The sequence below is a fragment of the Saccharopolyspora aridisoli genome (genome assembly GCF_004348445.1).
Taxonomy (GTDB): Bacteria; Actinomycetota; Actinomycetes; order Mycobacteriales; family Pseudonocardiaceae; genus Saccharopolyspora; species Saccharopolyspora aridisoli.
Genome location: NZ_SMKV01000010.1, coordinates 1 through 57,086, shown reverse-complemented (window position 1 = coordinate 57,086; position 57,086 = coordinate 1). Strand labels below are relative to the sequence as shown.

Here is a 57,086-nt window from a genome sequence, read left to right as displayed (position 1 = left end):
CGTCAACCCGGTCGGCCCTCGCGCGGTCTACGACGAAGCCAAGCGCTACGCCGAGGCGCTGACGTCCTGCTACCGCGCGCACCGGCAGGTCGACACCCGCATCGTGCGGCTGTTCAACAGCTACGGCCCGGGAATGCGGCCCACCGACGGGCGTTTGGTCTCCACCTTCGTCTCGCAAGCGCTGGCAGGAGACCCGATCACCGTCAACGGCGATGGGAGCCAAACGCGTTCACTGTGCTATGTGGACGACACGGTGCGCGGGCTGCTGGCCGCGGCGGCCGGTGACCACGCCGGACCGGTCAACATCGGCAGGCCGGAGGAGATGACCGTGCTGGAGATCGCGGAGCTCGTGCGGTCGCTGACCGGGACGTCATCACCGATCACCCACACCGCCGCCGTCGCCGACGAACCGAGCCGCCGATGCCCGGACATCACCGTCGCGACGGAGCACCTCGGCTGGCGACCGCAGATCGACGTCGTCATGGGACTCCGCCGCACGATCGACTGGTTCGCCGCTCGGCCCGCTGCCGCGTGATCACGCGAGCGCAGCTCCTCCCCTCCGTCGAGGAAGCCGTCGTCCACATGTGTTTACGAGTCGCTGCACAGGGTAGCGGTATAGGCAGGACGGACCTAGGGCACGCGCTCGGTGAACACCGCCTACGACGGGAGGACGACCGTGCGAATCCTCGGCATCAACTCGGTCTTCCACGACTCGGCAGCCGCACTCGTGGTCGACGGCCGCATCGTGGCTGCCGCAGAGGAGGAACGCTTCTCCCGTCGCAAGCACGGCAAGACGCCCGTCCCGTTCTCGGCGTGGGAACAACCCGAGCAGGCTGCGGCGTGGTGCCTGCGCCAGGGCGGGATCGAGGCGTCAGAACTGGACGCGGTGGCCTTCTCCTACGACCCGGCATTGGTCGACGACGCGGTGGGTGGACTGGATCCCGCGTGGGAGTGGTTGCGCACGACCTTCGCCGAACGGGCACCGCACTTCCTGGCCACCGCGCTGCCAGGGCTCGACCGCGACGCGGTGGTGTGCGTGCCGCACCACGTCGCGCACGCCGCTTCCGCTGCGCTCGCCGCACCGTTCGGTGACTGCGCCGTGCTCACCGCCGATGGCCGCGGCGAGAGCACCGCGGGGCTTGCCGGACGTTGCACCGGCGGCCGGCTGACCACGTTGGTCGAGCAGCGACTGCCGCACTCGCTCGGGCTGATGTACGAGGAACTGACCGACCACCTGGGTTTTCGGCGCTCCAGCGACGAGTACAAGGTGATGGCCCTGGCTTCTTACGCCGAGCCCGCCTTCCTGCCGGAGTTCAGGGAATTGGTCCGCAGCACCGGCGACGGGCGCTACGAGATCGAGCAGATCGACTGGCAGCGCTGGGCTCCCCGTCGCACCGCTCAGGAACAGCTGGGGGACAAGCACGCCCAGCTCGCCGCGAGCGTGCAGGCCAGGTTGGAGGAAGTGCTGCTCGACCTCGCGCGGTGGCTGCACGGGGAGACCGGGGAGCGTCGACTGGCGATGGCCGGCGGAGTCGCGTTGAACTGCGTGGCCAACACCCGGATCGCTCGCGAAGGGCCGTTCGACGAGGTGTGGGTGCAACCCGCGGCCGGTGACGCGGGCACCGCGCTCGGCGCCGCGTTGCAGATCGCGGCGCAGCACGACGAGCCCATCAGGCCGATGCCCGGCGCCGACCTCGGGCGCGGATGGAGCGATGAGGAGATCGAGAACGCCCTCCGCACCGCGAAACTGGCCTACGAACGACCGAGCGACGTCGCGGAGGTCGCCGCCGAAGCGCTGGCGCGCGACGAGTCGGTCGGCTGGTTCCAGGGGCGCAGCGAGTTCGGCCCGCGCGCGCTGGGACACCGATCCCTGCTCGCCCATCCCGGCAACGCCGACAACGTCGAACGCCTCAACGACATCAAGGGCCGCGAGCAGTTCCGCCCGGTCGCACCGATGGTGCTGGCCGAACGTTCCGCGGAGCTGTTCACCCGGGGCCCGGAGAGCAGCCCGCACATGCTGTTCGTGCACGACGTGACGCCGGAGTGGCAGGACCGCATACCGGCCGCCGTGCACATCGACGGCACCGCGCGCCCGCAGACCGTCGACCGGGCCGCCGAACCCCTGGTGGCCAGGTTGCTGGACTCCTTCGCGGCGCGCACCGGTGTCCCAGCGCTGATCAACACCAGCTTCAACACCGCTGGGCGCCCCATGGTCGACAGCCCGGTCGACGCCCTGGAGTGCTTCGGAGCGTCGCCGATCGACCTGCTCGTGATCGGGCCGTTCGTGGTCCGCCGCGGGGGTGAGCGGTCATGACCGCCCACGGCGACTACGCGGTGGTCATCCCGACCACGGGCCGCAACAGCCTCGCCGGAACCCTGGCCGCCCTCGACACCGGTCACGGTCCCGGTCCGCGCGAGGTCGTGGTGGTCGACGACCGACCCGACCCGCGCGAGCCGCTGCCGTTGCCGCGCAGCGAGCTGCCGATCCGCGTCGTGCGTTCCGGCGGACGCGGTCCTGCCGCAGCGCGCAACATCGGTTGGCGCGAAGTGGGCGCCGGTTGGGTGGTGTTCCTGGACGACGACGTCGTGCCCTCCGCGGAGTGGCGAGAGCAGGTCGAGGACGACCTCGACGTCGGTCCGGACGTCGGGGCGTGCCAAGGGGACATCGTCGTCCCGCTCCCGAGCGAGCGGAAGCCGACCGATGCCGAACGCGACACGGCCGCGCTCACCGACGCGCTGTGGATCACCGCCGACATGGCCTACCGGCGCGAGGTGTTGTCGGCCTGCGGGGGCTTCGACGAGGGGTTCCGCCGCGCTTTCCGGGAGGACGCCGACCTGGCGCTGCGGGTGCAGGCGGCAGGGTGGCGACTCGTCAACGGCGCGCGCGTGACCAGTCATCCCGCGCGTCCGTCGGGCTTCTTCGCCAGCGTGCGCGCGCAACGGGGCAACGCCGACAACGCCATCATGCGCCGCAAGTACGGGAAGCGTTGGCGCAGGCGGATCGGTGAAGGCCCGGGCAGGATTCGGCGCCACCTGGCGATCACGGTGGCAGGAGGGGCCGCGCTCGTGGCCTCGGGGCTCGGCGCGCGCCGAGCGGCGGCCTCAGGTGCGGCGGTGTGGCTGGGCTTGACCGCCGAGTTCGCGGCCCGCCGGATCGCTCCGGGATCGGGTGCCCCCTCCGAGGTGGCCCGAATGCTGGTCACGAGCGTCCTGATCCCGCCCGCAGCGTGCCTGCACCGACTGCGCGGCGAGTGGGAAGTGCGCACGGGCACAGCGGAAAGGCCTGCTGCGGTGCTGTTCGACCGGGACGACACGCTCGTCCACGACGTTCCCTACAACGGCGACCCCGCCCGCGTGCATCCGGTCAGCGGGGCACGGGAAGCGCTGGACCGGCTCCGCGTGGCCGGCATTCCGATCGGTGTGGTGAGCAACCAGTCCGGAGTGGCGCGCGGACTGCTGCGCGACGAGGACGTCGCCGCCGTCAACGGCGCGGTGCAGCGGGTGTTGGGACCGTTCGACACCTGGCAGTGGTGCCCGCACGACGAGAACGACGGATGCGGTTGCCGCAAACCGGAACCCGGGCTGATCGAACGAGCCGCCGCCCGGTTGCGCGTGCTGCCGCGGACCTGCGTGGTCATCGGCGACACCGGAGCGGACGTCGCTGCAGCGCTGGCCGCGGGAGCCAGGGCGATCCTGGTGCCCACCGAGCGGACCAGGACGGAGGAGACGGCCAGGGCGCTCGCCGAAGCCGAGGTCGCACCGACCCTCGAGGCGGCCGTGTCCCGCGTGTTGCGGGACGGCCGGGTGCGTGCGGCGACGCGGCGTCCCGTTCGGCAGGAGGTGCCGCGATGAGGATCGACATGGTCTCCGAGCACGCCAGCCCGCTGGCGGCTCTCGGGGGAGCCGACGCCGGGGGGCAGAACGTGCAGGTGGCCGAACTGGCGACCGGGCTCGCCCGTCGCGGCCACGACGTCGTCGTGCACACTCGCCGCGATTCCACGACGATCCCGGAGCGGGTGCGCACCGAGGAGGGCTTCACGGTGCGCCACGTGGCGGCCGGGCCGCCCGAAGTCGTGCCCAAGGACGAACTGCTGCCCCACATGGACGCCTTCGCCGCGCGGCTCGCCGAGACCTGGGTGAGCAGGCCGCCGGACCTGGTGCACGCGCACTTCTGGATGAGCGGGCTCGCCGCGCAGCGCGGAGCCGCGGGGCTCGGCGTACCGGTGCTGCAGACCTTCCACGCGCTGGGCCGCGTCAAGCGCCGCGAGCAGGGGGCCAAGGACACCAGTCCACCGCAACGCGTCGAGCTGGAGGCGCAGATCGCCCGCGCAGCTGATCTCGTCATCGCCACCTGCACGGACGAGGTCGGGGAGCTCGCCGAGATGGGAGTGGCGCCGGAGCGCACCGCCGTGCTGCCCTGCGGCATCGACGTCGACCGGTTCTTCCCGGCCGCGCCGCGCGAGCCGAAGCGCGGTGCTCCGCGAATCCTGAGCATCGGCAGGTTGGTCGAGCGCAAGGGGGTGGACGTGATGATCAGGGCCATGCGCGACCTCCCAGACGCCCGGCTGCTCATCGCAGGTGGACCGCCGGAGTCGGAGTGGCCTGATGATCCGGAGGTCAACCGGTTGCAGGCGGTGGCCCGACAATCGGGTGTCGCCGACCGCACCGAGTTCCTCGGGCCAGTGCCCCACGACGACGCGCCCGACCTCTACCGGTCGGTCGACGTCGTCGCCAGCGTGCCGTGGTACGAGCCGTTCGGCACGGTGCCACCGGAGGCGATGGCCTGCGGCGTTCCGGTCGTCGTCAGTGCTGTCGGAGGTCACCTCGACACCGTCGTCGACCGCAGGACGGGACTGCACGTCACACCGCACGATGCGGCGGCGACCGCCCGTGCCGTGCGGGAGCTGCTGGATCGACCGGCCCTGCGCGCGGAACTCGGAGCGGCGGGTGCGCACCGCGTCCGGGACCGCTACGGGTGGGATCGGCTCGTCGGCGAAGCCGAGGACATCTACCAGCAGGTGCGTTCGGCGCGGCCCAAGCGGGCCGCGGTCGCCGCCGCGCCGGGAGGGGGAGCACCGTGATCGAGCAGCACTTCCAGGACCTGGGCGCAGCCGCGTGGCACATCAGCTCCACCGCGCCGAAGCTGCGGAGCTGGGCGGGCACGCTCGCGGACCGGCTCACCTCCGGAGCGCGCTTGCTGACCTGTGGGAACGGCGGCAGTGCCGCGGAAGCGCAGCACCTGTCGGGTGAGCTGACCGGGCGGTTCCTCCGTGATCGCAGGCCGTACTCGGCGATCGCGCTGCACGCCGACACCTCGGCGTTCACCGCCACGCTCAACGACTACGGCGAGCAGGAGGTCTTCGCTCGTGCCGTGCGCGCGCACGGGCGTCCCGGTGATGTGCTGGTCGCTCTGTCCACCAGCGGCCGCAGTCAGAACGTGCTCGCCGCGGCCAAGACCGCACGGGAGCTGGGCGTGCTGACCTGGGCGTTGACCGGACCTGCTCCCAACGACCTCGCCGCGGTCTGCGATGACGTGGTGGCCGTGGAGGCGCCGGGTGTGGCGACGGTGCAGGAGATCCACCTGGCGCTGATCCACGCGCTGTGCGGCGAGTTCGACGCGTTGACCGTCGACGGGGTGCCGGAAAGCCGGTGATCGGGAGCGTTCTGGTGCTGCGCGCGCTGGGGTTGGGAGACCTGCTCACCGCCGTGCCCGCGCTGCGCGGTCTGCGGCATGCGTTCCCGGACCACCAGGTGCTGCTGGCCGCTCCCGAACCGCTGGCAGCGCTGCTGGACCTGGTGCCCGAGGTGGACGAGTTGGTGCCCACCGCAGGGCTCGCGGATTTCCGCTGGCAGCGATCGGGTCCGGACGTCGCGGTGAACCTGCACGGCAGCGGGCCGGAATCGGTGCGCGCGGTGTGCTCGACCGGAGCGCGCCGTGTCCTCTCGCACCGGCACCCGGCCGCCCCTCCCGTCGCCGGTCCGGGCTGGGAGGACGAGCAGCACGAGCGGCAGCGCTGGTGCCGGCTGCTCCGGCACTACGACATCGACGCCGACCCGGACGACCTGCTGCTGCCGACGCCACTGGACGTTGCCCGACCCGGCGTGGCGATCGTCCACCCTGGCGCCAGCCACGGCGCTCGGATGTGGCCGGTGGAACGCTACGCCGAGGTCGTGCGTTGGGCCGTGGACGGCGGCTCCGACGTGGTCCTCACCGGTTCCGAATCCGAGCGCGAACGCGCCGAGCGGGTGGCCGAGCTCGCGGGACTTCCAGCCGACTCCGTGCTGGCGGGACGGACCGGGTTGCGCGAGCTGGCCGCGCTGGTCGCCCACGCACGTCTGCTGATCTGCGGTGACACCGGCATCGCGCACCTGGCCAGCGCCTTCCGGACGCCGTCGGTGGTGCTGTTCGGGCCGGTCGCACCTCGCTGCTGGGGCCCGCCTGACGACGCCCGGCACGTCGCGCTGTGGCACGGGCGCAGCGGCGACACCTTCGCCTCCGAGCCGGACCCCGGGCTGCTGGCCCTCACGACGGAGCAGGTGATCGAAGCTGCGCGAACAGCGGTGCCATAGCGCTGGGCGAGAACGGCACGATCGACATCGCCGAGAAGGCCGAGGAGGACAGCCGCAGCGAGCACCGTGACCTGCTGGTCTGCTTGACGGACCTCCTGCGGTTGCCGGGGCTGTCCCGCGGTGGCGGCGGCTGCGGGAGCGGCCGCCGCCACCGGCGTGCTCTTCCTCAAGCCTGGCCGATAGCCTCGCCCAGTGCGCCTGGCACTGATTCACTCTTCGCCGTGGCGGGCTGGTCGGCTGGCTGATCGTGCACAACGGCCTGTGGGAGCGTCCCCGCGGCGGTGCGGCGGCGCGGCGGTGCACAAGACCCGGTGATGACGCCGCGACGTTGCTGACCGTCGCGGGCGATGCTCAGGTCCGGTCGAGGCCGAACGGCAGCAGTTGTACGCAGCGGTCGAACTTGGCCCGCAGTTCCTCCTCGTTGGCTGCGCCGAGGTAGGCGGCGAAGAGTTCGTAGCTGTAGCTGTCCTGGGCTGGTAGTTCGGAGAGCCGGGAACCTTGTTGGGCGATGATGTCCACGGTGGCGTCGGGGAGCTCCTCGGTCAGTCGTGCGAGGTCGCTCTCGGACGGTGTGGAGGTGACGGTGGCGTCTTCGAAGGTGCGGTGGAACCACTTGGCGGCGATGTGGTGTTGACCTTGGCGGTGGGGCATGTTCGGTTCTTCCCCGACTGCGAGTTGCACCATCGCTTGGTGGTTGGGCATGCCGTCGACGAGTTCGAACAGGGGGGCGTGGGATTGGGACAGTCGCGGGTTGATCTCGAGGATGTTGAGCGCGTCGGTGTCGGGTTCCCAGAAGAACTCGATGTTGAAGGTCGAGTCGTTGAGCCCGATGTGCTCGATGACGTCTCGGGTGATGCTGCAGGCTCGTTGTTGCACGTGCTCGGGGATTCGCGAGGGGTACTGGTAGCACAGGAAGCTGGAGGAGTCCGGGTAGCACAGCGAGTCGATGATGCCGTGGATTTGCGCGTGGCCGTCGTGGACGTAGCCCTCGGTGGTGATCTGCTCACCGTGCACGGCTTCTTCGGCCAGGCATGCCATGCCTCCGGCTTCCTCGATGGCCGGCGGCAGTTCCAGCTTGGACAGCAGGAAGTCGAAGGCACGTCCGATGCGGCCGATGCCTTCCCGGATCTCGGCTGTCGCTGCGCGTAGTTCCTCTTCGTCGTTGGCCTTGAACGCCAGGTCGGAGGAGAAGGACTTGACCGGTTTGAGCCACATCGGGAAGCGCATCCCTGACGGTGTTCGCGGTTCGTCGAGGTCGATGATGGCGAACCCGGGGTGCGCGTCGGTGACCTCGCGCTGGACCAGGCGGCTCCAGTACTTGTGCTCGCACTTGACCACCGATTCCAGGCTCGGCCCCGGCAGGCCGTTGTCGGTGGCCAGGATCGGAACCATCGAGCTCACCGGGAAGTCCCAGTAGCCCACGATCGCGTCGATCGGTTCCGGGAAGTCGTCGAGGCGCTGCTGCGCCTTCTCGAGCAGTTCCTCCAAGCCGATGTCGCCGAACATCAGCTGCTCCTTGTCCAGCAGCGCGTGGAACCGGTACGGCGCGAGGTGCTCGAGCTCGTGCATCAGGGCGAGGTTGCGCTCATCGGGTCCCAGCAGGAACACGTTCTTCGGCTTCTCCATCACACCACGTCGCATACCCGGATCGCCTGTCGCTAATCCAGCTGTTTTCACCCCGGCCGCCGGTGGAACCCTGGAGGCGGCCACGCACGACCGCGTCCCGGAGGTGCGTCATGAAGTACGACGAGTTCATCGCGACCGTCCGTCGGCTCGGTGAGTACGAGTCGAATGAGCGCGCGGAGCACGTCACGCGCTGTGTGCTGGGTGTGCTCGGCGCCCGCATCACCGCCCAGGAGGCAGAGGACCTCGCCGCGCAGCTGCCCGGCGATCTGGCCGAGGCTCTGCGCTCGGAGGAGCAGCCGATGCCGGACCTGTCACCTGACGGGTTCGCAGAGGCGGTCGCCGCCCGCTTGGAGGGCGCGAGCGCGGAGACGGCGCGGTGGGATGTCAGCGCCGTGCTCACCACGGTGACCGAGAGCATCGACGGCGGCGAGCTCAACCACGTGCTCAGCCAGCTGCCCAGCGGGTACGCCACGTTCTTCGGTCACCCGGAACTGGCCTGACGCGTCCCGGTCTTCCTGCGCCGGGACGTCACCGATCGAGCGCGGCGGCGTGCAGGTGGCGTGCCAGCGCGTCCAGCGGACCCGAGTCGGTGCCTGCCGAGCGACCGGTCGCGGCGGCTCGGCAGGCACCCTCGTCGGACCTGCACCACCGCCACCAGCGATCCAGCTCGGCATCCGTGAGCTCGTCGGCGCCGATCACCGCGGGCCAGTCCTGCGCGTGCGCCTGCGCGGTGACCTTGCCCCCGCCGGAGACGGGATCAACGGCCAGCGCGGGGACGCCCGCGGACAGCGCGACGACGAGCCCGTGCAGACGAGTGGTGACCAGGACATCGGTGCGCCGGACGAGAGCGGCGAACGCCTCGGGGGAGGAGCACAACCGCCAGTCACCGCGAGCCAGCCGGGTGTCCAGCGGGATTCGCGCAGCGTCCACTCCGGCCAACCAGCGCTGCAGGACCTCGTGCGTCTCGTCGTGCCTGGCGCGGTCTCCGTACTCCGGCTGTGCCGGCGCGAGCACGGCACCCACCACCGGCACGCCGCTGGGGTCCAGACCGGCGGCGAGGTCCGTTGATGCGCGCAGGCCTGGGCCGTCTCTCGGTAGCAGCGTGTGAAAACCCTTGGTGGCCGGTGATCCCGGGTCGATCACCGAGACTCCCACGGCGATCCGCGTGCACCTCGAGTACCGGCTGTGCAGCTCTTCGACCTGCCAGCCGTGCACAGGTCCGCAGCAGAAGATGACGTGGGTGTAGTCGTCCGGGTCGACGTCGTCGAAGTGCGTTGCACCGGGCGCGAACTCGGGGCTCAACACGATCTCGTGCTCGATGCCGTCGGCGGTCAGCCGGGTGGCCACCCGGTGCAGGCTCGCGACATCCCCAGCGGTGGCTTCCCCGTGCAGGAAGCTCGCCCACCCCGTCACCAGCGCTCGCATCAAGCCCCCATCGAGAGGTGGTGCCCCGGTCCTCCGGGGCACCACCACCAGCCATCAGCGCTTCTTGTGGGGTCCCGACTCCGGCGGAACCCGCGGGCCCGTCTCGAGCAGCGAGTTCGCCCTGCCGGATCGATGCTTCCGCCGGTCGGCAGACCTCTCGTCCTTCGACTTCGCGGGCGCGTGCTGCGCGATCCCGTTGCGCACCCGCCCGGTCAACTGCCGGATCCGCTCACCAAGCATGGTGCTGATCCCTCTCAACCGTTCTCGTACTGCAGTCGCTTCAACAGCATCTGCTTTCCCTGTTCACCGGCCTTCAGGTTGTTGTCCTGGATCCGGTGCAGCCACTTGGCGAGTTCGTCGTCGCCTTGAGACTCGGCATCCTTGACGTACTGGTCCAGCATCCACGCGTGGTGCAAGGACAACTGCAACACGGTGATGAGGTTGTAGTTCTTGTCCTTCACCGGGCTTTCAGGTTCGCCGGCCATGGGGATCCTCCTCGTCGCGGACTTCGCTCGCTCCTCTTGGGTTGTCAGCGGCGGGAGTGGTCAAACCCAGCGTGGGGCGGTTCACTCTCGGTGAAGGTCGAATCCGCCAGTCATTGACTCTTCGTGCCCAGTCATCCCCCTTTCCGTGGGAACTGTTTCGAATTTCGCGCTGATTGCTGAGAGTCCGGGCACAAAACGTGTCGATCTCGGCGAATTGGCTGGCACATTCGTGTCGGTTTCCGAGCCGAACTGAGCCGGAGACCGACCATTCGCCTTTCGGAAAGGAATCCCGCGTGCGCGCAGCCGTGGCTCCGATGTTCCGCGCGCTCCGACATCCCAACTACCGCCGCTGGGCGGTCGCCGATCTCGTCTCCGTCACCGGTGCGTGGATGCAGAACCTCGCGTTGAACTGGTTCGTCCTCGTCAAGACCGGTTCGCCCGGACTTCTCGGACTCTCCCTGCTGTTCCAACTGCTGCCCGGCGTGCTGCTGGGCTCGGTGGCAGGTTCGGTCGCCGACCGGTGGCCGACCAAGCGCGTGCTGCTGGTCACCCAATCACTGCACGGCGTGCTCGCGCTGGTGCTGGCGGGAGTGGCGTGGCTCGACGGCCCGCTGTCCGCCGTCTACGTGCTGGCTCTCGCCGGCGGGGTGGTGACGGTCTTCGACGGCCCCGCCCTCGGCCGCTTCGGCTCGCAGCTGGTACCTCGCGAGGACTTGAGCAACGCGTTGGGGTTGGGCTCCATCCTGAGCTCGGGAGGCCGCATCCTCGGCATGGGGTTGGCCGGCGGCTTGGTGGCCGTCACCGGCGTCCCCCTCCTCTTCGTGATCAACGCGGTGAGCTTCGGCGCGGTGCTGCTGGCGCTCGGCAAGGTCCGGCGGGAGGGGATGTTCCACCTCGCCACGAGCACGGCGGAGCGGACCGGCATCAAGGCGGGCATCCGGTACGTGCTCGGCCACCGGCCGCTGGTGCTGATGTTCCTGCTCGGTTTCGTGCTCTCCTGCCTGGGCCGCAACTACCAGGTCACGATGGCGGCGATGAGCGAAGGCCCGCTCGCGGCCGGGCCCGCGGGCTACGGAGTGCTGTCGGTGATCTTCTCCGCAGGCACGGTCCTCGGCGGTTTCGTCGCCGCGGCCTGCAAGAACTTGACGCTGCGCTTGGTGCTGTGGAGCGCGCTGGGCACCAGCGTCCTGCAGTTCTTCAGCGGCGTCACGCCCACCCTGTGGAGCTTCGCGACGCTGCTGGTGCCGATCGCGATCGGTGCGGTGGTGCTCGACACCGCGACGAGCACCCGCATCCAGCTCGACACCGACGAGGACATGCGCGGTCGAGTCCTGGCGGCCAAGGGGATCGTGACCGCAGCGTCCGGCGCCGTCGGCGGCCCGCTGCTGGGTTGGCTGTCGGAGTTCGCTGGCCCCGGCCCGGCGTTGGAGATCGCCGGCGCGGCCACCGTGGTGGCCACCGCCGTGGCCTGGTTGCTGTTCGCACGTTCTCCGCAGCGCCGCGCCATGCCCGCCGAGGAGCGCTGGGCGCGGCTGGCGGGGGTGCACCCCACACCACCGCAGCCCGCGCAACCACCGCTGCCCGGCAGGGCGACTGCGCGACCCGGACGGGGACCGCGGTGGACGCGACCGGGGCAGCGGATCACCGGCGGACGTCGTCGGCCTCACGTCACCGGGAGCATCAGCCCACGTAGCGGCGCGCGGCGGAATGGTGCTGCGGCTCCTCCAGCAGGCGCAGACCGCGTTCGACCTCGGCGGGCACCACGTGGCGTTCCCGCGACACCCACCGCCACAGCCGCAGCGCCTCCAGCGCGGCGGCGGCCGTGCACCGGTCTTTCGGCGCGGAACTGAGCACCTGAGCGCTGCGCCGCAGGGCGCTACCAGCCGGCCGGCGCAGCCACGTGGTCAGCAGCGTGTTGCGGATCCCGAGGCCCCTGCGCCGCCGCGCATCCCGTGCGCGGGAGGGCGCGTGGTGGATCAGCACGTCCGGCGACCAGCACAACCACCAGCCCCTAGCCGCCAGGTCCAGTGCCAGCAGCTCCTCCTCGCCGCCGAGCCACAACCGCTCGGAGAACCCACCGGCATCGGTGAAGGCGCTGGTGCGGAAGGTGGTGAGCCCCGCCATCACGCTCAGCAAAGCCGGCCCGGGCAGCCAGTGCGGCGCGGGCACCGGGGAGGTGCGCAGCTCCGGGGTCAGCGGGTCCTCGACGAGATCGGGCTCGACCAGGCACCGGCCCATGACCGCGCCGATCCCGGGGTAGCGGTCCAGCAGCTCGGTGGCCCGTCGCAGCGAACCCGGTTGCCAGCGGGTGTCGTCATCGCAGAAGGTCACGTGCTGCGTGCGGACGCGGTCGACGGCGACGTTGCGGGCGCAGGCGCCGAGGTTGCGGTCCTGCACCAGCAGTTCGACTTCGGGGAAGTGCCGACGCACCGCCGAAGCCGTCCCGTCCCGTGATGCGTTGTCGACCACGATGATCGGTGCCGCGTCGGGCAGCGCGGTCATGTGGTCGAGGGTGCGGAGGAGTTCCTCGCGGCGTTCGTGCGTCGCGATGACCACCGTTGTCCCGAACATGCTCACCTCCGCACGAAGTCGGGCAGGGATCGGCGCACCACGTCCTCGTCCCGGTCGTCGAACGCGTGCGAGCGGTGCGCGTAGAGGCTCAGCGCACCGGCGGGGAGGGCGGGGTCCAGCGGAACGATGAGCAGGCTGTGCAGCCGCAGTTCGCGGGCGCGCCGGGCGAAATCCGGCCAATAGGTCCTGATCTGGCTGAGGTCGGCGAGCACCGCGCGTTGCGAGGTGGCCACCTCCACGCTCGGGCCCTTGCCGATGCGCAGCTGGTCGACCTCCAAGGACCGGGCGCGATCGTCGGTGTGGGCGAGGACCGCTGGCTCCGGGGCGATCGTGCCGAGCACCGCCATGTCGGCGTGCGGCACGTGCGCCAGCAGTTCGGACAGCCGGTCGGCATGGGACGGGATCTCGGAGGTCCTCATGACGTCTGGGACTCCACGGCGGTCAGCTCTCGTTCGACTCGTCCGGGGAGCCGCCGTCTGCGGCGCAACGCCATCGGGAACCGCCGCAGCGCACCGGCGACGGCAGGCCAGGACCGGTGCAGGGCGCGCAACGTCTCGGACGCCGCAGCGGACGGAGATCGGCGCATCCAAGCGATCAGCAGGTTGTTGCGCAGTTCCAGGGCTTCCCGCTCGGGACGGCTCAACCGGGCGTTGGACGGGTGGTGGTGCGCGACGACCTCGTCGGCGTAGACCAGGTCCCATCCCGCAGCCGCGAGATCGCAGGCGAGCAGCTTCTCCTCGGCGCCGAAGAAGAGCATCGGGTCGAAGCCGCCGACCTCTCGGAAAGCTCGTCTCCGGACGATAGCCGCGCACGCCGTGAAGCCCAGCACCCGTGGACCAGGCAGCCCGCCCGAGCTCCCGAGCGGCGAGCGCGCCATGAGGTCGTTGACCGGATCGGTCCGCTCGAGCTCGCCCACGAGGGTCTTGCCGGCGATCAAACCGACGTTGGGATGCGCTGCGAAGAGGTGTTCGGCGCGGGGCAGCGCGTCGTGCTCCCACCACGAGTCGTCGTCGCTGAAGGCCACGTACTCCGCCCGGCAGCTCAGCACGCCGAGGTTGCGCGCCGCCGCCCCGAGGTTGTGCGGCGCGCGGATCAACTCCACGCTCGGGTGCAGCTCCGCGATCGCTTCCGCGGTGCCGTCGGTCGAGGCGTTGTCGACCACCACGATCCGCGGACGTGGACGCAGCTCTAGCAGGTTGCGCACGGTGCGGAGCAGTTCGCCGCGCCGGTTGCGCGTCGCGATCACCACGTCGGTGTTGATTCGTCCATCCATCCTGCACTCCCGGATATCGGCAGCGGACAGCCACCCTTCTCGCGGTTACCCGCACCGGGCGCGGAAAACCCGCAGTCGCTCGCACAGCGTGATCGAACGCCTGAGTGCGGCCGGGTCGAAACCGAAGTCGGGCGGGCATCCGGGCGCACATGTGTAGACGAGCCGCTTCGCTGGGTAGCGGTATAGGCAGGCGTGCCGTTGCGGGGCGCCGACCACACCGAGCAGAACGACACACGGGAGGCGTAGCTGTGCTCGTTCCAGTTCTGCACGCAGCACGAGGTCTTCCGCGCCCGCGGCACCGCGCCGAGGGGGAACCGTGAGGGGGCGGGTGCTGGTCGCACGTCAGGACAACCTGGGCGACGTGCTGCTCGCGGGTCCTGCGGTGCGGGCCGTGGCAGCGCACGCCGATTCCGTGGTCATGCTCGCGGGACCGCGCGGTGCGGCGGCCGCGGAGATGCTGCCCGGTGTGGACGAGGTCGTGTCCTGGTGCGCGCCGTGGATCGACCCGGAACCGCCGCCGGTCACCGAATCGGCGATGCACGAGTTCTCCGAGGTGCTGCGCAAGGTCGACGTCGACTCCGCGGTGGTGTTCACCTCGTTCCACCAGACCGCGCTGCCGCTGGCGCTGCTGCTGCGGATGGCCGGTGTGGAGCGGATCGCGGCGATCAGCGAGGACTACCCGGGCTCGCTGCTCGACGTGCGGCACCGGGTCGAGGGTGATCCGCCTGAGCCCGAACGCGCGCTCTCGCTGGCACGCGCCGCCGGATTCGAACTGCCGAGCGGAGACGACGGGAGGTTGGCGGTGCGCCGCCCCCTGCCCGACGTCAGCCACCTCGTCGCGGAGCAGGGCTACGTCGTGGTGCATCCCGCCGCTTCGGTCCCCGCGCGGGAGTGGCCGATGTTCCGCTGCCGAGCGGCGGTGCGCGAACTGGCCGCGGCCGGATGGACGGTGGTCGTCACGGGCGCACCGGCTGACCGGGAGCTCACCGCTCACGTGGCCGGGCACGCAGGGGTCGACCTCGGCGGGCGCACGGACCTGGCGGAGCTGGCGGCGGTCCTCGACGGCGCGGATGCCGTAGTCGCGCCCAACACAGGGCCGGCGCACCTGGCCGCGGCGGTGGGAACACCCGTGGTCTCGTTGTTCGCACCCGTGGTCAGCGCGGCCCGCTGGGCTCCCTACGGCGTGCCGCGCGTCGTGCTCGGCGAGCAGCTCGCCCCGTGCCGCAACACCCGCGCGCGGTCCTGCCCGGTACCCGGCCACCCGTGCCTGACGCTGGTGACCCCGGAAGAGGTCGCCGCCGCGGTCGCGGAGGTGACGTCGTGACGAGCCCCCGAACAACCGCGCCGTCCCAGCAGGAAGGGCTGCGGATCCTCGTGTGGCACCGGCACGGGTCGTGGACGACGTCGTTCGTGCACGGGCCGCACACCTACCTGGTGCCCACGACCGCCGATCGCGGGCCCGACGGGAGAGGCCGCTCGCAGACCGTCCCGTGGCCGGACAGCGCCGTGGAGGTCGAACCCGGCGAGCTGCACGACCAGCGCATCGACGTCGTGGTGCTCCAACGACCCGACGAGCTCGAGCTCACCCGGCTGTGGACAGGCCGCCGACCCGGCGTCGACCTGCCGGCCGTGTACGTGGAGCACGACACCCCGCGCGGTCCCGCGGGCCCCGACCGGCATCCCGTGGCCGACCGCGACGACATCCCGATCGCGCACGTCACCCACTTCAACCAGATGTGGTGGGACAACGGGCGAGCGCCGAACACCGTCATCGAGCACGGCATCGTCGATCCCGGCCACCGCTGGACCGGAACCGTGCCGCATGCCGGGGTGGTGGTCAACGAGCCGGTGCGGCGCAGTCACATCGCCGGAACCGACCTGCTGCCCCGATTGAGCGGAGGGGCGCCGCTGGACGTGTTCGGCATGCGGGTGAGGGACCTCCCGCAGGTGCTGGGATGTGACCGCATCACGCCGCACGAAGACCTGCCGCAGCCGAAGATGCACGCCGAACTGGCCGCCCGCCGCGTGTACCTGCACCCCTACCGGTGGACTTCGCTCGGGCTGGCGCTGCTGGAGGCGATGCACCTGGGCATGCCGGTCGTGGCCGTCGCGGCCACCGAGGTCTCCGAAGCCGTGCCACCGGAAGCGGGAGTCGTCTCCACCCGGATCGACGCGCTGATCGACGCGGTCGCCGCCTTCACCGCTGACCCGGACCGCGCCCGGGAGGCCGGCGAGGCGGCCCGCCGGGCGGCGCTGAGCCGGTACTCGCTGGAGAGGTTCTTGACCGACTGGACGGCGCTCCTGCACGAAGTGCGCCGGTGACCCGAGGAGGTCGACGTGAAGCTCGTCATCGTGGGCGACGCCCTGCTGGACCTGGACCTGACCGGGAGCGCCTCCCGCCTGTGCCCCGACGCGCCCGTACCAGTGGTCGACGTCGAGTCGCGACGCGGTAGGCCCGGCGGAGCCGCGCTCGCCGCGGCGCTGGCCGTGGACCAGGGCACCGAGGTGACCTTGATCAGCGGCCGCGGTGCCGATCCCGCCGGCTACGAGATCGACCGCCTGCTGCCGACCGGCGTCCGCTTGGTGGACCTGCCTTTCACCGGTGGGACGCCGAGCAAGACGCGGGTGCGGGCCGGCGGCCAATCGGTCGTGCGGCTGGACTCCGGCGCGGGAGCCGTGCCGGACGTGGTCCCGGGGCCGGCGGTCGTGCGAGAGCTCCGCAGCGCCGATGCCGTGCTCGTCGCCGACTACGGTCGCGGAGCCGCGAACAACTCCCGGCTGCGCCACGAGCTCTCCCGCCTGCCGCCTGGCACACCGCTGGTCTGGGACCCGCACCCGCGGGGAGCCGCGCCGGTGGCCCGGTCGGATCTCGTGGTGCCCAACGAAGCCGAAGCGATGCGGTTCAGCGGCATGACCGCGCAACCGGCTGGCGCGATGGCGCTGTGGCGTGAGTGGGAGTGCGGTGCGGTAGCGGTGACCATGGGTGAGCGGGGTGCTGCGCTGGCACCGAGCTGCGAGCTGATCGCAGCTCCGGAGCTGGACACCGCGATCGACACCTGCGGCGCCGGGGACGCTTTCGCCGTCGCCGCCGCCCTCGCGCTGGCCCGCGCCGAGTCCACATCGGACGCCGTCGCCGACGCGGTGCTGGCGGCAAGCCGGTTCGTCGCTTCCGGCGGCGCCGGTGCCTGGACCGCGGGCGACCGACCGGTGTCCGAGAACGGCCTGGACGTGGTCGAGCGGGTGCGGGAGCGCGGCGGCAGGCTCGTCGCGGCAGGGGGCTGCTTCGACCTGCTGCACCCGGGACACGTCGACCTGCTCAGCCAAGCCAGGCGGCTCGGTGACGCCCTCGTCGTCTGCCTGAACTCCGACGCCTCGGTGCGCAGGCTCAAGGGCGCTCCTCGCCCGCTGGTGGGCGTGGAGGACCGCAAGTGCCTGCTGGAGGCCCTCGAATCGGTCGACGCCGTCGCGGTCTTCGAGGAGACGACCCCGTGCGAGCTGCTGGCCGCCATCAGACCGGACGTGTGGGTCAAGGGCGGCGACTACGAACCGTCGCAGCTGCCCGAAGCGAGGGTGGTCGAGCAGTACGGCGGTGAGATCGTCCGGGTCCCGCTCGTCGGCGGGTACTCGACCACCCGGATGTTGCGGAACCTGCTGGAACTGGACGTCAATCGGGAGGAACTCCATGAACGGGCCGGGTAATGTCCTGATCACCGGAGGCGCTTCGGGTCTCGGTGCTGCGGTCGTCGATGCGGTGATCTCGGCCGGTGGCACCCCGCTGGTCCTCGACCGGGAGGTGCCCTCGGCGCCGGTGAAGCACGCCCAGGTCGACTTGGCCGACAGGCGCGCGGCGGAGCGAGCGGTGCGCGAGGTGGCCGACACCGCCGGTGGTCTCGACGGCGTGTTCACCGCCGCGGGCATCGATGCCTGCGGTTCGCTGCAGTCGGTTCCCGCCGAGGACTGGGAACGCGTGGTGGAGGTCAACCTGCTGGGCACCGCCGCCGTCGTGCGCGCCGCCTTGCCCTACTTGGAGGAGAGCCGGGGCACGGTGGTCACCTGCTCGTCCACGCTCGGGCTCAAGGGCTTGCCCGACGCGTCCGCTTACTGCGCCTCGAAGTTCGGCGTCGTCGGACTCTCCCGGGCGCTGGCCGCTGAGCTCAGCGGCCGGGTCGGGGTGACGATGCTGGTGCCGGGCGGCATGCACACCGCGTTCTTCGAGGGCAGGCCCGAGCAGTACAAGCCACCGCAGGACGCCAAGCTCAACCGGCCAGAGCACGTCGCCGAGGCGGTGCTGTTCGCGCTGCGGCAGCCGGCTGGCTGCGAGGTCCGCGAGCTCGTCGTGTGCCACTCGGAGGAGTCGTCATGGCCGTGAGGGGACTGCGCGCACGTGTGCTGGGCGACGGGCTGACCGCCGTCGCGGTCGCCACCGGCCTTGCCTGGAGCGGTCTCAAGGTGAGCTGCGCGCGCCCGGATCCGTCGGTGTCGGCGAGCGAACCGCGCCTGCAGGAGGTGATGCGGAGCCTGCGCCGCCGCGGTGCTCTGAGCTTCGGCGAGTTGGCCGATCCCGACGCCGTGTTCGTCTGCGGCGCCGAAGAGGTCACCGCCCCACCCGGCAGCTCCGTGATCAACTGCGTGCTGCCGCCGTGGGAGCGCACCCGGGACCTCCAGGCGGCGCTGGGCAGGCCGGTGGTGAGCAATCCGCAGCTGCTGCGAGAAGGCTCTGCGCTGGAGGACTTCCTGAGCGCGGACTTCGCCGTCCTCGGCGCCGACGACGCCGAGGCGCTGGTGCGGGCCGACGTGGTCCTGGCCGGTGTGCCGGTGCCGCCGCTGCACTGCGACGTCGACAGCGCCGACCTGGTGCTGCACGCGACCAACGGGCTACTCGAAGTGGAACGCGAGTACTTCGACGAGCTGGCCGAACTGTGCCGCGCAGTCGGTGCGGACGTGGATCGGGTGATCGAATGCGTCCGCCTCGACCCGCGCATCGGTGCCGACCCCGAGCAGCGTTGGGACTCGTCACGGCGCGGTCCTGCGGCGAGATTGTGCGAAGCTCATCCGCCACCGGTGCTCGCTGAGCTCGAAACCTTGCTCTGACGGCCGGTCCCGAAGGAGGAGCCGATGGACGCGGGGCGGATCGTCGTGATCGGTTGCGGCTACGTCGGCCTCACCACGGGTGCGTGCCTGGCCAGGCTCGGACACGACGTGACCTGCTGCGACCTCGACGGTGAGAAGATCGCCAGGCTGCGGCGGGGTCATGTGGACATCCGCGAGCCGGACCTCGGCGAGCTGGTCGCCGAGGGTGTGGCGGCAGGCTCCCTTCGCTTCACCCAGGACAGCGCGCGTGCCGTGACCGGGGCCGAGGTGGTGTTCCTGTGCCTGCCGACGCCGATGGGCGCCGACGGCGCCGCCGACCTCAGCGCCGTGGAGACCGTCGCCGTCGAGATCCGCGAGTTGCTGCCGCGCGGAACGGTGGTGGTCACCAAGTCGACCGTGCCGGTGGGAACGGCGACCCGCCTCACCCGTCTGCTGGTGCGCGAGGACGTCGCGGTGGTCAGCAATCCGGAGTTCTTGCGCGAGGGCTTCGCGGTCCAGGACTTCCTCCACCCAGCCCGCGTCGTCGTCGGCGCCGAGCAGCAGCAGGCGGCCGAGCGCGTCGCCGCCCTCTACGCCCCGCTGGACGCCCGCGCAGTGCTGATCGACCCGGTCAGCGCCGAGCTCGTCAAGTACGCCGCCAACGGTTTCCTGGCCACCAAGCTCTCCTACGTCAACGACCTCGCCGAGCTCTGCGAGCGCACCGGTGGCGACATCGACGTGGTCACCGAGGGGATGAGGCGCGATCACCGGGTCGCGCCGTCGTTCCTGAGCGTCGGGCCGGGCTGGGGAGGTTCCTGCCTGCCGAAGGACACCGCAGCACTGCTCCACACCGCCGATTCCGTCGGCGTGGACTTCCCGCTGCTGGGCGCCGCGGTTCGCGCGAACGCGCACCACCAGGCCAGGGTGGTGCAGAAGGTGGTGGATTGCTGCGGCGGTGACGTGTCGGGCGCTCGGATCGGTCTGCTCGGTCTGACGTTCAAGGCGGGCACGGGCGACCTGCGCGACTCGCCGGCTCTCGCGGTGGCGCGCGTGCTGTCCGGTCGGGGCGCGCGGCTGCGCGGCTACGACCCCGCGTGCGCGCAGAGGTCCGCAGTGCAGCGGATCCGGTGCGTTGCCGATCCCTACCTGGCGGCCGAAGGCGCGGAAGCCCTGGTGCTGCTGACCGATTGGCCGGAGTTCGCTGAGCTGGACTGGCCGAAGATCGCCGAGGTGATGCGGGCACCGGTGCTCGTCGACGCCCGCAACCAGCTCGATCCGCGCGAGCTCGCGCTCGAGGGGTTCACCTGGCGGGGAACCGGCCGCACCCTGCGGTGACGCGACAGCGAGCTGCCCGCGTGGGCCGCCGCACGGGCCGGACCCGAAGACCTCGAACCCCTGGTCCGATGCCGAGCTGGATCGGTCGCGTGGTGCCCGGGTTGTCCGCGACGCCCCGGAAGAGGGCGCCGACCGCTCGGTGACGAACAACGTGTGGTCCGACCACTCGGTCACCGCGCGGAGCGGCTGCGGATCGGTGATGTCGGGAGCCATGTCCTCCGTGGTGGCGGTCGCGGGTTTTGCTGGCGAAGGGACCGTCCTTCGTGGGTGCGGACACGCCGCCACGCCACAGTTATGCTGGCGGCATGCATGCTTCCGCGGAGTCTTCCGCCGAGGAGCGTTTGCGACGCATCGAACTGGTCACGGACACCGCGCTCGCACACCTGGACGTCAGGGACCTGCTGCGTGAGGTACTGGCACGAGTGAGCGATGTCCTTGACGTGGACGTCGCGACTGCCCTGCTCCTCGACGCCGACGGCGACGAGTTGATCGCCACGGCAGCCGTGGGCATCGAGGACGACGTCAAGCAGGGTGTTCGGATGCCGGTGGGACACGGTTTCGCCGGCACCGTGCTGGCCGGGCGCGAGGCCTGCGTCTTCGACCGCGTGGTCGACGAGATGCTGGTCAGCCGAGCACTGCGGGACAAGGGCATCAGCTCGCTCGTGGGCGCGCCCATGGTCGTCGACGGCGAGACGCTCGGCGTGCTGTGCGTCGGTGCCTTCAACGAGCGCGGATTCACCGACGAGGACGCACGACTGGTCCAAGCCGCCGCCGACCGCATCGCCTCGGTCTCGAAGGTCGGTGCCTCACGCGCCGAGCGCATCGCGGCGACCGTGCTGCAGCACAGCCTGCTCCCCGAGAGGTTGCCCACGATCCCGGGCGCTTCGATGGACGGGCGCTACGTCGGAGGCGCGGACAACGGGGTCGGCGGTGACTGGTACGACGTCTTCCGGCTTCCGTCTGGGCGGATCGGGATGGTCGTGGGTGACGTCGTCGGGCACGGTCTGTCGGCGGCCGTGGTCATGGGGCGTCTGCGCAGCGCGCTCCGGGCCTACGCGCTCGACGACGAGGACCCTGCCCGCGTGCTGCACAAGCTCGACCGCAAGGTCACCCACTTCGAGCCTGATGCCATGGCCACCGTGTGCTACGCGCTCTACGACCCGGCCGAGGCGCGGCTGGAGCTCTCGCTGGCAGGGCACCTGCCCCCGGTGCTCGCGCTGCCCGGTGATTGCGGCGACCTCGTCAAGGCGCCGGTGGACCCACCGGTCGGCGTGGAGGTGTCGAAGCGGCGGCGTCGCTCGACCGAGATCAGGGTTCCGCCGGAGTCCGCTGTGTGCTTCTACACCGACGGACTCATCGAACGCCGCCAGCAGCCGATCGACATCGGGCTGGAGGCCCTGTGCGCAGCGGTCGTCAGCGCACCAGCGGACGAGGTGTGCGCTTCGGTGATGAACCAGCTGATGAGTGTGACGTCGTCCGGGGACGACGTCACACTGCTGGTCCTGAGCAGGTGACCACTGCGGGCCCGCCGCGACCCTGAGCTGACCCGCAATCGCCTGCTCATCTCGTTTGCTGCCATGGCTTCCGGGTACTCCGTTGCCGGATCGGAGGAAGGCTTGCCTGAGCGACGGATGCCCGCACGGGCCGATGGAAACTTCGTGCGGCACCCGGGCGTTGGCGTCATGTCGCCCCGCGGAGGGTTCGTGGACTACGAACAGACCTTGGACGAGATCGTGCGCCGAAGCGGGTTACGCACACGAACTGACGCTGACCGCGTCGTGCGGGCAACGTTGCGCACCTTGGCGTGTTGCGCCCCGGGCGACCTGGTCGCGGCGCTGGCAGCGGAGCTGCCGCCGGTCCTCGCCGAACCCCTGTCCGACGCGCCGCGCCGCACCGGTGTGGACCTGTGCGGTTTCATCCAGCGCGTCAGCCAGCTGTCCGAACTGGAGATCCCGCAGAGCACCTACGCAGCACGAGTCGTGTTCGAGCTGGTGCACGAGTCGGCGGGGCCCGGTGCGCTGGCCGCGGTTCGCCTCTCCCTCGGCCACGACTTGCGGGTGTTGTTCGACGCTGGTGCCCGTGGCGCGGGTCGTTGACCGCGCTGCGGCGCAGGGGGTGTCGGCCGCACGTGGTTCACATCGAGCGCGCTCGCGAGGTTCGGACGCGGGGTGGATCCTCCTCCAGCTGCTGGCTGGTCGTGCGCAGCGCGGTGTCCATGACCGATAACCTGCGGGAGCAGTTGAGCATGTTGACACCGATGGCGGCGAGGTCCTCGGCGGTCGGGGCGAGCACCGTGGTGTCGATGCCGGCTTCGTGCAGCTCGGCGACTTCGGCGGTGAGTCGGTCCGTCACCCGTCTGCGGAGGAGCCGTTCGGCGTGGGTCAGGGGGGAGAGCGGGCGGTCGACCGATTTCGCCGCCATCGGCGCCACCACGATGGCGGTGTCCACGTCCTCGTCGAGGAGCAGGTTGGCGTTCGTGCTGGAGCCGACCGCACCATCGACGTAGCGTCGGCCCGCGATGGTCACCGGTGGGAAGAGCCCCGGCACCGAGCAGGAGGCGACCACGGCCTCGGCGAGCGTCAGAGCGTCATCGGTACCCGGGTGGAAGACCTCGCGCCGTCCGTCGTCGTAGTCGGTCGCGACCACCTTCAGGGGCGAACGAGCGCTGTGGGAGCCCGCGATGTGCTCCATGAGTTCACGCAGGGCCCCCAGCGAGCCGCGGCCGCACGGGGCCAGCGCGGTGCACCAGTGCAGGAGGGGCGCGCCGAGGGGGTTGGCCAGGCATCGCGCCAGCAACCTCGGCGATCCCAACCCGGGCAGGCTCAGCGGACTGCGCAACAGCAAGGGGTTGGCGCAGTTGAACGCGTGTTCGGCCAGAACTCCTTCGTCAGGACAGCGCTGGCTGGCGTCGAGGTCCTGGGCGCTGGTGCCGCAGGCCAGCATCGCGGAGATCACCGAGCCGGACGAAGTGCCCACGATCGTGTCGCAGGTGCGGGGGTCGCAGCCACCGACGGTTTCCAGGGCGCGGAGCGCCCCTATGCTCCAGCACGCTCCCAGCACCCCTCCGGCCCCCAGCACGAGGCCGATACCGGATCCGGTTCTGCTGGGAGTGGCCTTCGCATCGCCTCGCGTGAGCATGGAGCCTCCGTAAGGTCGGTACGGGTTACCTCGTCCCCTCGGGACTTCACAGCGGGTTTCGCGCGGAGCGTCCCGTCCTCCCGCACCGGTTACCCGTGGTCGGCCCGACCAACCCGTTCACCGTTCCCGGCGGAGGGTGGTGGACGAGCCCCGGCGATGGGTGACCCAGTAGGCCCAGCACTCGGGCGTTTGGCGATCAGCCGCTGTTGGGGACCCATGAGGTGCGCTTTTTTGCCGAACCGCCTGCCGTGTGAAGGGAATGGTCCGCGCCATGGCACGAACGACCACTCACGAGGGCGATCTCGTCGCCGTTCTCACCAGCGATCACCGGGCCGTTGACTCGGCGTTCGAGAAGTACGAGAGCGGAGGGCTTTCCGAGGAGCAGCGTCGTGATCTCGTCGACCACATCATCACCGAGCTGGTGCGTCATTCGGTGGCCGAGGAGCAGTACCTCTACCCAGCCGCGCGCGAGCACTTGCCGGGCGGTGACGAGTTGGCCGACCACGAGATCGAGGAGCATGCCGAGGCTGAGAAGCTCATGAAGGAGCTCGAGCGGCTCGAGGTCTCAGATCCGGAATTCGACGAGAAGGTCCTCGAGCTCGCCCGGGACATCCGCCACCACGTCGAGGAGGAGGAACGAGGCCTGTTCCCCCGCCTCCAAGCGGCGTGCACGGTGGAGGAGCTCCGACACCTGGGGGACAAGATCCTCGAGGCGAAGGAACACGCCCCGACGCGCCCACACCCATCGGCACCGGACACCCCGCCCGCGAACATGGTCCTCGACCGGGGCGCGGGCATGATCGATCGGCTGCGGGACGCGCTGTCCGGACGACAGCGGTGAAGACGACCACGGCGGCTGCACCACCCCCGGCCGCTCGCGTGCCCACGTGACCGCGCGTCCCGCGAGCCGTCACCGAACCGGCACTCACCGCTCCGGGATCGTCCCGGCCCTGCTCGGTCGCGCCGGCGCCCCCTCCGCATCCGGCCTGATCTGGTCGCCGGTGCCCTCGTCGTAGGACGTGTCGTCGTCCGCGCCAGCGGCGGGGTTCTGCGTCGCCGGTTCACCTTCGGCCGGGTTCTGCTCGTGTTCGCCACGTGTCCCGCGGTCCATCACTTACCTCCCAACGCGTCCTTTCCGGGCACTCGTCGAGTTACCCGATGCGGGGACGACAGCAAACCCGCCTCGAGATCGGCCGGCCAGCGCTCCCCACGCCGTCCGCGCCCAGCCCACCGGCACTGTGTTGCGGTGACGGCTCCGGGGGTAGCCCCGAGGGGAAGGACGGATCATCACATGTGGTGCTGCGCGCGAGAGGGTGATCGTGGCTCCACCCCCGACGGCAGGAAGGCGGGTCCGGGAGTGCGAACCGCAGCGCGGTCACAGGTCGTCGTGATCACGGGCGCGACCGGTGGCGTTGGGCGGGCGGTGGCCCGCGAATACGCTCGGCGCGCCTGGGGGGTGGCCTTGCTCGCCCGGGGTAGCACCGGCCTGGAGGCCACCGCTGAGGAGGTCCGTGCAGCCGGATGTGAAGCGTTGCCCGTGGAGGTCGACGTCGCCGATGAGGAGCAGGTCAGCGACGCCGCCGAGCAGGTCGAGCAACGTCTGGGGCCGATCGACGTCTGGGTGAACGCGGCGTTCACCTCGGTGTTCGCGCCGTTCTCGCAGATCGCTCCGGAGGAGTTCCGTCGTGTCGTGGAAGTGGACCTCCTCGGATTCGTCCACGGGACGAGAGCTGCGCTGGAACGGATGCGTCCGCGCGATCGAGGAACGATCGTGCAGGTGGGCTCGGCGTTGGCCTACCGGGGTGTGCCGTTGCAGTCGGCCTACTGCGCTTCCAAGCACGCCGTTCAGGGCTTCCACGAGTCGCTGCGGTGCGAGCTGCTGCACGACCGCAGTGGTGTTCGGGTGACGATGGTGCAGCTTCCCGCCGTGAACACGCCGCAGTTCTCCTGGGTGCTGTCGCGGTTGCCGAAGCACCCGCAGCCGCTGCCGCCGATGTTCCAGCCGGAGGTGGCGGCCCGAGCCGTGGTGCACGCCGCCGATCATCCTCGTCGTCGCGAGTACTGGTGCGGGGGCAGCACGGTGGCCACCCTGATCGCGAACGCGCTCGCGCCGGGTGTTCTGGACCGCTACCTCGCGCGCAACGGTTTCGCGGCCCAGCAGACGGACGCGGTCTCCGATCCTGACCGCACCGCGAACCTGTGGGTGCCCGCCGACGGACGTTCGGGCCACGACCACGGAGCACGGGGTGTGTTCGACGAGGAGTCGAACACACGCAGTTGGCAGCTGTGGGCATCGCAACGCCACGGTGCCCTGGCTCTCGCGGCGATCGGTGCGGCCGCGTTGGCGACTGCCGCCGTGCGGCAGCGGAAGCGCTGACTGCGGGGCGGAATTCACGCCGCCCAGGGCGTTCCCGCGCCCCGAGCGGCGCCGTGGGGGCACGACGGCTCGCGCAATTCCGGCAGCAGCGAGGTCTCGACCTCGTGCTTCGGAAGCTGAAGGCCTCACGGGGCCCGCTCGGGTCAGCGCCAGGCGTCGAGGTGCTCGCCGCAGCGCTTCCGGCATCGTTCCCGCTCGGGGATCGCGATCGCGGGCAGTGAGCTCGCGCAACCCGCGGAAGTGCTCCACAGGGTGATGTCCGCTGTGACCGGGCGAGCCTCCGAATCGAACTGGACGGGATGCCGCGCGCGGCCAATGCCCGCGGCTACCGCCGTCACCCGTCAAGGTGTGCCGTGGCCTCGGTCGTGCCACTCGTGCATGTGCGTGGCGTGCGTGCGCAGGTAGGCGCCGGGTTTGAAGAAGTGGTCGTAGAAGTCCAGGTCGAGGTGGTGTGCTTGGACGTAGTTGAGGATGAACACCGTCGGCACTGTTGCGGGGAACTTGCCGAAGGTGTCGAAGATGTACTGGACTTGGAGTCCGACGCAGGACTTGAACGCGTCGTCGTGGACCTGGGCGCTCGCGCGGAATCCGGGGCTGTCGGTCCAGGCGCCTGGCGTGTCGCGGTGGAACGGACCGCCGGGTCCGAACTTCCGTTCGGCGAACGCGTCCACCGCTGCCCTCATGTCTTGGTGGTGGGGTGGGCAGTAGGCCTCGAAGACGCCATCGCGGCCGGTGGGGTTCGGTGTTGACCAGCGCTCGTCCTCGTCGTAGCGGAATCCGAGGCCCGGTACGTCGGGGTTGCCCGAGGCACCGAGCATCGAGAATCGGTCGATGCCGTCGAACATCCACCCGCCGAGTCCCATCGCCTGCAACATCAGCACACCCGCGTAGCACGCGGTCGCCAACTCGGCCGTGGCTTCGGTGAGCGCGTATTGCTCGGTGAAGGTCAGCGGGAACGGCTCGTCAACGTCGATCAGCCCGCTGAATTCGTCGAGGCCGGGGATCTTGCGGTCGTTGATGTCGTCGTAGATCGCGTAGCCGTTCTGGACGAAGAAGCACAGCACGGCGATCAGGTGCTGTGCCAGGTCGGCCACCGGAATGACCAGCAGCGAGCCGGGAACGTTGACGCACCAGGTGTTGTGCCCCTCGATGTAGGGCTCCTCGGCGGGCAGGTGCAGCCTGCTGGCGGAGAGCTGTTGCAACCGGTCGCGGTGGCGCTCGACCATCAGCTCTGGTGTGACTTCCTCGGCCGCCGGGTCGACGAGTGCCCCTGCGTCGCGGGTGGGGAAGTAGTACAGCCCCGAGTCGTCGGTGAAGAACAATTCGGCTGTGTGGAACCCGGCCGCGGAGGGAAAGGTGCGCCCAGCGGCCCCTCCGGCGTAGTTGGAGACGTGCGGTGCGTAGCGGGCATGTCGGGTGATCGAGTGGTGCCAGCCAGTCGTTCCGCCCATCGCGCTCAGCACGAGCATCCGTTCGAGCTCTGTGAGCGAGAAGGGTTCGTGCCGAGAGCGGTAGGCAAGGGGGCCGTCGGGAATCTCATCGCCCAGGGCGAAGCGCCGGGAGCGTCGGCCGAACAGCGCTTCCACCAGTGGGAAGGCTGCCAAGTCAGCCATCGCCTCAGTTCCAGCAGGCATCATCTGGTCGTACTTCACCACGACTGATCATCCCCCGTCTCCTCGTGTCACCGTTCAGTTCAGCGCCAGCGGACGGAAGCGACCAGAGTCGGAGGTCATTGTTCCCGTTCGCCGACGCGGCCCGATGTCGGGAACTCGGTGGTGCGTGCGTGGGAGTTGCGGGCGTCCACGTGGTCGTGGGGTGTGCTGGCGCGGTGGACGCGGTGGCCCGGGTCGTGTTTCGCGCGTCGGTCGTGGACTGCGGCGCACGCGTTCAACAACCGATCATCGCGCAGTGCCTCGCGCATCGCCCGGGTGTTCGGACCGTGGATCGCTTGCCTTCACGCGCCACGTCCGGCTTCGGGAAGCGCTGCGAGCTGCTGGGCGACGTCGATGAGATCGGGTCCGACGAAGTCGGCCGGGGTGAAGACGTCGCTGTAGTGGCCTTCGAGGCGGCTGGCCCAGCCGGTGGTGAGTCCGGCTCGTTTCGCGCCGTGGCAGTCGAACGCGTGCACGGCGACCAGGGCGACGTCGTGCGGGGCTTGGCCGATGGCGTTGAGGGCGTGGTCGTAGACGCGGGCGGGTGGCTTCCAGCTGTGGACGTCGGCCGCGCTGATGACCTGATCGATGTGGTGATCGAGTTCGTTGTGCTCGAGGAACCTGGTCGTGGTCTCGGTGGTGCCGTTGCTCAGGCAGATCATGGAGATGCCTGCCTCGGAGAGCGTGCGCATGGCGGGTTCGACGTCGGGGTGCGCGGGGAGTTCGTGGAACCCGGTCAGGACGTGGGCGATGGTGTCGTCGTCGAGGTCGCCGCGGGCGAGCGTTCTCAGCGCTGCTGCGGCGACGTCGGGGAAGGGCTCGTAGTCCCCTGCGAGGGTCAGGGCCATGCCGTCGCGCAGGAGCCGGTCGAACCAGCGCTCGAGCAGTTCGGGTGCGAGTCCCGCGTCTGCGAACCGGGGCCGGAGGGGTTGCAGGGACATGAGCGTTTCGACGACGTCGAACGCCACCGTGCGAGGTCGAGTGGGCATGGCTTCCTCCTGTACCCGTCAGCGGGGTCGTCCTTGTCATTCGGGTGGGTCGAGGCGATCTCCTGCTAGTTGGGTGGCTCGGGCCACTGCTGTCCCGGACGAATCAGGACTCGTCTTCACGGTTTCGACGAGATGTGCGGAGCGCAGGATCTGCACCGGCCCGTGTGCAGGGCGCGAACCTGGGCGGTGAGTTCCCGGTGGGCAACGCTGAGGCGCGATGTCGTGGTGGCAGGTGGGGAGGAGTCGACGGCGTAGCGCAGTGAGATCGGGTCCGAGCGCTCGCCGTCGGGAAGTCCCAGCCACCCGCGCAGCACACCCGAACCGTTCGGATGCCTCGGCTGGAACCGAGAGCGCCCCGTGAGATCCCGTCGATGCGGCTGACATCGGCGAAGGTGGTGCGCTTCGTGGTGGTCATGGTCGGATCCGCTCGCTGGTGGTGCGGGTCAGTTCGGGGTCGCGTCGTCCAGGATCGCCAGGGCGTTGCGGAGGCCCTGGTCGAGGATCGCGTCGGAGAGGCTCGGACCGGCCACCGCGCGGGCGAGCTGCAGCGTACCGAAAGGGCGTGGCGAAGAGGCTGAGGACTCGCGCGCGTGCCACATGGGGATCGTTCGCGGCGATGTCGTCGGCGATGTTGACCAGGCCGTCGGTGCAGGCCTGCTCGGCGGTGTCGCCGCAGCGACCGATCTCGTCGAGCGGTGCCGGGTACGGGCAGCGGTGCTCGCCGATGACATCCCGCGACGGGTCAACGACCTTCCGTCGATGGGGAGCGTCGATCTGCAACGGGGCGGTTCCGGATTCGTGGGTTGCGGTCCAACGTTCAGGCGCGCTCCACCAGTCGTCCAGTCCGTGATTCGGTCCGCGATACCGGAAGTCCGCAGTATGCTCCCGTCCTTTCCGGACAAAACTGACACTGACGAGGAGATCGACCTATGCTGCACCGGGTCGCGGCCGTGGCCGCAGCCACGCTGCTCACGACGATGACGGTGACGACGGCGGTGACCGCGGCTCCCGCGGAGCCGACCGCCACCGTCACCAACATCGCCCATCGCGGGGCGTCTGCTTACGCGCCGGAGAACACCCTGGACGCCGTTCGGCTGGGTGCCGAGATGCAGGCCGACCTCGTCGAGATCGATGTCCAGCAGACCAAGGACGAGCAGCTGGTCGTCATCCACGACACCACGCTGTCGCGCACCACCGATGTCGAGCAGAAGTTCCCCGACCGGGCGCCGTGGCGGGTCGCGGACTTCACGTTGGAGGAGATCCGCACGCTCGACGCGGGCTCCTGGAAGGACCCGCGCTACACCGGCGCCACGGTGCCCACCTTCACCGAGGTCCTCGACGAGTTGGAGCGCACCGCCTCCGGCCTGCTGCTGGAGGCCAAGGCGCCGGAGCTCTACCCGGGCATCGCCGAGCGGATCGCCGGTGAGCTGCAGCAGCGTCCCCAGTGGATGCAGCCCGACCCCCTGGCGCAGCACCTGGTGGTGCAGAGCTTCAACTGGGACTTCATCCGCCACTTCCACGGCCTGCTCCCGGCGGTCCAGGTGGGTGTGCTGGGTGCGCCGACCACGGACCAGCTCGCTGAGGTCGCCACCTACTCCAACCAGGTCAACCCGCACCACTCGGCCGCGACCCCGGAGTACGTCGCCGCTGTTCACGAGCACGGCATGCGCATCAACCCGTACACGGTCAACGACCCGGCCCTGATGCGCGCGCTGATCGCCAACCGCGTCGACGGCATCATCAGCGACCGGCCGGACGTCCTCCGGGAGGAGATCCGCAACACCCGCCCAGCAGCCTGACGACCAACCTCCGCGGGGTGTCGGCACCGAGTGGTGCCGGAACACCGCCGTGATGGTGGGACCCGGTGCGGAAGGTGGCACCCCGAGCGGCTCCGTCGTCCATCGGGCAGGCGCGGTCCGCGTGCGCTGACAACGACGCCCCGACCAGGCTTCGCAGGTCGGGGCGTCGTTGCGGCGTTGGGGTCGGTCAGGCGCTGCGCAGGCGGTCCCAGGGGCCGGTGATGGCGTAGAGGACGCCGGGGTTCTGAACGCTGACGAAGAGGGTGTTGCCGTCAGGGGAGTGGACGGGGCCGCAGAACTCGCTGTACTCCGGCTCGGCTTCGGTGCCGGTGTTGATCTCGTTGCGGGCCAGCGGGTAGGTCTGGCCTTCGAAGGTCGCTCCGAACAGGTGCTGCTGCCCGTCTCCGTCCTCGGCGAGGATCAGGCCGTTGCCCCGGGAGGAGACGGTGATGTTGTCGGGGCCATCGAAGTTGGCGTCGTCGTCCTGGTCGTACTCGAACCGCAGCTTGAGCTCGATGGTCTGGTTGCGCGGGTTGTAGAACCACACCTGACCGTCGTGCGGGGTGCCCGGGCTGTCTTCGAGGCGGGCGTAGCTGCAGACGAAGTAGGCTCCGCCTTCGCCCCACCAGGCGCCCTCGAGCTTGCGCCCACGGGTGATCTGGTCGTCGGTGAACTGCTCGCGGATCGCGGTCGCGGCTGCGGCGCGGTCCGCAACAGCCACCCAGGTCACGCCGTAGGTGGTGCCGACCTCGGTCGCACGGGACAGGTCGTCGACGTGCTGACCGGACTTGTCGGCGGCCTTCATGGCTTCGAAGGTGCCGTCGTCGTCGCCGAGCGCGCGGAGCTTGCCGTGGCCCAGCGGCAGTGCGGAGGCCGGCGGGGTGAAGCGGTAGAACAGGCCGTTCGGGCCCGACGCGTCTTCGGTCTGGTAGATGTGCCCGGTGTTCGGGTCGACGACGGCTGCCTCGTGGGAGAACCGGCCGAGTGCCTTGATCGGCTTCGGGTTCTGGTTCGCCTCGCGATCGTAGGGGTCGACCTCGAAGGTGTGGCCGTGGTCGAACAGCTGCCCGTCCTCACCGGCCTTGTCCTCGGTCTCCTCGCAGCTCAACCAGGTGTTCCACGGGGTGCGGCCACCCGCGCAGTTGGTGGAGGTGCCAGCCAGCGCGACGTACTCGGCGACGCGGTTGCCCTCGGCGTCGACCTCGACGACGGTGCAGCCGCCAGGGGAGACCGGGTCGTAGGTGAGGCCGTCGAGCCGAGGCACCGGGAACTCGGCGTTCTGGCTGACCTTGATCTCGTGGTTGTACACGATCACGCTGCCGCCCTCGGGGCGGATGAAAGCGGCCATGCCGTCGTGCTTCTGCGGCGTGGCTTCGCCGGATTCGAGCTTCGTCTTGCCGGCTTCGGCGACGATCTTGTAGCTGAACCCCGCGGGGAGCGACAGCAGACCCGCGGGATCGGGCACCAGCGGACCGTAACCGGCGGGCTGGCCGTCACCGGCAGAGGCCGGTGCGGCGGCGGTCACCGCTCCGACGTTGCCGACGAGGGCGATTCCGATGCCGCCCAGCAGCGAGCGGTTGACGAACTGCCTGCGAGAAAGATTCATGTGCGACTCCACGTGAGAACGATCGAAGCAGCGCACCAGCCTCGTCGGCGGGCGGGTACGTTCGATGAACCTGGTGGGGCGAAAGGGCGTCGGCGTCGCGAATTCGCTGCTCACGTCGATGGCGCGGTCTCGGCTGCGTGAGCTCGCGGTTCCGTCGAAGGGGGACGTCGACATGCGGCTGGGCCGCATCGGGAATCTGCGGCGCGACCTGCTCACCTGGCGGCCGCGCCTCGGCCGGATCGCCCTGGGCGTATTGACATGGACGTCAACGTCAACAAGTGTTGGTCGGGATCACGTGCCGCCACTCGTTCCGGAGGGGCTGCTTTGACCACATCCATCCGCAGGGCTTCCCGTCCGGCCTCGGCGTGCGACGACCCGAAAGCCGTTCCCGCACTCGTCCTGTCAACCCCCTGATGTCCGCTTCCCGGGCACACGCCGAAGGCCGGCACCGAGGTCACGACGATGGAGTCGGGACGACGAGTGACGCCCAGGAGCGTGCGCGGGCCAATCGCCGAGAGGCGTCGGGCCCTCGGCGCGAGGAACTGCTCGCTGCTGCCGCCGCGTGCTTCGACGACCTCGGTTACGCGGCGACCACGGTCGAGCTGATCGCGGCCCGGGCGCAGACCTCGCGCCCGACGTTCTACGCCTACTTGCGATCCAAGGACGAGGCGTTCCTCGCGGTCACCGAGCAGGTCTGCGCTCAGCTCGAATCCACCCAGCAGCTGGACGGGATCGACTCCCTCCCGCCGGTCACCGTGCTGCGGTCGACCACTCGCGCGTTCGCGGAGGCGATCTTCGCCAACGGGTCGCTGGTGGCGCAGATCGACAGCCGTGCCGGGGTCGACCCCGAAGTGGACGCGTTGTGGAGCACGCTGCGGCGGCGGCTGGTGCGGCGCTTCGCCCACTACCTGTCCGGGCTGGACCCGACCACGATCGACCCCTGCGTGCCGCCCCAGCAGCTGGTGTCGATGCTGAGCGATTCGATCGTCCGCGGCGCCGCCCGGCTCGGTCACGCTCCTGACCGCGACCGCGAGCAGTTCATCAACGATCACATCCGGCTGACCGAGCGCGCCGTCGGCGTCGCCGCCGACTAGCGCCCGGACCTCAGGAGGCCCGAATGCCGTCGTCCCGCCGTGAAGAGGCCCTAGCCGAAGTCCGCCGACTGCAGGCGACCAACTGGCCGGATCAGGTGCCGGGCGCCGTCGTGCACCCCGTCGAGGTGCCCGGCCTGCCTGAACACCTCCGGCACTGGGCCGAAACCCGCCCGGACACCCCCGCGATCTCGTTCTACGGCCGGGACATCACCTATGCCGAGTACGACGAGCTGAGCGACCGCTTCGCCGGCTGGCTCGGCGAGCGCGGTGTGGAGCCGGGGGACCGGGTGGGCGTGTTCCTGAGCAACTGCCCCCAGTTCCTCATCGCGATGGTGGGCGTTCTCAAGGCGGGCGCGGTGCACGTGCCGATCAACCCCATGTTCCGGGGCCACGAGCTGCGGTACGAGCTGGAGGACGCGGGGGTGACGGCGCTGCTGGCGCAGGACACGTTCGCCGACCTCGTCGAATCGGTGCGCGGCGACGCACGTTTGCGGCACGTGGCCTACACCGGCCTCGCTGACCTGCTCACCGCCGACCCCGACGTGCCGGTGCCGTTCGAGCTCACCGCCGAGCGTTCGGACTGGGCCGAGATCAGCGCCTCGGCGCCCGCTGAAGCGCGGCCGAGCGACCCCGACGCGCTGGCGGCGCTCAACTACACCGGCGGGACGACCGGGCTGCCGAAGGGCTGCGAGCACACCCAGCGGCACATGGTCTACACGGCGGCGACGGCCAGCTTGGCCGGGGGGACGCAAGTGGGCGACCCCGGTGTCGTGTCGCTGAACTTCCTGCCCGTGTTCTGGATCGCCGGCGAGGACTTCGGCGTCCTGAAACCGCTGGTGAACGGCCAGCAGGTCGTCCTCATGACGCGCTGGGACCCGGCCACGGCCGTCGCCCTGGTCGAGCGGCACGGCGTGACCGACGTGGTCGCCACGGTCGACAACTACGTGGAGCTGATGGACGGGCCGGGTTTCGAGGGTGCGCGGGTAGCGTCGTTGCGCAACGCGCTCGCGGTCTCGTTCGTGCTGAAGTTGACCCCGGAGGTCCGGGCGCGGTGGCGGGAGGCCACCGGCAGCGTCCTGCGGGAGGCGTCGTACGGCATGACCGAGACGCACACGGCCGACACGTTCACGCTCGGGTTCCAGGACGGCGATCGGGATCTGCACGCAGACCCGGTGTTCTGCGGGCTGCCCGTTCCGGGGACCGATGTCCTGATCGTCGACGACTCCGGCGATCCGGTGCCGGTGGGCACGTCGGGGGAGATCATCGTGCGGAGCCCGTCGATCCTGACCGGCTACTACGGTCGGCCCGACGCGACCGCGGAGACGATCCGCGACGGCTGGCTGCACACCGGCGACGTGGGACGGCTCGACGAGTGGGGCGCACTGCACTACCTGGCGCGCGCCAAGGAGATGATCAAGACCAACGGGATGAGCGTGTTCCCGTCCGAGGTCGAAGCCCTGCTGCGCCTGCACCCGGCGATCCGTTCGGTGTCGGTGGTGCCCCGTCCCGACCGCGCGAAAGGCCAAGTGGCGGTGGCGTTCGTGGTGCTGGACAGCAGCGCCGGGAGCGACGACCTGCGCGCGTGGGCGAAGGACAACATGGCCGGGTACAAGGTGCCCGATCTCGTCGTGGTGGACCAGCTGCCGATGACGGCCACGGGCAAGGTGCGCAAGGGCGAACTCCTCGACCGCGCCGCAGAACTGCCCGCAGCCCGTGACCGCGCGTAGACCGAGGGGTTCGTGACGATGAAGAAGCTCCTGATCGCCAATCGCGGTGAGATCGCGCTGCGCGTCGTGCGCACCGCGCGCGAGATGAGGGTCAGCACCGTTGCCCTGTACGCGGAGGACGACGCGGACACGCCGCACGTGCACGCCGCAGACGAGGCGTTGCCGCTGGTCGGAGCAGGTCCGGCTGCCTACCTCGATCACGCGGCGGTGCTGGCCGCTGCCGCGCGCTCCGGTGCCGACGCGGTGCACCCCGGGTACGGATTCCTCTCGGAGAACGCGGAATTCGCGCGAACCTGCGCGGCAGCGCAGGTCGTGTTCGCAGGACCGGACCCGGCGGTCCTGGAGACGTTGGGGGACAAGGTGTCGGCCCGCGCCGCCGCGGTCTCCGCCGGCGCGCCCGTGCTGCCCGCCACCGCAGGTGCCGCGACGGTGGAGGAGGTGCGGGCGTTCCTCGCGGAGAACCCGGGCGGCATCATGATCAAGGCGCTGGCCGGTGGCGGCGGGCGCGGCATGCGGGTGGTTCGCGAGGCCGCCGCTGTCGAGGCGGCGTACCGGGCGTGCGCGGAGGAGGCTGATCTGGGCTTCGGGAGCCGAGAGGTGTTCGCGGAGGCCCTGTTCGACGGTGCCCGGCACGTCGAGGTCCAAGTGGTCGCCGACGGCACGGCAGCTCTGGCGCTCGGCGACCGTGACTGCAGCCTGCAACGGCGGCACCAGAAGCTCCTCGAGATCGCCCCCGCAACAGGCGTGGAGCCCGAGGTGCGTCGCGGTGCGCACGAGGCCGCGGTGCGGCTCTGCGCGAGCCTCGGGTACCGGGGTCTGGCCACGGTGGAGTACCTGGTGCGGGGCGAGGAGTTCGCCTTCCTGGAGGTCAACCCCCGGATCCAGGTGGAGCACACCATCACCGAGGAGATCACTGGCGTGGACCTGGTGGCCGCGCAGCTCGCCCTCGCGGACGGAGCCGGGCTGCACGACCTCGCGCTCACGGACGGCGTGGTGGCCGACGCGTCCGGCGAGCGCGGTGAACCGGCGACGGCTGCGAACACGGCGGTGCAGGCCCGCGTGAACTTGGAGACGATGACCGCCGACGGCGGCGCGGCGCCGACCGCGGGCACGCTCACGACGTTCACCCCACCCACCGGGCCGGGGGTCCGCGTGGACACCTTCGGTCTGCCGGGCCTGGTCGTGAGCCCGCGGTACGACTCCCTGCTGGCCAAGGTGATCGTGCGCGCGGGAACCCGCACCACGGCCCTCACCAAGCTCGACGCGGCCCTGGGCGAGTTCGCGATCGAGGGCGCGGCCACGAACATCCCCATGCTGCGCGCTCTGCTCGCGGATGACCAGCTGCGAGCAGGGCCCGTGAGCACGGCGTTCCTGGCGGAGAACATCGAACGGCTGGTGGCCGAAGCGGGCGCGAGCACCTCGGTTCCCTCATCCGTGACCGCGCTGGAGCTGCGGACGGGGGAGGAGGTCGCACGCGCCCCCATGGCGGGCACCGTCGTCGCGGTCGCCGTTGAAGGCGACGAAGTTCCCTCGGGCGGACAGCTGGCGGTGCTGGAAGCCATGAAGATGGAGCACGTCCTGTCCGCCGACCACGCGGCGCGAGTGGTGCGCGCGCTGGTGCCGCCGGGCCGCACGGTGGCTCCGGGCGATCCGCTCGTGGTGTTCGCGCGAACCGACGAGGGGGAGGCTGAATCCGCTTTCGAGCTCGACCTGGACGCCACCCGGCCGGACCTCGACGAGCTGCGCGAGCGGCAAGCCGTCACCCAGGACTCGGCACGTCCCGAGGCGGTGGCCAAGCGTCACCGCCTGCGTCGTCGGACCGCGCGCGAGAACATCAGCGATCTGGTGGATCCGGGCAGCTTCGTCGAGTACGGGTCCCTGGTGCTCGCGGCCCAGCGCAGCCGACGGTCCGAACAGGACCTGATCACCAACACCCCGGCCGACGGGCTGGTCGGCGGCGTAGCGACCATCGGCGCGGACCGGTTCGGTCGGGCGGCGGCCGAGGCCGTGGTGATCTCCTACGACTACACGGTGCTCGCCGGGACGCAAGGCATGCGCAACCACGCCAAGACCGACCGGATCCTCGGGGTGGCCCGGGATCGGAGGGTGCCCGTGGTGCTTTTCGCCGAGGGCGGTGGTGGCAGACCCGGTGACACCGACATGGATGTCGTTGCGGGGCTGGACGTTCCGACGTTCCGCCTGCTGGGTTCGCTGCGCGGTGGTGCGCCGACGGTGGCGATCGCCTCGGGTCGCTGCTTCGCCGGGAACGCCGCCCTGGCCGGCGCCTGCGACGTCGTGATCGCAACCCCCGACGCGAACATCGGCATGGGCGGTCCCGCGATGATCTCCGGCGGTGGGTTGGGGGAGTACCGGCCCGAGGACATCGGCCCCATCGACGTGCAGCGCCGCAACGGGGTCGTCGACGTGGTGGCGCGGGACGACGAGCACGCCGTCGAGCTGGCGCGCCGGTACCTGTCGTACTTCCAGAGCCCGCTGTCCCCGGGCGAGGGCGTCGAGTGGGAGGCGCCCGATCCGCGCCTGGCCCGGCACGTCGTGCCCGAGAACCGGTTGCGCGCGTACGACGTCCGCAGCGCCATCGACGCCGTCGTCGACGTGGACTCGGTGCTGGAGCTGCGTCCCGACTACGGGGTGGGCGTCGTGACGGCACTGGTCCGCGTGGAGGGCGTCGCGCACGGCCTGGTGGCCAACAGCAGTCACCACCTGGGCGGCGCGATCGACGCCGAGGCGGCGGACAAGCTGGCCGACTTCCTCGCGCTCTGCGAATCAGGCGGATTGCCGATCGTCTCCCTCTGCGACACACCGGGGTTCATGGTCGGGCCCGAGGCGGAGAAGGACGCGACGGTGAAGCGCTTCGGTGAGCTGTTCGTGCTCGGCGCTCGCCTGACGGTGCCGTTCGGCGCGGTCGTGCTCCGCAAGGGCTACGGACTGGGCGCGATGGCTATGACCGGCGGCTCCTTCCGCGCCCCGCAGTTCACCGTGGCGTGGCCGACCGGTGAGATCGGCGGGATGGGTCTGGAAGGCTCGGTCCGGCTGGGCTACAGCAAGGAACTCGCAGCCGCACCCGACGAGGTCGCACGCCAGCAGCTCTACGACAGCCTGGTGGCCGAGGCCTACGAGCGTGGCCGCGCGCTGCGCGCGGCCACCACCTTCGAGCTGGACGACGTCATCGACCCGGCCGACACCCGCCGCTGGATCAGCACGCTCCGACCCCGCGGCTGATTCCACGAGGTGCTGGAGCACGCGAAGCCCTCACTGCGGAACCGACCGCCTGGTGTCGAGGCCAGGCGGTCGAATTGGGGGCCTTCCGAGGCAGCCAGGGCCTGTCGGAGCGGGCGAGGCCGGGGCCTCGGGATGATCAGCCTGGGGCCGGGCCGGCGTCTGGCTCAACGCGCTCTCCCTGGGTCTGCTCATGCTTGTCATGTACGCGCTGGTGCCGCTGGTGTTCGGTTCCGGCCCTCCGGTGACGGCGTTCGGCCCGGGGGCACTTCTGGCTCGGGTGGCTCGTTGGTACCGGTATGAAGCCAGTCGGGCACACACGTGGGAGTTCGTCATGAGCGCGATCGGGACTGTGTTGGGGTACGCCTTGACGGCGTACCTGTTGGTGCTGGTCGCGCGGCTCGTGCTGGATTGGGCGCGAACAGCGGCCGAAGGCCCGCACTGGGTACGACGGGCTCGGGCGCTGACTCATACCGCCACCGAGCCGGTGATCGCGCCGGTGCGCCGGGTGCTGCGGCCGGTGCGGGTCGGCGAGATCTCGCTCGACCTCGCCTTCACGGCCGTGTTCGTCGTCGTGCTGGTCCTGCGCTCCGCCGCCTTCAGCCTGTAGCCGCGGCGTCCTGGCAGATGGCCCGGTCGTGTCGTCCTCGACTGCCTCGTCCGAGGCAGTCGAGGACGATCAGCGCAGCGGGGCGGCCGTCTCCGTGGGCCGCTTCGCCATGATCCGGACTGCGGGCATCCGCCTGCCGTAACGGTGTGGGCAAGTTTCCTCACCCCACCTGTCCGAGCCCCTAGCCTCTCGACGGGTGCATGGCCGCGTTCGCGGTGCGCACTCGTCGGTCGAGGTCGGTCCCGGTGCGGGAAGGGTGGGGTGGTCTCAGGATGCCAGTGCGCACGTTGAAGAGGCTCGAGAGGACAAGGCACCGTCGAGGCGCTGCGGTGGTCGCAGCTGCGATCGCTGCGGTGGTGGTGCCGGCGGTGCCGCCGGCGCAGGCGTCGGGTGTTCCCTACCCGGACGCGGAGTGGAGCGAGGCCTGGATCTCCTCCCCGTCGAGCGCGGGGGAGGCGACGCTGCACGCGGACGTCCTGCGGCCCAAGGGCTACGAGGCCACCGACAAGACGCCGGTGATCCTCTCGATCGGGCCGTACTTCAACCACTCCGGTCAGGTCGGACCCGCCGGTGCGGTGGAAGGCACGTCGTACGACCCGATCGGGCCCAACGACGGCCCTTCGGAGCGGTTCCAGGACTTCGTCGAGGGTTCCGGGCTGCTGGAGAAGGGTTACACGTTCGTCATGGTGGATCTGCGCGGCTTCGGCGGCTCCACCGGGTGCCTGGACTGGTCGGGACCGGGTGAGAAGGCCGACGTGGTCAACGCCGTCCGGTGGGCGGCGAGCCAGCCGTGGTCGACGGGCCGGGTCGGCATGTACGGCAAGTCCTACGACGGGCTGACCGGGTTGATCGGGGTCAACGAACGGCCTCCGGGGCTGGCCGCGGTGGTCAGCCAGGAACCGGTGTACGACGACTACCGGTACCTCTACGGCGACGGGATGCGCCGGCTGAACTCGGTGGCGACGCCCGCCCTCTACGACGGCATCGCCGCCACACCGGGACCGATCACCGACGCTCCCCAGTACAACCTCCAGAGCCTCAACGATCCGGTCTGCCTGGCGCAGAACTTCGCGCAGCAGGCAGGCGATGACCGGCACGACTCGGCGTTCTGGCAGGAGCGCAACCTCATCCCCGGTGCCGTGGGGTCGAACGTGCCGCTGTTCCTCACCCAAGGCCTGACCGAGAACAACACGGTCGCCGACGGGATGCAGGAGTACCTGGACAACCACCCGGGCTACGAGCGGAGCTGGCTGGGCCCGTGGGATCACGTGCGCGGCAACGACGTCGACGAGACCGGTCGCCTCAAGATGGGCCGCCAGGGCTGGTTCGACGAGGTCATGCGCTTCTACGACCGCTTCCTCAAGGACCAGGCGCCGACCGTCGCGGACCCGCCGCACGCGGTGCAGACCAACGACGGGGTGTGGCGTTCGGAAGCCCAGTGGCCTGCGGCGGACATGAGCGAGTTCCGGACGCCGTTGAACAGCGGCACCTACGTCGACCACGCCCAGTCCGTTTCGACCGCGGCCAACTCCTCGTCCGGTCAGCCCTCCGACCCGGCCGTGACCTCGGGGGTGTGGACCGTGTCGAACCCGCTCCCGCACGACGTTCACCTCTCGGGCTCGCCGGCGGCATCGGTCGACGTGACGACGTCGATGCCCAACGCCAACCTGGTGGTCGACGTCTACGATCTCGGACCCGACGGCACGGGTCCGCTGATCACGCGCCAGGGCCACCTGGTGCGAGAGCCCGGTGAGACGACCGTCCCACTGCGGCTCTGGAGCGCCGACTGGAAGTTGCCGGCCGGTCACCGCATCGGCGTGCGCGTCACCGACAACAACCAGGACTGGTGGCCGATGGCCGCACCCAGCGGCCAGACCGTCACGGTCCGCGGCGGTTCGGTGGACCTGCCGTTCCTCCAGCACCGTCGGACGATGACGGTCGAGGGCGCCCCGGGCGTGCAGCTCGCCGGCTACCTCGAACAGCAGAGGGCCACCGCCCCGGCCGACGCCGTGGGCGGCGCCGTTGACTTCACCCTGCCGGGTCCGCTCGCGGATCCGCCGCCGGATTCGGTGTTCACCGGCGGCTACGTCGAGCCGGTGGGCGGCAACTGACCGCAGGAAGACGACAGCGGGGCGACTCGAGATCGAGTCGCCCCGCTTCGTTCGTCCACCCCCGGAGCCGCAGCCCGAGGGCTCGGTTCACCTGGTCAGTTCCGGCTCGTCGTCCTGCGTCGCAACCGGTCTGGCTTCGGAGCGCTCGGACACCAGCGCCTTGGCCGATGCTTCGGGAGCGGCGAGGGTTTCGCGTGCCTGAGCCGGGTCAAGGGCACCGTCCCACTTGGACACGATGAAGGTCGCCACGCAGTTCCCGAGCAGGTTGGTGACCACGCGCATCGTGTCCATGATCCGGTCGGCGCCGAGGATCAGCGCGACGGCCGCCACCGGGATCACGCCCACCGCCGAGGCGGTCGCCGACAGCGCGATGAACGCCGAGCCCGGCACACCTGCCATGCCCTTGGAGGTGAGGATGAGCACGAGGATGACGGTGATCTGCTGTCCGACGGTGAGCTCGACCCCCACGGCTTGGGCCATGAACAGCGTCGCCAGCGACAGGTAGATCGACGCACCGTCGAGGTTGAACGAGTAGCCGGTCGGCACGACCAGGCCGACGGCCTCCTTCCGGCATCCGGCGCGTTCCAGCTTCTCCATCATGCGCGGCATCACGCACTCGCTGGACGCCGTGCCGATGGCCAGTGCGAACTCCTCCCGCGCGAACCGCACGAACCGGATCAGGCTCAGTCCGGTGAACACGCGCATGAGCACGCCGAGCACGACGATGAACAGCGCGGCCGCGCCGTAGCAGGCGCCGATGAGCTTGGCGTAGGTCGACAGCGATGACAGGCCGTACTGACCGATGAGGTAGGCCATCGAGCCGAAGACGGCGATCGGTGCCAGCCGCATGACGTACCCGATGATCTTGAAGATGATCTCGCCGGCTTGCTCGATGAAGTGGAACACCTGCGGGGCCCGGTCGATGCCCACGTGCAGCAGCCCCGCGGCGAACAGCACGGCCAGCAGCAGGACCTGCAGCAGCTCGTTGTCGGCGAAGGCCCCGACAGCGCTCTCGGGGATCATGTGCAGCACGAAGTCGGCGGCACCGGGCATCTGCTCGCCCTCGGTCTTGGCTTCCACGCCGGAGGTGTCGAGGGTGCTGGGGTCGACGTTGAGGCCTGCGCCGGGCTGGACGACGTTGCCCGCGATGAGGCCGAGCGCGAGCGCGGCCGTGGTGACGACTTCGAAGTAGATCAGGGCCTTGAGCCCGATGCGCCCCACCGAGCGCATGTCACCGGCCTTGGCGATGCCCACGACGACCACGCAGAAGATCAGCGGCGCGATGACCATCTTGATCAACCGGATGAACCCGTCGCCGACCGGCTTCAGCGATTCGCCGAAGCCGGGCCAGAGGTGGCCGACGAGGATGCCGAGGACGGCGGCGATGAGGACCTGGACGAACAGGGATGACAGAACGCTTCGAACCGGACTTCGCGTCCCTGGAGCTGAGACAGCAGGCACGATCCCTCTTTCGCTTTGTGGAAATATACTTCCGAAGATGATCTGAAGTGTGAGTCGAGCAGTCCCCTGCGTCAAGAATCGTTTCCCGACCGGGAGCTCAAGATCCCTCAGCACGATGGTGAGATCGACCTGCGGTTCTGGTCGCCCGGTCGATCGCACACGGTGTGGTGGGTTCGGCGCCGAGCTCTCGGGAGTCCTGGTGCCACCTGGTCCGGCTGGCCGGTAGCGGCGGGCGGACACCTCCTTGTGCCTCGTGGTGCTGGCTCACATCCTCGAGGCCTGATCCACCAGCCCGTTCGGTCGCGGCTTGATCGCGTGTCGCCGTCGAGCCGGCCTTGCCGCGCTGCGCCGTGTACCGGCACGCGACTCGGGCAGGTGGCTCCGCAGTCGGCGGAAGTCGCGCGTCACCACGTTGGGTGGCGAGGTGGTGTTCGAGGAGAACCCGTGCATCGTCGAGGTGGTCAACAGCTGGCTCGCTCGGCGGAGCCCTCGTCGAGGTCGGAAGGTTCACGGTGCCCTCCGGCGGGTGCTGGACCGAAGCGGGCTCGTCGACGGCTCGCCGCAGCGGTGGCGGGTCGGGTTCGTTCGGTGGGACCGTGGCGTCATTCCCGCACCTCAGGGGGCGAACCGTGCATCTGGATCCCGATTTGGCAGCAGCCGTTCCTGCGTTGCCTGACCTGCACATCCACGACCTCGACGGCGCTCGGGCGCGGATGGCCGAGCTCACCTCGAACTCCGGGCAGGTGGTGCCAGGCGAGGTCACCGCGACAGATCACGAGGTCCCGGGTGTTGACGGCGTGCCGGTGCCGGTCCGGGTCTTGCGCCCGACCGCTGCGCCCGTTCCGCTGCCTGCCGTGCTCCTGCTGCACGGCGGCGGGTTCGTGATGGGAGGCGTGGATTCCCTCACCGCGCAGGCGGTGGGCCTGTGCGCGCACGTGCCTGCGGTCGTCGTCGCCGTCGACTACCGCTTGGCCCCCGAGCATCCCTACCCGGCGGCGTTGCGGGACTGCGAGGCCGCGCTCGGCTGGACCGCGTCGGAATCCGAGTCGCTCGGCGTGGATGCTGCGCGCATCGCGGTGTACGGCATGAGCGCGGGTGGCGGGCTCGCCGCCGCCCTGACGCTGCTGGTCCGGGACCGGGGCGGACCGCCGGTGCGCTTCCAGGTGCTCGACGCCCCGGAGGTCGACGATCGCGTCGAGACGTTCTCGGCACGCACGTTCGACGAAACACCGTTGTGGAACCACGCCGACGCGGTGCTGAGCTGGCGGCACTACCTGCGCGGGTGGAACGGGGACGTGCCGGCATACGCGGCCCCGGCCCGCGCGGACGACCTTTCCGGGCTGCCCGCCGCCTACGTCTCGGTGTACGAGAACGATCCGCTGCGCGACGAGGGCATGGCTTACGCCTCCGGCCTGCTGCGCGCCGGCGTGTCGGTCGAACTGCACCTGTTCCCCGGCACGTTCCACAGATCAGCGGTGCTCACAGGTGCAGCGGTGTCCCAACGCCAAGCCGCCGAAACCCGCGACGCGCTCCACCGCGCGCTGAACCCAGCAACGTGACGGAACGGCGCGACACCGGGGCGCACGTACCTCTCAAAGTGGTGCATACCAGGAAGATCCTGCCCTGCCTGAGGTTTGAGCGCTCAACGTCCGATGCCGACGTGATCCGGCCTGGAGCGACGCCGATCTCGCACCGCCAGTACCCGTCCCACCCCCTTCCTCTGCCAATCGCCAACGACTCACACCGCCACCTCTGATGGGACGAGTGACCAGTCGGCGCGGCCGTCGTCGTCATGGCGATCGCTGTGCTCCGCTCCGAGACTGCTCGGGCTGGCCCAGGGCGATCGACCGCGCCGAGGTTGGAGAGGTCGTCGAGTCGTCGCCCGGCTAGGGGCTCGTGGGTGGATGACGGCCGGCGTGCAGCCGCCAAGCGCACGGTCCGTGAAATCCGAGGCTGAGTGCGTTGGTCAGCGTTGGCGGGCCACTGCGGCGTAGCAGGCGGCGCGTTCCGGGTGGTCGCCTGGGGGAGTCTCGGGGCGCCACTCGACGGTGTGGACGACGCCTGGGTCGATGAGGTCGAAGTCGGCGAGCAGGTTCTCGATCTCGGTTCTGCTGCGGAGCGTCATCGGGTTTCGGCTGTCGTCGAAGAACGGTGCCGCAGCTCGCATCTCGGGAAGGTCGCTGGTGAGGTGCGAGGCGACCAGGTACGAGCCGGGAGCCATGCGGGCCTGGTAGTCCCGAAGCAGGCGTCGGGGTGAGCCCGCGTCGTTGACGTAGTGGAGCATGCCGACCAACAGCAGGGCCGTGGGCTGCTGGAAGTCGATGAGCCGCAGCGTGTCCGGGTGTTCGAGGATCGTGTGCGGCGCGCGGATGTCCTCGCCGAGGATGACGACGCGCGGGCTGGCGGTGAGCATGCTGCGGGCGTGCGTCACGGCGACGGGGTCGTGGTCGACGTAGACGACGCGGGATGCGGGGTCGATCTCCTGGACGACCTCGTGCACGTTGCCGACCGTGGGGATTCCGGAGCCGAGGTCCAGGAACTGCCGGATGCCCTGGTCGAGGCAGAACCGGAGCGCGCGGTGCAGGAAGGCGCGGTTGGCCTTGGCCGCGTCGTTGAGGTGCGGGAAGACTTCGAGCGCCGCGTCCTGAGCCCGCCGGTCGGCTTCGAAGTTGTGCGCGCCACCGAGGGCGTAGTCGTAGATCCGCGCCACGCTCGGCTGGTTCCAGTCGATCTGCGAAGGGACCCAGCTCGCACCTTCCTCCACTGCGCATCCCCTCGATCGGCTCCGACGGGGAGCGGAGTGTGCCACGTCGGATGCGCGGGATCCAGGGTCTGGGAGGCGCCCCTCCTACCGCATCGAACGTGCGCACCGGCGCTCGGTCGTCGAGGCCAGGGATGCTGCGATGGCGAGTGCGAGTGGCAGGTGGACTGCGGGGCCGATGCAGGTGTCCGCACGAGTGCCCTGCCACACCGGTTCGGTCGATTTCCTCCGCCGCAGCTATTGCTTCAGTGTCGATTGAAGCCAATGGGGCCGGGGGTGGAGGCCTGGCGTGGAAGTCAAGGACGCCTGCCGCCTCGAGGCGTTGATCACGCGGTAGGCCGGGGCGTGGGAGGGGGGTCCCGCGCCCCGGCCGGTGTTCGTGGGAGGAGTTCAGCGCATGAGCTGGTGGGCAGGGGCGGTGGAGGCGTGGTGGAGCGCCCATTCGAGGGGGCCGCGGTGCAGCAGCGAGCGCCAGGCGGTCGTGATCAGCATCGTCGCGGCGACCAGCACGATCCAGAGGAGGTAGGGGTTCTCAGCGCTCATCCGTCCCAGCTGTTCAGGTCCGAAGGCCTCGGGGCGAGCAGGTGACCGGCGTCGGAGGTCAGTGCGAGCGCCCCGACCCGAGGAGATCGGCAGCAGCAACCAGCGCAGGCGCTGACCGAACAGGCACAGCCCGATCACGGCGATGACCACTCCACCAGCGCCGATGATCTCGAACGGGGTTCCGCTGAGCCGCTCCGTTCACGGCGCACGCTCGTCTCATGTGGACGAAACCCCGGAGTGCTCCAGGCCAGCCTTCCAACGGGGTTCAATTCTTCACGGAGCTTCCAGGGAGACGGGTGTCCAAGCGGTCAGGTTGGCGGGCGAGCGCGCAGCGTTGGTCGGGTCCCATGGTGGAGTCGGTCAACGACCGGTGTGAAGCCGGGCCCGTGGATTGAACCGCTCACGAACCTCGATTGATCTCAACGTGCACCGGGTGCCCTCGACCAGGGCGTTCGCGGCCTCGGCGACCAGCTCGGCGGCGCGCCGTCGGCGGGTGCGCCGTGCCTGCCGGTTGGCGGGTGCGCCACTAGGCTGGCCACATGGCTGAACGCCTGGTCACGGATCGGCTAATCCTGCGGAGCTGGGAGATGGAGGACGTGCCCGCGGCCTTCGAGGTCTTCGGGCACGCCGATGTCGCCCGCTGGCTGAGTCCGATCATGGATCGAGTCCCGGACGTGGCGGCGATGCAGGTGCTGCTGCGGCAGTGGATCGTCGAGGACCTGCGCGCGGAACCTCCCACCGGGCGGTGGTGCGTTCAGCGCCGCGAGGATGCCGCCGTGATCGGCGGTGGGACGCTGCTGCCGCTGCCACCCGGCGGTGATGATCTCGAAATGGGGTGGCAGCTGCACCCGAATGCGTGGAGGCAGGGCTACGCCAGCGAGGCGACCTACGCGATGGCGCAGTGGGCGTTCAGCCACGACGCCGATGAGCTCTACGCCGTCGTCCGGCCGGAGAACGCACGAGCGGTGTCGACGATCCGCCGCAACGGCATGGAGTGGGTGGGCGAAACCGGCAAGTACTTCGGGCAGCCCATGCAGCTGTACCGGCTCCGGCCCGCAGACCTCGACCAGGCGCGACCGGGCGCACTTCCACCGGGCTTCGAACCCGAATGAGCGGCGTGGCGTTGGAGGGTGTGCTCGACCAGCTTCGGGCGGGAGGTCGTAACCGCACGGCCACAGTGCGCGAAGCCGGCCTCGCCGGGCTGTTGTAGGAGCGCTCCGGTCAGCCGCGCACTGCGCGGAGACCGCCGGACCGCCTGCCTTCGAGCCGATCGAGTGCGGCTCGGCCTGCGGCGTCAGCGGGGAGGTGCACGACGAGGCGCTGGTCGTCGTCGGCGGACAGATCCAGGACCTCGTAGCTGAGGCGTATTTCGCCCACCTCGGGCTGGTGCACGCGGTGGACGCCCGTTGCTGCGGCCAGGCCGGGAATGGTGTCCACCCGCCGAGCGAAGTCCGCACCCGCGGCGACCGTCAGCTCGTCGGCCAGCGCGGCGACCTCAGGATCAGCACGGAATGGGCCGTGCTTCAGCACGGCCACCATCTCGTCGGCCCGGTGCTCCCAGTCGGGGAAGCAGGTGCGGGCACGGGGAACGGTGAAGAGGAACCGGGCGAGGTTGGGCCAGCCCGGGTCGTCGAGGACCCCGAGGGGCGCCATCAGCCGACGGTAACCATCGGTGCAGGCCAAGACTTCTGTCAGGCGGCTCAGCACCACGGCGGGCGCCGGTTCGAGATGATCGAGGATCGCCCGCACCGCCGCGCGGACCTCCCGCTTCGGCTGCTCGCCGCCCATGCAGTTGAACCCGGGGTCGGCGCCCTTGCTGAGGCGGTGCAGGTGGATGCGTTCGCTCGGCGAGAGCAAGAGGGCGTCGGCCAGAGCCGAGAGCACCGGCGGAGACGGCCGGCGGTCCCGCCCCTGTTCGAGCCGGATGACGTACTCGACGCTCACACCGGCCAGGGTGGCCAGCTCCGCACGGCGCAGACCGGGCGTGCGACGCCGAGTTCCCGCAGGTAGGCCCGCCTGAACGGGCGTGACCGCTTCGCGGCGGCTCCGCAGGAACAGGCCCAGCTCGTTGTCGCTCACTCTTCGAACGGTACCGGCGTGCGCAGGTTTTCGGGTGGCTCTGCCACTACCACCATTCCCGCGGTCTTCCTGGCAACCGCCGCGGACGGGCAGATTCAGCACCAGCGGCCGACCGGTCGCCCGGACGGCGTGAAGAGGAGCGACATGTCCCGCACCAACCTCGCGGTGGTCATCGGCAGCGTCCGGGAAGGGCGCTTCGGCCCGGTGGTCGCGCGGTGGATCACCGAGCACGCCACGCGCCACGGAGCGTTCGAGGTGGATGTCATCGACCTCGCCGAAGCCGATCTGCCGCTGGAACTGCCCGCCGTCTCCTTCCGCCTGGACCCGAGTCCGCCCCGTTCGGAAGGAATGGTCGACCTGACCCGGCGGCTCGATGAGGTCGAGGCGTTCATCACCGTCACGCCCGACTACAACCGCAGCCACGTCTGTTCCCGCGCTACCACCTGCTCCTCGACGAACGGGAGAATCTTCTCCGGCCGGACGAGCCGGCCGCCGCGGCCCGCGAGGTGCTCGACCAGCTGCACTGGTGGGCGCACGCGCTCACCGCTGCTCGCACCACTCCCGAAGCAGCATGAAAGGCCAGGTCGCACCGATGGAACTAGGTCGCCAGGGACTCGGTTCGATGAGACTGCGCCAGCACACCGACGCCGATCCCGACCGGGACCCGGTGGCCCTCGTCCATGCCGCGCTCGACGCTGGAATCACCATGGTCGACACCGCCGACGCCTACCAGAACGAGGAACTCGTCGGCCGCGCCATCCGGCGGCGCCGCAACGAGGTGGTGCTCGCCGGCAAGTTCGGGCTGGTGTGGCAGGACGGCATCGCTGGGAACTTTCGCGTGCGGGCCGATCCGGCCTACGTGCGACAGGCGGCCGAGGCGAGCCTGCGGCGGCTCGGCGTGGACGTCATCGACCTCTACTACCTGCATCATCGCAGCGAGGCGGTCCCGATCGAGGACACGGTCGCAGCGATGGCGGAACTGGTCGACAAGGGAGTCGTGCGCGCGCTGGGCTTGTCCAACGTGACCGCCGACGACCTCCGCCGCGCCCACGCCGTCCACCCGATCACGGCGTTGCAGGAGAGGTGGTCGTTGTTCGAACGAGATGTGGAGCGGGGCCTGCTCCCCGCCGCGACCGACCTCGGGGTGACCATCGTGGCGCACTCGCCGACAGATCACGGCTCGTTGCACCGGGTCCCGGACGCCGGCCCGGCACTCGACGAGATCGCCCGCGCGCACGACGCCACCCCAGGCCAAGTCGCACTGGCCTGGGTCCACCACCGAACCGAGGTGCACGACGTCACGGTCGTCCCGCTCCCCGGCACGACGAACGTCCGCCACCTCCGCATCAACGCCGCCGCCCGAGACATCCGCCTGACCGACGAGCAACTGCACCAGCTGAACGCGCTCGTGATGTCTTGCTGAGAAGCGTCCGCCTCGGGGCCGTGCTGCCGACGATCTGGCGTGGTCCGGCACCTGGGGCTGTTCGGACCACACCGGCATGGTCAGCCGACCCGTTCACCGGTGGGCCGGTCGGCCAGCTCGAGGGCGGCCGGGTCAGCTCCGGTCACCAGCGGGCCACGGTGATCGCCGAACAAGCGATCTCGCGTGTGGCAGCGCACCACGCCACCGGATCGGTGCGGGATGGCCGGAGCCGCTGACGCAGCTCGCTCTCGGCAGCCCCGCGCAGGTACCAACGTGAACTGCCTGGTCAGGCGTGTCGTTCCTGGGTGGCAACACGAGGTGTGGTGATGCGAGGGAGCGTGGCGTCGGGCGGATAGAGTTCTTCTCCGTCCAGCCCTCGATTCACAGCCGGAGACGCCCGCGTGTCTGATCAGTTCGTTCACCTGCACGTGCACACCGAGTTCTCGATGCTCGACGGTGCTGCCAAGCACGATGCGCTGTTCGCCGAGGTCGCTCGGCTCGAACAGCCCGCGGTGGCGATGACCGACCACGGCAACATGTACGGGGCGCACTCCTTCTACAAGAAGGCCGTCAAGGCCGGGGTGACGCCGATCATCGGCATCGAGGCCTACATCGCTCCGGAGAGCCGGTTCCACAAGAAGCCCGTGTTCTGGGGTGCCCGGGCGCGCACCGGCAAGAAGGAAGTCGACGAGTACGGCGAGAGCGGCGACGTCTCCGGCGCCGGTGCCTACACGCACATGACGATGCTCGCGCAGAACTCCACCGGCCTGCGCAACCTGTTCCGGATGTCGTCGCTGGCCAGCATGGACGGGTTCTTCCGCAAGCCGCGCATGGACAAGGAGCTGATCGCCGAGCACGCCGAGGGCATCATCGCCACCTCGGGGTGCCTGGCGGGCGAGATCCTGACCCGGCTGCGGCTGGGGCAGAAGCAGGAGGCGTTGCAGGCCGCATCGGACTACAAGGACATCTTCGGGCCGGACCGGTTCTTCATCGAGGTCATGGACCACGGCATCCAGATGGAGCGCAACATCCGCGGTGAGCTGCTCGACATCGCCCAGCAGCTGGACCTGCGGACGGTGGCGACCAACGACAGCCACTACGTGACCTCCGATCAGGCCGGGCACCACGACGCGCTGCTGTGCCTGCAGACGCGCTCCATGATCGCCGACACCGACCGGTTCAAGTTCAACGGCGACGGCTACCACATCAAGAGCTCGGAGGAGATGCGCGAGTACTGGGACACCGAGGTCCCGGGCGCGGCCGACAGCACGCTGCTGATCACCGAGATGGTGGAGGGCTACGAGGAGGCGTTCGCCGCGCACAACCGGATGCCGCAGGCGAAGGTCGAGGCCGGTCGCACCGACGTGGAGATGCTGCGCGACGAGGTCGAGTCGTTCATCCCGAGCCGCTTCTCCGGCGACAGCTTCACCCAGGAGTACCGCGACCAGCTCGAATGGGAGCTGAAGGTCATCACCGAGAAGGGGTACAGCTCGTACTTCCTGGTCGTCGGCGACATGATCCGGTGGGCCAAGAACAACGGCATCCGGGTGGGGCCGGGCCGTGGTTCGGCGGCGGGCGCGCTGCTGTCGTACGTGCTGCACATCATCGACATCGATCCGCTCCAGCACGGGCTGCTGTTCGAGCGGTTCCTCAACCCCGAGCGCGACTCGCCGCCCGACATCGACATCGACTTCGACGAGCGTCAGCGCGAGCGGGTCATCCAGTACGCCAAGGAGAAGTACGGCGAGGAGTTCTTCGCCAAGGTCATCACCTACGGCACGATCAAGACCAAGGCCGCGTTCAAGGACGCCGCTCGGGTCCACATGGGACAGGCCGGTTTCCAGCTGGCGGACCAGTTCTCCAAGGCGCTGCCCGCGCCGATCGCCGCCAAGGACATCCCGCTGTCAGGGATCGTCGATCCCGACCACGAGCGCTACCCGGAAGCCGCTGAGGTCCGCTCCCTGATCGAGACCGATCCGCAGATCGGCAAGATCTTCGACACCGCCCGCGGGTTGGAAGGGCTGATCCGCAACGCGGGCGTGCACGCGTGCGCGCACATCATCTCGCGGGAGCCGCTGCTCGACGTGCTGCCGCTGTGGAAGCGCGACGACGGCGAGATCATCACCGGTTGGGACGGTCCGCAGTGCGAGGACGTCGGCCTGCTCAAGATCGACATCCTGGGCCTGGTCAACATGACCACGATCGACGACACCGTGCGGATGGTGAAGAGCAACCACGCCGTCGAGGTCGAACCGCTCGACATCCCGCTGGATGACGACGCGACTTACGAGATGCTGGGGCGGGGCGAGAGCCTGGGAGTGTTCCAGCTCGAAGGTGGCGGCATGCAGTCGCTGCTCAAGCGCATGCAGCCCACCCGGTTCGGCGACATCGTCGCGTGCGTGGCGCTGTACCGGCCGGGTCCGATGGACGTCAACGCGCACCTGGACTACGCCGACCGCAAGAACGGCAAGAAGCCGGTCGAGCCGATCCACCCGGAGCTCGACGAGCCGCTGAAGGACATCCTGGGCGAGACCTACGGTCTGATCGTCTACCAAGAGCAGATCATGGCGATCGCCCAGAAGGTCGCCGGGTACACCCTCGGACAAGCCGACCTGCTGCGACGCGCGATGGGCAAGAAGAAGAAGGAGGTGATGGACGAGCAGTTCGCCCGGTTCGAGGCCGGTATGAAGGAGCGCGGCTACTCCAAGGCCGCGATCGACCAGCTGTGGGCGACCGTCCTCCCCTTCGCCGGGTACGCGTTCAACAAGTCCCACGCCGCCGCCTACGGGCTGGTGACCTACTGGACCGCCTACCTCAAGGCCCACTACCCGGCCGAGTACATGGCCGCGTTGCTGACCGCCAACAGCAACAACAAGGACAAGACGGCCGTCTACCTGTCGGAGTGCCGGCGCATGAGCATCCAGGTTCTGCCGCCGGACGTGAACGAGTCCATGACCGAGCACACCGCGGTCGAGGGGCGCATCCGCTTCGGCATGGGCGCGATCCGCAACGTCGGCGCCAACGTGGTCGAATCGGTCATCGCCTCCCGCGAGGAGAAGGGGAAGTTCTCGTCGTTCTCGGACTTCCTCGACAAGATCGAGATCACCGCGTGCAACAAGCGGGTCATCGAGTCGTTGATCAAGGCCGGTGCGTTCGACTCGCTCCGCCACACGCGGATGTCGCTCAACGCTCACCACGAGGCCGGGGTCGATGCGGTGATCGGGCTCAAGCGCCAGCAGGCGATGGGGCAGTTCGACCTGTTCGGGGGCGATGACTCCGGTCCCAGCGAGGACACCTCGCCGTTGGCGCACCTGCAGTTCACCGACGAGGAGTGGCCGCGCAAGCAGCTGCTGGCCTACGAGCGCGAGATGCTGGGGCTCTACGTCTCCGCGCACCCGCTCGACGGTGCCGAGAGGCTGCTGGCTCCGTACCAGGACACCAGCATCGCCGAGCTCGTCGGCGGCGAACGCGAACCCAGCGGGTACGGCAGCAAGGATCAGCAGCCCAAGATCGCCGGCATGATCTCCGGCATCCAGCGGCGGCTGAACAAGAACGGTCAGCCCTGGGCCATCGTCACGCTGGAGGACTTCGAAGCCAGCATCGAGGTGCTGTTCTTCCCGAAGTCCTACGAGATGTTCGCCGACTGCCTGGTCGAGGACAACGCGCTGGCGGTCAAGGGCCGGGTCAACGAGCGCGAGGGCGAGATCAGCGTGTTCGCCTCCGACGCGGTCCCGATCGACATCACCGCGGCCGAGACCGACCCCGGCAGCGAACCGCCCCTCGTGCTCAAGGCCGACTCCCGCAAGCTCAACGCCGAGGTGATCAGCGAGTTGAAGCAGACGTTGACCGCGCACAAGGGGACCACGCCCGTGCACGTGCACCTCGGCAAGACGCGGCTGGAACTGCCGGAGTGGCCGGTCAACGTGTGCACCGAGCTGGTAGCGGAGCTCAAGTCGGTGCGCGGCATCGCGGTCGAACGCGTCGGGCGGTGACCGGCCGAGCACCGGGGCCGGTCCTGGCCGCTTCAGGACATATCGCGAGGGATTGCCTGTCCTGACGGGCAATTCGCTGCGTCGTCCTAGTCCTCGACGTAGATGAGGGCGTCGCCGACAGCTCGTTCTTCGCTGCCGCTGGGCTTGTTGGTGAGGGTGCCGTTGACCGACATGGTGGTGGAGCCGCCACCGTCGAGGTTGACCGCGTCGGTGAGGCCCAGCGCCTGGGCGACCGCGGCGGTCTCGTCCATCGTGGTGCCGACGCTGGTGGTCTGCCTGCCGTCGATGGTGGCCAGCACGATCGTGCCGTCCGGGGTGGTTCCGGCGATGGTGCGCGGGTTGCGCGCGAAGAAGTCACCGGAACCCGGTGGCACGACCACCTCGCCGTCGGCCAGCAGCCGGTAGCGGCCGTTGACGCCGAACAGGCCCGGTCGCAGGTCGACCTGGTCGCCGTTCTCGTCGGTCAAGGTCGAGGACTTCTCGAGGCAGCCCTGCTCGGTGATCGCCAGCAGTGCTGCCGAGTCCTTCCCGGTCGCCTGCAGCGAGGTCTGGTCGGGCGCGAGCGTCGTGCCGCGCGCTGCGGAGCTGCGCACGACGCATCCGCGCTGGTCGAGCACGACTTCGGTGCCGTCCCCGGACGGGGTGGGGCCGAACTCGGGGTGGAACAGGACCACGTCTCCCGGCTGGGCGCACTGCGCCTGGTCGGGCAGCTCGGTGCATCCGGACGGGACCACCGGCGGGTGGTTGAGGTGTTCGAGCGGCATGGTGGCCTCGGTCTGCCGGTTCCGCACCGACCCGGACCAGGCGGTCCGGCCCATGAGGACCTCGTCGCTGTTGCTGTCGACGATCAGGTCCGCCTCCGCCTCGGCGGTGGTCGGCTCGCTGAGCAGCTTCCCGCCGTAGACGCCCAGGCCGACCGGGTCACCGGGGTACTGCGGATTCGCGGAGAAGGTGAAGAAGGAGGCGTTGACCCCGGCCAAGGCGCCCGAGAGGCCCACCAGGTCGGTGGTCTTCTCGACCGGTGCGAGATCGGGACCGTAGGTCGCTTCGACGTGGCCCTTCGCCCTGGTGGGATCGATGGCGAGCACGTTGACCACCCAGGGCCCGCGGGTGGTGGTGTTGATCTGGTCCGGCGGGGCGGGTTCGGTCCCGCGAACGATCTGCGTCAGTTCGACGCCCTCGACCAGCGCGCGCGTCGACCGCGTCTCCGCCAGATCGGGGTCGCCGAGCGGGAGGCGGTCGCCCTCGGCGTCGGCGCTGCTCGCCGGGAGGAAGGGGAGGACGGCCGCGATCACGAGTCCCGCCGCAGCGGGCGATCGGCGCGTGCGTCGGGATGTCGGGGTCATGGGTTCAGGCTCGACGGTCCGCGGAACGTTCTCGGGTTCTTGCGGTTGACCAGCCGGTGAAGTGTTCATGACGCGACCGTGGCGCCGTGCTCCGCCGCTGCGGTTCGAGGATGGCGGCGGGCACGGTGGTCGACCGGGGACGTTGGTCGTCCTGTGAGTCAAGATCGGTTGACCGGGAGGTTGCGGGCGAGGACGCCGGTGAGGGCGAGTCCGGCGGCGGTGACCCAGAGGACCCCCGCGGCTCCGAGGCCGACCGCGACCATCCCGATGGCTCCGGGGATGAGGACCTGGCCCGCGCGGTTCCCGGTGAGTCGCAACGACATCGCGCGCCCGCGTGCGCCCGGTGGGGCGGATTCCGCGAGCCAGGACATCGTCAGCGGCTGCCCTACGCCGAGCCCGAAACCGGCGACGGTGACCGCGAGGAGCAGCAGCCACACGGGCACGGGGGCGGCCGCGACGCTGATGCCGGCGGCGGCGCCGAAGATGCTCAGGTCCAGCAGTCGGCGGCGCCCGACCGCCTCCGAGAGCCGCCCGAGGAAGAACCGCGAGGCCATCGACGAGGCGGCGCGCAGCACCAGCAGCGTGCCGATGAGCGACGAGGCGATCCCGCGTTCGGCTCCGAGCGCGGGCAGGTAGACCAGGGAGATGTCGACCGCGGCGAGCACCGCGCACGCCGTCAGCAGCGCTCCGGCCAGGCCCGGAAGCCGGAGCAGTTGCCGCACACCGACGTTCTCGGTGGTGGCCCGGCCGCGTTCGGTCCACGTGTTCTCGATGGCGAAGGTCAGGGTGAACAGCGCGATCGCGACGGCGATGCCGACCTGGAAGATCGGTGTGGTGTCCGGAATCGCCTGCGTTCCACCGAAAGCCACGATCACCAGCGGTCCGGCGGCCTGGCCGAGCGAGGCGGCGAAGGTGTAGTAGCCGAACGCGGAGTCCATCCGGCCTGACGTCGTGCTGTTGGCCACCAGCGCCTGCTGCCCGACGATCGCTCCCAGGTGCGCGGTGCCGAGCACGACGCTGCCCGCGACCAGGCCGGGAACGGTGTGACCGAGCGCGAGCAGCACGGTGCCCGCGGTGCACATCAGCAGGCTCCCAGCGAACATCACGCGCCGTTCGCCGAGCCGGTCGACGATGTGCCCGGCCGGCAGCGCCAGCACCAGCGGGACGATGGCGAAGCTGCCGGAGAGCACGCCGAGCCACGACGCCGGAACGCCGAGTTCGAGCGCCCGGTAGGTGGTGGCGGGACGCAGGACGAAGGTGATGAGCTGGGTGAGCGTGGCGTGGCCGAGCAGCGCCCATACCTGCCGGTTCGCGTTGATCATCGGTGCAGGCGGCGAGTCGCCTGGGCGGCGAGGCCGGTGTCGATGTGCTCGATCATCACGGCTGCGGCTCCCTCGGAATCACCGGCGATGATGGTCTCGGCCAGCATCCGGTGCTCCTCGTCCTTCTTGGCGCGCGCCTGCGGTCCGCGGTCGACCTCGAGTGCGAACCTGCGGTAGCGGTCGGCCTTGTCCCACAGGCCTTCCAACGTCTCGACGAGCAGCTCGTTGTGCGAGGCGCGGTAGATCGCGCGGTGGTAGCGACGGTGGTGCAGCAGGTGTTCGTAGCCCGGGTTCGAGGGCATCGCGCGCAATCCGTCCAGGGACGCGCGAATCGCGGCGATGTCGTCCTTGGTGCGCCGCTGCGCGGCCAGCGAGGCCGCCAGGGGGTCGAGGGATCGGCGCATCTCCAGCAGATCGCGGTTCTCCTCGGCCTTGAGCTCGGTTACCTTGGCGTCTCGATGCGCGCCGAGCTCGACCAGGCCTTCGGCTTCGAGCCGGCGCAGCGCTTCTCGGAGCGGGGTGGTGCTGATGCCGATGGTGCGCGCGAGTGTGGCCTGGTTGATCACCGATCCGGGAGGGAGTTCGCCGGAGAGGATCTTCTCCCGCACCTTGTCGTAGGCGAGGTCGCTCTTGGTCGTCAGCGGCGCTGCAGGTTCTGACATCTGCTCGACCCCCTCGGTTGCTTATAGCCTACAACCCGGACGCGCGACATCTCATCGCCAACGAAATGGCTCATCCTCCGCGCGGAAACGGAGACGCAGCGCCGGACGCGAGCTGATCGCGAAAAAATGACTCTGCCCTGGCGGGGTGAGGTTATAACGACAGCGCGGGGGTGCCCCGATATCGGACGCGACGTCCGGAGCGGGTGCGCGAGCCCAGTCACGGCGTGAACGGGTTGCCCGCGGGCAGCGGCGCCGCGAACGGGCTCGCGGTCCTCCACGTTCCGGCGCAGGAGCACGAGGTGCTGGGCAACCAGCTTGCGATGACGGGGCCTCCTGCCAACTCGCAGGTGGCGTTCATCAGCTCGCAGCGCGGCTACGTCCAGCAGTGGCGCAGCGGCTTCCGCGTCGTGCCGTACGTGACGAAGAAGCAAGGGGCGCCGATCAAGACCCGCGCCACCGACCTCGTCGAGAACGGGGAGCCCGGGCGTGCGGAGAGGCTGAGGCTCTTCGATCCGGGGCTTGCTTGGCGGTGCCGGGTGGGTCCCGCACTCGGGAACAGCGGCGAACGCCGCGTCCTGGAGCAGTCCTGGTGGACCCCGCCGGTGGACCGCGCTGAGGGAGCGCTCCACCGGCGGGGTTTCGCTGTGGCGGGGTCAGTCTCCGGTGTGGAGGTTGTTGGAGATGAGGTCCATGACTGAGGAGTCGGCGAGTGTGGAGACGTCGCCGACTTCGCGGTTCTCGGCGACGTCTCGGAGCAGGCGGCGCATGATCTTGCCGGATCGGGTCTTGGGGAGTTCGGGCA

General features: G+C 70.0%; 49 protein-coding genes and 2 pseudogenes (1 of these 51 running past the window's edge). 31 read left to right on the top strand and 20 right to left on the bottom strand.

All coding sequences use genetic code 11. From position 1 onward, the window contains the following. The 6 genes from E1161_RS10415 to E1161_RS10390 all read left to right on the top strand — a co-directional run. Window positions 1-535: the 3' portion of an NAD-dependent epimerase/dehydratase family protein gene (locus E1161_RS10415; RefSeq protein WP_408011975.1), read on the top strand. It extends 392 nt beyond the left edge of the window; 535 of the gene's 927 nt are visible here — the last part of the coding sequence; the start codon falls outside the window, past its left edge; its stop codon occupies window positions 533-535. 141 nt (window positions 536-676) lie between these two features. Further along, entirely contained in the window at window positions 677-2,314 is a 1,638-nt protein-coding gene (locus E1161_RS10410; protein WP_132622072.1) for a carbamoyltransferase family protein, read from the top strand. After that, on the top strand, window positions 2,311-3,852 hold the full coding sequence (locus tag E1161_RS10405) for an HAD-IIIA family hydrolase (RefSeq protein ID WP_132622070.1): 1,542 nt from the start codon (window positions 2,311-2,313) through the stop codon (window positions 3,850-3,852). The genes E1161_RS10410 and E1161_RS10405 overlap by 4 nt, the downstream gene beginning before the upstream one ends. Then, a complete protein-coding gene (locus tag E1161_RS10400) occupies window positions 3,849-5,081 on the top strand; it encodes a glycosyltransferase (RefSeq protein WP_132622068.1) in 1,233 nt (410 codons plus the stop codon). Before E1161_RS10405 ends, E1161_RS10400 begins: the two co-directional genes overlap by 4 nt. Then, the gene (locus tag E1161_RS10395) at window positions 5,078-5,653 is read left to right on the top strand and encodes a D-sedoheptulose-7-phosphate isomerase (RefSeq protein ID WP_165939745.1); all 576 of its coding nucleotides are present in this window, start codon (window positions 5,078-5,080) and stop codon (window positions 5,651-5,653) included. Before E1161_RS10400 ends, E1161_RS10395 begins: the two co-directional genes overlap by 4 nt. Next, a complete protein-coding gene (locus E1161_RS10390) occupies window positions 5,650-6,570 on the top strand; it encodes a glycosyltransferase family 9 protein (RefSeq protein ID WP_132622066.1) in 921 nt (306 codons plus the stop codon). The genes E1161_RS10395 and E1161_RS10390 overlap by 4 nt, the downstream gene beginning before the upstream one ends. Window positions 6,571-6,921: 351 nt before the next feature. On the opposite strand, the gene E1161_RS10385 is transcribed toward E1161_RS10390, so the two are convergent. Next, window positions 6,922-8,196, bottom strand: a complete 1,275-nt coding sequence (locus E1161_RS10385) for an ATP-grasp domain-containing protein (RefSeq protein ID WP_207920169.1) — start codon at window positions 8,194-8,196, stop codon at window positions 6,922-6,924. 110 nt (window positions 8,197-8,306) lie between these two features. Between E1161_RS10385 and E1161_RS10380 the strand changes: the two genes are divergently transcribed. Continuing rightward, entirely contained in the window at window positions 8,307-8,696 is a 390-nt protein-coding gene (locus tag E1161_RS10380; protein ID WP_132622064.1) for a DUF2267 domain-containing protein, read from the top strand. Window positions 8,697-8,724: 28 nt separating this feature from the next. On the opposite strand, the gene E1161_RS10375 is transcribed toward E1161_RS10380, so the two are convergent. Together E1161_RS10375 and E1161_RS10370 are read right to left on the bottom strand one after the other, a co-directional pair. After that, window positions 8,725-9,621, bottom strand: a complete 897-nt coding sequence (locus tag E1161_RS10375; protein ID WP_132622062.1) for a polysaccharide pyruvyl transferase family protein — start codon at window positions 9,619-9,621, stop codon at window positions 8,725-8,727. Between the two features lie 254 nt (window positions 9,622-9,875). Further along, entirely contained in the window at window positions 9,876-10,106 is a 231-nt protein-coding gene (locus tag E1161_RS10370; RefSeq protein WP_132622060.1) for a hypothetical protein, read from the bottom strand. Window positions 10,107-10,420: 314 nt separating this feature from the next. Between E1161_RS10370 and E1161_RS10365 the strand changes: the two are divergent. Next, a pseudogene (locus tag E1161_RS10365) lies at window positions 10,421-11,620 on the top strand (MFS transporter); the annotation flags it as partial. A gap of 166 nt (window positions 11,621-11,786) precedes the next feature. Here E1161_RS10365 and E1161_RS10360 read toward each other — a convergent pair. The 3 genes from E1161_RS10360 to E1161_RS10350 are packed head-to-tail and all read right to left on the bottom strand — an operon-like array spanning window position 11,787 to window position 13,950. Continuing rightward, a complete protein-coding gene (locus E1161_RS10360; protein WP_132622058.1) occupies window positions 11,787-12,677 on the bottom strand; it encodes a glycosyltransferase family 2 protein in 891 nt (296 codons plus the stop codon). Window positions 12,678-12,679: 2 nt separating this feature from the next. Further along, window positions 12,680-13,096 carry a GAF domain-containing protein gene (locus E1161_RS10355; RefSeq protein ID WP_132622056.1) on the bottom strand — a complete coding sequence of 139 codons (417 nt, stop codon included), beginning with the start codon at window positions 13,094-13,096 and terminating at the stop codon, window positions 12,680-12,682. After that, window positions 13,093-13,950 (bottom strand): glycosyltransferase family 2 protein, encoded by an 858-nt coding sequence (locus E1161_RS10350; RefSeq protein ID WP_132622054.1) that lies wholly within the window; start codon window positions 13,948-13,950, stop codon window positions 13,093-13,095. The genes E1161_RS10355 and E1161_RS10350 overlap by 4 nt, the downstream gene beginning before the upstream one ends. A 316-nt stretch (window positions 13,951-14,266) precedes the next feature. Between E1161_RS10350 and E1161_RS10345 the strand changes: the two genes are divergently transcribed. The 8 genes from E1161_RS10345 to E1161_RS10310 all read left to right on the top strand — a co-directional run bounded on the left by E1161_RS10345 (window position 14,267) and on the right by E1161_RS10310 (window position 22,451). Beyond that, window positions 14,267-15,274: a glycosyltransferase family 9 protein gene (locus tag E1161_RS10345; protein WP_132622052.1), complete on the top strand. Its 1,008-nt coding sequence runs from the start codon at window positions 14,267-14,269 to the stop codon at window positions 15,272-15,274. Beyond that, on the top strand, window positions 15,271-16,272 hold the full coding sequence (locus tag E1161_RS10340; RefSeq protein ID WP_328591243.1) for a glycosyltransferase: 1,002 nt from the start codon (window positions 15,271-15,273) through the stop codon (window positions 16,270-16,272). The genes E1161_RS10345 and E1161_RS10340 overlap by 4 nt, the downstream gene beginning before the upstream one ends. Window positions 16,273-16,287: 15 nt before the next feature. Beyond that, on the top strand, window positions 16,288-17,649 hold the full coding sequence (locus E1161_RS10335; RefSeq protein WP_132622050.1) for a PfkB family carbohydrate kinase: 1,362 nt from the start codon (window positions 16,288-16,290) through the stop codon (window positions 17,647-17,649). Then, window positions 17,633-18,319 (top strand): SDR family oxidoreductase, encoded by a 687-nt coding sequence (locus E1161_RS10330; RefSeq protein ID WP_132622048.1) that lies wholly within the window; start codon window positions 17,633-17,635, stop codon window positions 18,317-18,319. Before E1161_RS10335 ends, E1161_RS10330 begins: the two co-directional genes overlap by 17 nt. Further along, window positions 18,310-19,041: a hypothetical protein gene (locus tag E1161_RS10325; protein ID WP_132622046.1), complete on the top strand. Its 732-nt coding sequence runs from the start codon at window positions 18,310-18,312 to the stop codon at window positions 19,039-19,041. Before E1161_RS10330 ends, E1161_RS10325 begins: the two co-directional genes overlap by 10 nt. 24 nt (window positions 19,042-19,065) lie before the next feature. Further along, complete coding sequence (locus E1161_RS10320; protein WP_132622044.1) at window positions 19,066-20,355, top strand: UDP-glucose dehydrogenase family protein; 1,290 nt, start codon at window positions 19,066-19,068, stop codon at window positions 20,353-20,355. A gap of 305 nt (window positions 20,356-20,660) precedes the next feature. Next, window positions 20,661-21,869, top strand: a complete 1,209-nt coding sequence (locus E1161_RS10315) for a PP2C family protein-serine/threonine phosphatase (RefSeq protein WP_132622042.1) — start codon at window positions 20,661-20,663, stop codon at window positions 21,867-21,869. A gap of 63 nt (window positions 21,870-21,932) precedes the next feature. Continuing rightward, a complete protein-coding gene (locus tag E1161_RS10310) occupies window positions 21,933-22,451 on the top strand; it encodes a DUF2267 domain-containing protein (protein ID WP_132622040.1) in 519 nt (172 codons plus the stop codon). Window positions 22,452-22,488: 37 nt separating this feature from the next. Here the strand turns inward: E1161_RS10310 and E1161_RS10305 are convergent, their stop codons facing one another. Then, window positions 22,489-23,493, bottom strand: a complete 1,005-nt coding sequence (locus tag E1161_RS10305; RefSeq protein WP_132622038.1) for a patatin-like phospholipase family protein — start codon at window positions 23,491-23,493, stop codon at window positions 22,489-22,491. 271 nt (window positions 23,494-23,764) lie between these two features. On the opposite strand from E1161_RS10305, the gene E1161_RS10300 reads away from it, so the two are divergent. Continuing rightward, complete coding sequence (locus tag E1161_RS10300; protein WP_132622036.1) at window positions 23,765-24,334, top strand: hemerythrin domain-containing protein; 570 nt, start codon at window positions 23,765-23,767, stop codon at window positions 24,332-24,334. A gap of 84 nt (window positions 24,335-24,418) precedes the next feature. Here the strand turns inward: E1161_RS10300 and E1161_RS10295 are convergent, their stop codons facing one another. Further along, window positions 24,419-24,604 carry a hypothetical protein gene (locus E1161_RS10295; RefSeq protein WP_132622034.1) on the bottom strand — a complete coding sequence of 62 codons (186 nt, stop codon included), beginning with the start codon at window positions 24,602-24,604 and terminating at the stop codon, window positions 24,419-24,421. 246 nt (window positions 24,605-24,850) lie between these two features. Here E1161_RS10295 and E1161_RS10290 point away from each other — a divergent pair, with 246 nt between their 5' ends. Next, window positions 24,851-25,870 carry an SDR family oxidoreductase gene (locus E1161_RS10290; protein ID WP_235874925.1) on the top strand — a complete coding sequence of 340 codons (1,020 nt, stop codon included), beginning with the start codon at window positions 24,851-24,853 and terminating at the stop codon, window positions 25,868-25,870. Between the two features lie 341 nt (window positions 25,871-26,211). Here E1161_RS10290 and E1161_RS10285 read toward each other — a convergent pair whose 3' ends face one another. The 3 genes from E1161_RS10285 to E1161_RS27100 all read right to left on the bottom strand — a co-directional run bounded on the left by E1161_RS10285 (window position 26,212) and on the right by E1161_RS27100 (window position 29,110). Next, a complete protein-coding gene (locus tag E1161_RS10285; protein ID WP_235874924.1) occupies window positions 26,212-27,483 on the bottom strand; it encodes a hypothetical protein in 1,272 nt (423 codons plus the stop codon). 341 nt (window positions 27,484-27,824) lie between these two features. Further along, window positions 27,825-28,511, bottom strand: a complete 687-nt coding sequence (locus E1161_RS10280; protein ID WP_132622030.1) for a haloacid dehalogenase type II — start codon at window positions 28,509-28,511, stop codon at window positions 27,825-27,827. A 443-nt stretch (window positions 28,512-28,954) separates the two neighbouring features. Then, window positions 28,955-29,110 (bottom strand): hypothetical protein, encoded by a 156-nt coding sequence (locus tag E1161_RS27100; RefSeq protein WP_165939743.1) that lies wholly within the window; start codon window positions 29,108-29,110, stop codon window positions 28,955-28,957. Between the two features lie 330 nt (window positions 29,111-29,440). Between E1161_RS27100 and E1161_RS10275 the strand changes: the two genes are divergently transcribed. Beyond that, window positions 29,441-30,310, top strand: a complete 870-nt coding sequence (locus E1161_RS10275; RefSeq protein ID WP_132622028.1) for a glycerophosphodiester phosphodiesterase — start codon at window positions 29,441-29,443, stop codon at window positions 30,308-30,310. A 187-nt stretch (window positions 30,311-30,497) separates the two neighbouring features. On the opposite strand, the gene E1161_RS10270 is transcribed toward E1161_RS10275, so the two are convergent. Then, window positions 30,498-31,916, bottom strand: a complete 1,419-nt coding sequence (locus E1161_RS10270) for an alkaline phosphatase PhoX (RefSeq protein WP_132622026.1) — start codon at window positions 31,914-31,916, stop codon at window positions 30,498-30,500. A 64-nt stretch (window positions 31,917-31,980) separates the two neighbouring features. On the opposite strand from E1161_RS10270, the gene E1161_RS10265 reads away from it, so the two are divergent. The 6 genes from E1161_RS10265 to E1161_RS10240 all read left to right on the top strand — a co-directional run bounded on the left by E1161_RS10265 (window position 31,981) and on the right by E1161_RS10240 (window position 40,695). Then, window positions 31,981-32,244: a hypothetical protein gene (locus E1161_RS10265; RefSeq protein ID WP_132622024.1), complete on the top strand. Its 264-nt coding sequence runs from the start codon at window positions 31,981-31,983 to the stop codon at window positions 32,242-32,244. An 85-nt stretch (window positions 32,245-32,329) separates the two neighbouring features. Beyond that, window positions 32,330-33,010: a TetR/AcrR family transcriptional regulator gene (locus E1161_RS10260; RefSeq protein ID WP_132622022.1), complete on the top strand. Its 681-nt coding sequence runs from the start codon at window positions 32,330-32,332 to the stop codon at window positions 33,008-33,010. Between the two features lie 23 nt (window positions 33,011-33,033). After that, on the top strand, window positions 33,034-34,737 hold the full coding sequence (locus E1161_RS10255; protein WP_132622020.1) for an AMP-binding protein: 1,704 nt from the start codon (window positions 33,034-33,036) through the stop codon (window positions 34,735-34,737). An 18-nt stretch (window positions 34,738-34,755) separates the two neighbouring features. Beyond that, window positions 34,756-37,977 (top strand): acetyl-CoA carboxylase family protein, encoded by a 3,222-nt coding sequence (locus E1161_RS10250; protein ID WP_132622018.1) that lies wholly within the window; start codon window positions 34,756-34,758, stop codon window positions 37,975-37,977. A gap of 199 nt (window positions 37,978-38,176) precedes the next feature. Further along, on the top strand, window positions 38,177-38,584 hold the full coding sequence (locus E1161_RS10245) for a YggT family protein (protein WP_328591240.1): 408 nt from the start codon (window positions 38,177-38,179) through the stop codon (window positions 38,582-38,584). Window positions 38,585-38,913: 329 nt separating this feature from the next. Then, window positions 38,914-40,695: a CocE/NonD family hydrolase gene (locus tag E1161_RS10240; protein ID WP_165939742.1), complete on the top strand. Its 1,782-nt coding sequence runs from the start codon at window positions 38,914-38,916 to the stop codon at window positions 40,693-40,695. 87 nt (window positions 40,696-40,782) lie between these two features. Here the strand turns inward: E1161_RS10240 and dctA are convergent, their stop codons facing one another. Continuing rightward, window positions 40,783-42,156, bottom strand: coding sequence for a C4-dicarboxylate transporter DctA (gene dctA, locus E1161_RS10235; RefSeq protein ID WP_132622014.1), 1,374 nt, complete (start codon window positions 42,154-42,156; stop codon window positions 40,783-40,785). Between the two features lie 629 nt (window positions 42,157-42,785). Between dctA and E1161_RS10230 the strand changes: the two genes are divergently transcribed. Further along, window positions 42,786-43,715: an alpha/beta hydrolase gene (locus E1161_RS10230; protein ID WP_132622012.1), complete on the top strand. Its 930-nt coding sequence runs from the start codon at window positions 42,786-42,788 to the stop codon at window positions 43,713-43,715. A gap of 407 nt (window positions 43,716-44,122) precedes the next feature. Here E1161_RS10230 and E1161_RS10225 read toward each other — a convergent pair whose 3' ends face one another. Together E1161_RS10225 and E1161_RS28005 are read right to left on the bottom strand one after the other, a co-directional pair. After that, window positions 44,123-44,920: an SAM-dependent methyltransferase gene (locus E1161_RS10225; protein ID WP_132622010.1), complete on the bottom strand. Its 798-nt coding sequence runs from the start codon at window positions 44,918-44,920 to the stop codon at window positions 44,123-44,125. Window positions 44,921-45,307: 387 nt separating this feature from the next. Next, window positions 45,308-45,460, bottom strand: coding sequence for a hypothetical protein (locus tag E1161_RS28005; RefSeq protein ID WP_235874922.1), 153 nt, complete (start codon window positions 45,458-45,460; stop codon window positions 45,308-45,310). Window positions 45,461-45,999: 539 nt separating this feature from the next. Between E1161_RS28005 and E1161_RS10215 the strand changes: the two genes are divergently transcribed. After that, entirely contained in the window at window positions 46,000-46,572 is a 573-nt protein-coding gene (locus E1161_RS10215; protein WP_132622008.1) for a GNAT family N-acetyltransferase, read from the top strand. A 109-nt stretch (window positions 46,573-46,681) separates the two neighbouring features. On the opposite strand, the gene E1161_RS10210 is transcribed toward E1161_RS10215, so the two are convergent. Next, a complete protein-coding gene (locus tag E1161_RS10210) occupies window positions 46,682-47,539 on the bottom strand; it encodes a helix-turn-helix domain-containing protein (protein WP_132622006.1) in 858 nt (285 codons plus the stop codon). 144 nt (window positions 47,540-47,683) lie between these two features. Here E1161_RS10210 and E1161_RS28000 point away from each other — a divergent pair. After that, window positions 47,684-47,899: pseudogene (locus E1161_RS28000) on the top strand (NADPH-dependent FMN reductase); the annotation flags it as partial. 47 nt (window positions 47,900-47,946) lie between these two features. On the opposite strand, the gene E1161_RS28330 reads toward E1161_RS28000, so the two are convergent. Further along, on the bottom strand, window positions 47,947-48,075 hold the full coding sequence (locus tag E1161_RS28330) for a hypothetical protein (protein WP_268951380.1): 129 nt from the start codon (window positions 48,073-48,075) through the stop codon (window positions 47,947-47,949). An 86-nt stretch (window positions 48,076-48,161) separates the two neighbouring features. On the opposite strand from E1161_RS28330, the gene E1161_RS10200 reads away from it, so the two are divergent. Both E1161_RS10200 and dnaE read left to right on the top strand, forming a co-directional pair. Then, window positions 48,162-48,962, top strand: a complete 801-nt coding sequence (locus E1161_RS10200) for an aldo/keto reductase (RefSeq protein ID WP_132622004.1) — start codon at window positions 48,162-48,164, stop codon at window positions 48,960-48,962. Window positions 48,963-49,363: 401 nt separating this feature from the next. After that, window positions 49,364-52,954, top strand: coding sequence for a DNA polymerase III subunit alpha (gene dnaE, locus E1161_RS10195; RefSeq protein ID WP_132622002.1), 3,591 nt, complete (start codon window positions 49,364-49,366; stop codon window positions 52,952-52,954). 86 nt (window positions 52,955-53,040) lie between these two features. On the opposite strand, the gene E1161_RS10190 is transcribed toward dnaE, so the two are convergent. The 3 genes from E1161_RS10190 to E1161_RS10180 all read right to left on the bottom strand — a co-directional run bounded on the left by E1161_RS10190 (window position 53,041) and on the right by E1161_RS10180 (window position 56,284). Next, the gene (locus tag E1161_RS10190) at window positions 53,041-54,300 is read right to left on the bottom strand and encodes a phosphodiester glycosidase family protein (protein WP_132622000.1); all 1,260 of its coding nucleotides are present in this window, start codon (window positions 54,298-54,300) and stop codon (window positions 53,041-53,043) included. Between the two features lie 158 nt (window positions 54,301-54,458). Further along, window positions 54,459-55,622 carry an MFS transporter gene (locus E1161_RS10185; protein ID WP_132621998.1) on the bottom strand — a complete coding sequence of 388 codons (1,164 nt, stop codon included), beginning with the start codon at window positions 55,620-55,622 and terminating at the stop codon, window positions 54,459-54,461. Further along, complete coding sequence (locus E1161_RS10180; RefSeq protein WP_132621996.1) at window positions 55,619-56,284, bottom strand: GntR family transcriptional regulator; 666 nt, start codon at window positions 56,282-56,284, stop codon at window positions 55,619-55,621. Before E1161_RS10180 ends, E1161_RS10185 begins: the two co-directional genes overlap by 4 nt. Before the next feature lie 224 nt (window positions 56,285-56,508). Between E1161_RS10180 and E1161_RS10175 the strand changes: the two genes are divergently transcribed. Then, window positions 56,509-56,982, top strand: a complete 474-nt coding sequence (locus E1161_RS10175; RefSeq protein WP_132621994.1) for a hypothetical protein — start codon at window positions 56,509-56,511, stop codon at window positions 56,980-56,982. The last annotated feature ends 104 nt before the right edge of the window (window positions 56,983-57,086 follow it).

Coding starts and splice junctions, on each gene's coding strand:
- E1161_RS10295 (WP_132622034.1), bottom strand. CDS start 24,604: ATGGACCGCGGGACACGTGGCGAACACGAGCAGAACCCGGCCGAAGGT.
- E1161_RS28005 (WP_235874922.1), bottom strand. CDS start 45,460: ATGAGCGCTGAGAACCCCTACCTCCTCTGGATCGTGCTGGTCGCCGCG.
- E1161_RS10190 (WP_132622000.1), bottom strand. CDS start 54,300: ATGACCCCGACATCCCGACGCACGCGCCGATCGCCCGCTGCGGCGGGA.
- E1161_RS10270 (WP_132622026.1), bottom strand. CDS start 31,916: ATGAATCTTTCTCGCAGGCAGTTCGTCAACCGCTCGCTGCTGGGCGGC.
- E1161_RS10385 (WP_207920169.1), bottom strand. CDS start 8,196: ATGGAGAAGCCGAAGAACGTGTTCCTGCTGGGACCCGATGAGCGCAAC.
- E1161_RS10280 (WP_132622030.1), bottom strand. CDS start 28,511: ATGCCCACTCGACCTCGCACGGTGGCGTTCGACGTCGTCGAAACGCTC.
- E1161_RS10200 (WP_132622004.1), top strand. CDS start 48,162: ATGAGACTGCGCCAGCACACCGACGCCGATCCCGACCGGGACCCGGTG.
- E1161_RS10325 (WP_132622046.1), top strand. CDS start 18,310: ATGGCCGTGAGGGGACTGCGCGCACGTGTGCTGGGCGACGGGCTGACC.
- E1161_RS10260 (WP_132622022.1), top strand. CDS start 32,330: ATGTCCGCTTCCCGGGCACACGCCGAAGGCCGGCACCGAGGTCACGAC.
- E1161_RS10375 (WP_132622062.1), bottom strand. CDS start 9,621: ATGCGAGCGCTGGTGACGGGGTGGGCGAGCTTCCTGCACGGGGAAGCC.
- E1161_RS27100 (WP_165939743.1), bottom strand. CDS start 29,110: ATGTGGCACGCGCGCGAGTCCTCAGCCTCTTCGCCACGCCCTTTCGGT.
- E1161_RS10355 (WP_132622056.1), bottom strand. CDS start 13,096: ATGAGGACCTCCGAGATCCCGTCCCATGCCGACCGGCTGTCCGAACTG.
- E1161_RS10360 (WP_132622058.1), bottom strand. CDS start 12,677: ATGTTCGGGACAACGGTGGTCATCGCGACGCACGAACGCCGCGAGGAA.
- E1161_RS10405 (WP_132622070.1), top strand. CDS start 2,311: ATGACCGCCCACGGCGACTACGCGGTGGTCATCCCGACCACGGGCCGC.
- E1161_RS10185 (WP_132621998.1), bottom strand. CDS start 55,622: ATGATCAACGCGAACCGGCAGGTATGGGCGCTGCTCGGCCACGCCACG.
- E1161_RS10320 (WP_132622044.1), top strand. CDS start 19,066: ATGGACGCGGGGCGGATCGTCGTGATCGGTTGCGGCTACGTCGGCCTC.
- E1161_RS10315 (WP_132622042.1), top strand. CDS start 20,661: ATGCATGCTTCCGCGGAGTCTTCCGCCGAGGAGCGTTTGCGACGCATC.
- E1161_RS10255 (WP_132622020.1), top strand. CDS start 33,034: ATGCCGTCGTCCCGCCGTGAAGAGGCCCTAGCCGAAGTCCGCCGACTG.
- E1161_RS10180 (WP_132621996.1), bottom strand. CDS start 56,284: ATGTCAGAACCTGCAGCGCCGCTGACGACCAAGAGCGACCTCGCCTAC.
- E1161_RS10330 (WP_132622048.1), top strand. CDS start 17,633: ATGAACGGGCCGGGTAATGTCCTGATCACCGGAGGCGCTTCGGGTCTC.
- E1161_RS10370 (WP_132622060.1), bottom strand. CDS start 10,106: ATGGCCGGCGAACCTGAAAGCCCGGTGAAGGACAAGAACTACAACCTC.
- E1161_RS10380 (WP_132622064.1), top strand. CDS start 8,307: ATGAAGTACGACGAGTTCATCGCGACCGTCCGTCGGCTCGGTGAGTAC.
- E1161_RS10350 (WP_132622054.1), bottom strand. CDS start 13,950: ATGGATGGACGAATCAACACCGACGTGGTGATCGCGACGCGCAACCGG.
- E1161_RS10300 (WP_132622036.1), top strand. CDS start 23,765: ATGGCACGAACGACCACTCACGAGGGCGATCTCGTCGCCGTTCTCACC.
- E1161_RS10265 (WP_132622024.1), top strand. CDS start 31,981: ATGAACCTGGTGGGGCGAAAGGGCGTCGGCGTCGCGAATTCGCTGCTC.
- E1161_RS10245 (WP_328591240.1), top strand. CDS start 38,177: ATGTACGCGCTGGTGCCGCTGGTGTTCGGTTCCGGCCCTCCGGTGACG.
- E1161_RS10305 (WP_132622038.1), bottom strand. CDS start 23,493: ATGCTCACGCGAGGCGATGCGAAGGCCACTCCCAGCAGAACCGGATCC.
- E1161_RS10400 (WP_132622068.1), top strand. CDS start 3,849: ATGAGGATCGACATGGTCTCCGAGCACGCCAGCCCGCTGGCGGCTCTC.
- E1161_RS10310 (WP_132622040.1), top strand. CDS start 21,933: ATGGCTTCCGGGTACTCCGTTGCCGGATCGGAGGAAGGCTTGCCTGAG.
- E1161_RS10275 (WP_132622028.1), top strand. CDS start 29,441: ATGCTGCACCGGGTCGCGGCCGTGGCCGCAGCCACGCTGCTCACGACG.
- E1161_RS10250 (WP_132622018.1), top strand. CDS start 34,756: ATGAAGAAGCTCCTGATCGCCAATCGCGGTGAGATCGCGCTGCGCGTC.
- E1161_RS10215 (WP_132622008.1), top strand. CDS start 46,000: ATGGCTGAACGCCTGGTCACGGATCGGCTAATCCTGCGGAGCTGGGAG.
- E1161_RS10285 (WP_235874924.1), bottom strand. CDS start 27,483: ATGGCTGACTTGGCAGCCTTCCCACTGGTGGAAGCGCTGTTCGGCCGA.